Source organism: Siphonobacter sp. SORGH_AS_1065 (assembly GCF_030818595.1).
Classification (GTDB): domain Bacteria; phylum Bacteroidota; class Bacteroidia; order Cytophagales; family Spirosomataceae; genus Siphonobacter.
In genome coordinates, this window is the sequence record NZ_JAUTAM010000004.1 from 3,297,474 (window position 1) to 3,355,144 (window position 57,671).

Below are 57,671 nucleotides of genomic sequence, written 5' to 3' on the forward strand. Positions count from 1 at the left end.
GAAAGGGTTCACACTCAAAGAAATACTCTTACTATCGGCATCCGTAGGTTTTCTGATGATCTGGGTGGGAGAAATTATCTCAGGTCGGGTCAACTGGCGGGATTCCTATTTCTGGCTTATGTTCTCGGTGGTAAGCTTGCTGGGGTTTCAGTACTACAAAAACCAGCGGGTGATGCGGGAGAAAAACCAGACGCCTCCGGCACCAGAGGTTAAGCCTCGTAAGAAAAAGTAATCCAAAGCCCTGTTCTTAGAACAGGGCTTTTTTATGACCCTACCTCCGTAGAGACGCGATTCATCGCGGCTGGGTAAAAGGCGATTTTATTAATAACAATTGGTGAGAGAATCACTGGTGCGAGATTTCAATCTCGTACCCAAAATAGGATCGATTTCTATCTGTTAACCCTGTGAAAGGCAGTTAAAAACTGCTGAATTATGAGTACGAGGTAGGAATCTCGCACCAGTGGGCTAGCAATCTTACATCAGTGGTAGGTTAAATCAATCTTACGGAAAACGGCAAACCGAAAACTGTAAACTAAAAAATGACTATTTTGCAGCAAACTTCTGCAGGCGACTGCCTGTGCTAACGGATGACTTCCCAGGAATTTCTCATCATTTTACTTTCCATGCTGGCCTCTGCCTTTTTTTCGGGCATCGAAATGGCTTATGTGTCAGCAAATAAATTATACTTTGAGCTTCAGGCCAAACAAGGCATTGTCACCGGGCAGATCATCTCTGCTTTCCTGAAGCAGCCTTCCAAATTTATCGGCACCATGCTGATTGGAAACACGTTGGCTCTGGTGATTTACGGGATTTACATGGAGGGCTTCCTCCACCATGAGTTCGAAATCTGGCTTTCTCAGTTACCGGAATCTCTGAGTTTTCTGCATAACGATTTCGTTCAAATTATTCTGCCGTCTTTACTGGCAACAATCCTGATTCTGGCCGTTGCTGAGTTTACGCCCAAATCATTATTCCTGCTTAATCCTGATGTTTTTCTGGAAGTATTAGCCATTCCAATATGGCTGGTTTATTACCTGATGTATCCACTAGTATATGCCATTGTTTCGGCTTCCAAATGGTTCATTATTAATGTATTACGGTTAAAATATTCGGAAGTAAAACCCATTTTTGGCGTCACGGATTTATCGAATTACCTCGAGAATATTAACGTTCCCGAAGGCAAAAAAGAAGAAGTAGCCGACGTGGATACCAAGATTTTCAATAACGCTCTGGAGTTTCGGCAGGTCAAAGTGCGGGATTGTATGATTCCCCGGACGGAGATCGTTGCGATAGACATTGAAGAAGGCATGAAAGGCCTAAAAAAGATGCTTCAGGCCAGCGGACACTCAAAAATTCTGATTTACCGAGAATCCATTGAAGATGTCATTGGCTACTGTCACGGGCTGGCAATGTTCAAAAAACCGAAAGACATTGAAAGTATTCTGAATCCGATTCTGATTGTGCCGGAAGCCATGTCGGCTCAGGATTTGATGATCAAGTTTACGCAGGAGCGAAAAAGTGTTGCTCTCGTTGTCGATGAATTTGGGGGAACCTCGGGATTGGTTAGTCTGGAAGATATTATCGAACAGATCTTTGGCGATATTCAGGATGAATATGATGATTCGGAAGACTGGGTGGAAAAGAAAATCGATGACCGCACGTATCTGCTTTCGGCCCGTCATGAAATCGACTACCTGAACGATAAATACGCCTGGAATTTCCCCGAAGGTGATTACGATACGCTCGGCGGGTTGATCATTACCATCAATGAAGACTTACCCCAGCCCAACGAAGTCGTGGTGATGTATCCTTTTCAATTCCAGATTATGGAGATGAAAGACGCCCGAATCGATACCGTTAAACTTACCATCACGGGACCGATTCCCGAAGAACGAAAGCCTTCGAAAGAAATACGGCATTAAGGCTATCGCAGTCGCTCGGCTTTACCAAAAGACTGTGATAAACGAATATACTTCTATGTGCTTTGCCTCAGACGGCCAGGGGCCTACTTCCAGGTGATCACTCGGCAGAGCCGAGCGACTGCGGAACTCTACAGTAACCACAGAGAAAAGAGAAAAACACCATCACCTATCCACCGATACCGCTGGTTTTTTAGAAAAAAATCAGCGTCATAGCGGATGTGGAGTAAGGCCAGACACATCAGGATTTCTGTAAATGCAAACCGACGTTGATAAGGAAACAGATCGGTAAAATTGATGCTCAGGAATAGAATAAGAATGCTGGCTAGAATCAGGAAGTTGACAATGTTGGGTAAGCCATCCCGGAAGATGCTAGAAAAATTGGGTGAGGACAGCTTACCTTCTTTCGTTTCCATCCAGGAGAATAACAGGAGGTTCTGAAAGGCGATCAGGCCAAAAATAACAGATAAGCTTTTATCCTGCCAGGAAATATCGGGTTGATTGGCAAAGGCCACTCCCCATACGCCGCCCGTGTAAACCAGAGCAGTAAGGGGCTCTTTCAGAAAGTACCATTTGCTTTTAGGGCCAAGGCGATTGACCATAAATAAATACAAGGCTACTACTCCGGCTAAAATCAAACCCCAGCGAATGAGCGAAAGGGGTAAAAAAGGAGTGATCGCTGCCGCCAATACTCCAGCGGCAATAGTAGCCTTCCACAAAAGGGCGGCATTTTGTAAGTGAAACTGGTGGCGAGGGGTATTAGGGACGGGTTTTCTGCGAATATCCAGTAAACGGTCCAGCGTATAAATAAACCAGGTTGTCAGGCCCAGACTTGCTAAGGCCCAATAGTTAATTTCTCCTCTTCCGTCGGGTAATCTACTACCGGCAGCGGCACTTAAGACGGCACCGGCTACTATATCCAGGTTAAGCCAATGAATTCTTTGTAATACAGATCGTACTCCCACAACTAATACTTTTCAAAGCCCAAAAGTAGAAAGCTTTTTAGTCCAGAAAGTCGAAAAAGGGGAGATATGTTTTAATAAAATTCAAGAATAAGAACGGAGCTGTGTCGGAAGGGTTATTACTGACCACAAATTCAGACCACTCCGCTCTGGGTAATCGATAAAATTGGATGGGTAAGCGGATGTAAGATAGAGCTGCAAACGACTGGGAGATTTACGTCGAGGATGATAACATCGCATTCATTTTGGTCGGCCTATAAAAGAAGCTAAGCGGAGATTGGAGCGGCCGCCGCTGCGGTTTGGAGTTTGGAGTTTGGAAAGAGAAAACCTATAAAGGTAGGAGGGTTGCTTAAAAAGAGAATCATAACCCCGGAGGGGTTTAACATGGATAGCCCCGGGTAAGACCCGGGGTTGCATCGGGGTTACCTAATGGATGAACCCGGTCTGGATGGGCCCTCTGTGTTAATCCGGGGTGGAATGTGTTCAGTTATTCCTAATGTATTTATAAATCCCTAAAAATGCCTTTTACCCATACGCGATGAAGTCGCTTCTCCACGCAAGGTGTTGGTATGGGCTGTGCTGGAATTGCCAATACAAAAGAGCAGAGCAATTCATTAAATTTCCACCTGAAGAGGAGCTTCCTTAACTTTTGATACCTCAATCAAATCACCGACTTTAATGCTTTGAGTAATACTTCCGGGAAGTAAGTTTTGGCCGAAGAGAATTTTATTATTCCAGTTTCGGTATTTACTCAGCGTTTTCAGCGGTTCTTTTCCTTTTTCAGCCGTTGTTTGATCAATTGTAGTTAACACACAGCGGGCACAGGGCTTTACTCCAAAAAAATCCTGCGGACCTACCTTAAATGCTGCCCAGGTATCTTCCTCATACGGATTTCCCCCCGTGAAAACCAGATTAGGCCGGAAGCGATTCATGGGAACGGGCGATTCCAGACGAGCGTTCAAATCATTGAGCGATTCCTGACCAATCAACAGAAAAGGATACCCATCCGAGAAACTGGTAATCTCTCCGTGAGAAGCATAGCGGGAGTCTACTTTCCGTTGGGTGCTTTCGGGCTGGAAAACCAGTCGGCAAGGTTGATCCAATGCTTCACTAAACCAGCGATCCGCTTCCGCAGAAACAGAAAGGGCTTCCATCGTATCGTCCCAAACCTGAACCGTTAATGGTTCGGAGCTGTCATTCTTGAAAGGGATTAACAAAGGCAGGAGATTTTTCTGACGATGCGATACGAGTAAGGATTCCCCTTCGATTTTTACATCAATCAGGGCAAGAGCAGGCAAACTCCGTTGAGTCATGAATTTACCATTTGCGTCAATTAACATCCAGCGGCGATCATATTTCAGTCCCCGGGAAGTCAGTTCCGTTTCCGTCAGGGAAATGCCAGCGAGCGACTTAATAGGATAAATCCAGATTTCTGATAAAGTCAGGGGAGTGATTCTTGCTTCCATACACAAAACTAGAATTTTATTAGGGGAAGATTTTAATGAAAGCAAAAGGATTGTAATAAATGTAGAAACGTTTAAATAACCTAGTCGAGCATAATAAACTGGATAACAGTCTAATAGGATATATTTTTTTCGAAAAAAGACTATATCTTCGAAGGTTCGCTACAAGACTTTTAAGTGTTAATGAACGTTAAAGTCGAAATAAAAGTTAACAAGTATGTATATACATTAAATGTAGTTGAATATATTTGCAACGTATTTCAGTAACACCATGTCAATTGAAACGGAAATAAAACAACGAGCGGCATTTACCAGTCCTTTTCATAAGGTTATGGTAAACCTGATTTATACTAATAACTGGATAACTTCGAGAAACTCAGAAGATTTAAAACCGTTTGGATTAACCATTCAGCAGTTCAACGTATTACGCATTCTCCGTGGGCAACATCCAAATGCCATTACAGTGAACGCCATCATTGACCGGATGCTCGACAAAATGTCAAATGCCAGTCGATTAGTAGATAAGCTTTTAGCTAAAGGCCTGGTTAGTCGCTTGGTTTGTCCGAATGATCGCCGTGCAGTGGATGTTCGGATTACCGACAAAGGCTTGGCTCTCCTGAGTGAGATTGACAAGGGGATGTCGGGTTGGGAAAGCGAAATTACGGGTCGACTGACGGTCGAAGAAGCCGAATTATTAAGCCATCTGCTGGATAAAATGCGTGGAAACTCCACCAGCACCGATTGCGATGGAAATGAAGTTGTTCCTGAACACGAGTCCGTTAACTAAAATTATTCTCCCAAATCAATTAATCAAAAATGAAAACAGTTAAATTCTTCGTTGCTGCTCTTGCAGCTGGTATGTTGTTCGTAAACGCTGCTAAAAAGCCTACGCCTGTTAAAGTAGATGTAGCAAAATCTTCAGTAATCTGGTTGGGTAAAAAAGTAACTGGAGAACACTCAGGAACGATTGCTCTGAAAGATGGCCAATTGATACTCGACGGAGGTAAACTGGTAGGTGGTAACTTCACAATGGACATGAAGACCCTGAAAGTTACGGACGTAAAAGACGAAAAAATGAACGCTAAACTGAAAGGTCACCTGGAAAATGATGATTTCTTCAGCGTAGCTACTCACCCTACTTCTACATTAAAAATTACAAAAGTTACTCCTAAAGGCGGTAACAACTACGAAGTAACGGGCGACCTGACCATCAAAGGAAAAACAAACCCAGTAACGTTCCCCGCAACAGTTGATCCTAAAACGGGTGTAGGTACCGCGAAAATCAAAATTGACCGTGCGAAATATGACATCCGTTACGGTTCAAAAAGCTTCTTCGATAACCTCGGAGACAAAGCCATCAATGATGATTTCGAACTGGACGTAAATCTGGCTACAACGAAATAATTAATTTGTGCTCATAGTACAAAATCCCCGGCGATTCGTTTCGCCAGGGATTTTTTGTAATGATAGAATGATAGAATGATAGAATGATAGAATGATAGAATGATAGAATGATAGAATGATAGAATGATAGAATGATAGAATGATAGAATGATAGAATGATAGAATGATAGAATGATAGAATGATAGAATGATAGAATGATAGAATGATAGAATGATAGAATGATAGAATGATAGAATGATAGAATGATAGAATGATAGAATGATAGAATGATAGAATGATAGAATGATAGAATGATAGAATGATAGAATGATAGAATGATAGAATGATAGAATGATAGAATGATAGAATGATAGAATGATAGAATGATAGAATGATAGAATGATAGAATGATAGAATGATAGAATGATAGAATGATAGAATGATAGAATGATAGAATGATATTGCTTTCAGGGATTGATTTTGGGGTAGAGACGCGATTTTATCGCGTCTAGCCGGGGAATGAAAATCATTTTAATCGTCACCAAAACCGCCTCTACCCAGACGCGATGAAGTCGCGTCTCTACCTAAAAAACATCGTGTCCCGTTTTAAAAGTTTCGGGAAGTTGAATAAACAACTAACAACCGCAGCCGCTAACAACTAACAATAATAACTAAACCTCATACAGTTCAATGGGCAGATCGTCTGGATCAGCCAGGAAGGTAAAGCGGCGTTGGGTCCATTCGTCGATTCGGATGGGTTCGGTTGCTACACCCTGGTGCGTTAGCTTGGTAATAGCTGCTTTCAGATCCGTCACGGCAAAGGCTAAATGTCGTAAACCCTGAGCTTCGGGCCGACTGGGTCGGGCTGGAGGATTAGGGAAGGAGAATAATTCAATCTGATACAGACCATTAACGGCCAGATCAAGCTTATAGGAATTACGTTCTGCTCGATAGACTTCCTGCACAATTTCCAGTCCTAATATCTCCGTATAAAAATGTTTGGAACGTTCGTAATTGGAGCAGATAATGGCAACGTGATGAATGGACTGTAACATACAGGTAGGTAGAATAAAGGTTTGGTAGGGGGTTATTTCTTGGATTGTTTCATCCGACGAATGAGCTGACTCGAATACAGGAACTCTTCCAGTTCGGGCACTGTCGTATCCAGAATATTCTCGTTGGTTCCTTCCCAAAGTTTCACGCCCTTGTGGAGAAACTTAATATCCTCTCCAATGCCTAACACCGAGTTCATATCATGGGTAATCACAATCGTCGTGATCTGATATTCATCCGTAATTTCCTGAATCAATTCATCGATTTTAACGCTGGTTAAAGGGTCTAGTCCGGAATTGGGTTCATCGCAGAATAAGTACTTGGGATTCATTACGATGGCTCGGGCAATACCTACGCGTTTCTTCATCCCACCCGAAATCTCGGAAGGCATCCGTTTGGCGGCGTTGTCTAGGCCCACCCGTTTCAAACAGAATTCAGCCCGTTCAGTTTTTTCTTCTTCTGACTGATCCGTCAACATATCCAGCGGGAACTTCACGTTTTCAAGCACAGTCTTCGAATCAAATAGAGCTCCACCCTGAAAAAGTACGCCCATCTCCCGGCGAATGTCCCGCTTGGTATCCGCATCTCCCGACCAGAAATCGCGGCCATTGTAAAGTACCTGACCACTTTCGGGTTTGATCAATCCCACAATACATTTCAGTAATACGGATTTCCCCGTACCCGAACCACCGATAATCAGGCTGGTATTACCAGGTTCAAACTTGCCTGAAATGCCATCCAGAACGACCCGACCATTAAATTCTTTGCGTATATCTTTTATCTCGATCATGACTATTATTTCTCCCTTCCCCGAACGATTCCATCATAATTGGAATCATCCAACGGAATGCATTCAAAAACTTAAAGCAGTAACTGAGCCAGTAAATAATCGGCCACCAGTACGGCAATACAACTATTAGTAACGGCGGTAGTGCTGGCTCTTCCTACTTCCAGTGCTCCTCCTTCGGTGTAATAGCCTCTGAAAGCCGAAATGGAGGTAATCAGGAAGGCGAAAACGACGGTTTTAATCAGAGCAAAAGGTACGTTGAAAGGAATAAAGTCGGCCCGGATACCGTAGATGTAATCTTCTGGCGTGATGGCTCCCGTAAGCGTGCCAGCTACGTAACCTCCCCAAATGGAAAGAAAACCTGCCATGGTAATAAGCATGGGAAAGACCAGTACAGCGGCAATGATTTTGGGTAATACCAGGTATGAAGCAGAGTTAAGGCCCATCACTTCGAGTGCATCAATCTGTTCTGAAATTCGCATGGTGCCCAAACCGCTGGCAATGTTAGAGCCTACTTTCCCGGCCAGAACAATACAAGTAATGGTAGGAGCAAGCTCCAGTAAGGTCATATCCCGAACGATCAATGAAATGACGTAATCCGGAATGAAGGGGCTGACGAGGTTATAGGCTGTTTGAACGCAGGTTACGGCTCCAATGAAGGTTGACACAATGGAGACAATAAAAATGGAATCGATGCCGATGGCAACGGCTTCTTCTAGTATTTGCTTTACGTATACGCTCACTTTCTCGCGGCGGGTGAAAAGCAAACTAATAAAGATGAAGTAACGCCCGAGTCGGGTAAGTAAATTCATGGCTGAAACGTAGCTAAAGTAAAGGGTAGAAATCAGGAATGGCGGCGAAGCACGGTTCCCAAATTTCAGGTTACTGATTTAATTAAAAAAACAAACCAACGCCCAATCGGGCACTGAGTGTTCCGGCAGTTTGCGTAAAGGCGGGCCGAGCTGTGTTTAAACTAACCGGGCCAAGCGTCGCTTGAATGGGAATATCATCGAAAACCGGACGCGAACGCAAACCATCCACATCGACGAACAGCTTAACTGTTGGTGTTAGTTCATAATGAAGACTTCCTCCGACTCCATACATTAAAGCCTGTGAACTGACTTGAGGGGTCGAAACCCGTAAATCGTACGTATTATTATCCAGCGGAAAAACGGCTCTGCCTTCGCCCACAATGCCGGGAAATTTCACGAAAAGGAGGCCCCCATTTAATCGCAGGTCAACGCGAAACCGGCATCCCAGTTCAAAAGTATAGTAAGGCGAAAGATAAGCCGAAGCAAATCTGAAATTTTCTGCCGTTGCCCGAAGTTCGCTAACCAGCGGAGCATAACCTGCTGGTAGATACCGATTCCTCAGGTATTCTGTCATTTGGGCTTGTTTAACCGAATGCGTCCAGTAGGTTCCGGTCAGGGCTATTCCGAAATGTGGCGAAAAGTCATGTCCAAGCGTCAATCCGTAGTTAGGGCCGATATTGACTAACTCGGCTAATTCCTGCGTATCAGAATCTTCGAACTTCCCATAAGGAATGCTTGGCCCCACGCCAACCTTCACGTAAAACGGAGTTTGAGCGTGTAGAAAGGTACCGATTAGGAGGAAACCCAAAAGCAGGGCGTATTTTCGCATGGGAATATAAATTTTTTACGAATTAAGCACCAGAACACCTGACTGTATGCGGTAAAGAAAAGGTTCTTTTTCTTTTTTTCGTATACGGAATTAATAATTTGCTGATAATGAGTGATTTGAAATCTGATAATGCCATGCACACTTCGGTAGGAAGTCATTTTGGAAGACCCTGGATTGTGGTAACGGGTGGAACCAAAGGAATTGGAAAAGCAATCATTCGACGATTTGTGAAGGATGGTTTTGATGCCATTACCGTAGCACGCAACGCCGAAGACCTGGAACAGTTCAAAAAAGAAACGGAGCAGGAGTTTCCCGGCAGTACCTTATTAACCTATACCGCAGACCTAGGGGAACGCTCCCAATTGGAAGCCTTCGCGGCCTATGTAAAAAGCCAGAATCGACCGCTGGAATTACTGGTGAATAACACCGGGCTTTTTCTGCCGGGCGAAATCCATCAGGAAGAAGAAGGAACCTTTGAATTTCTGATGAATGTAAACGTCGCCTCTGCTTACCACCTGACGCGGGCTTTGTTACCAAACATGCTGGAACGCCAGAGGGGGTATCTCGTGAATGTTTGTTCAACGGCAAGTATTACGGCGTATACCAACGGGGGTTCTTACTGCATTTCCAAGTTTGCGTTATTAGGGATGACCAAAGTGCTCCGGGAAGAACTCAAAACGAAAGGCATTAAAGTAACTGCCGTATTACCCGGAGCCGTATACACCAACAGCTGGGCCGGGACAGACCTACCCGAAAGTCGCTTTATGCAACCTGAAGACGTAGCCGAATTACTCTGGACAAGCTACCACCTGTCACCTTCGGCAGTAGTAGAAGAAATCCTGATCCGCCCACAATTAGGGGATATTTGATGAGTTTTGAGTTTAGAGTTAATGATGTTTTGAGTTTAAGTTTGTTGGAATCCGCACCCTACCTTACTAAATCATCGTGTTATTAACTCGAAACGTAAAACCCTAAACTCAAAACAGATAATCTAAGAATTCTCTTTCGAAAAGATTTGTTTTTAAAAAATTTTATTTTTTAATGAATGTAATGGGGATAAAAAGAATAAATTAAGAAAGAGAAACCTTATTTTCGCCCCAGTTTTCTGCAATTGTTTACCAAAACCTGTTTCCAATTTTCATGGCTGATAACCAGTACTTAGGCATAGACGTGGGCGGAACGAACGTCAAAATGGGCATCGTAGACGCAAACACGGGTAAAATTTCCAACTTTTACAGCCACGATACACTGAGTTGGCGGCAATCTGGCCACTTTGAAGAAAGGCTGGGGGATGCCATTTCGCTGCAATTACTTGATAATCCTTCTCTGACGAAAGTAGGTATTGGCCTGCCGGGAATGATTAATAATAAGCGTACGGTACCCCTCGAGATTACAGCTATCCCTGAATTAAATAACGTTAAGTTGGTTGAGTACCTGAGCGGTCGTTTTGCCGGGGTATCTTTCTATCTGGAAAATGATGCTAATGCGGCTGCGTTAGGCGAATTTTACTTTGGCGAAGAGAAAATCGACGAGAACTATATCTTCATTACCCTCGGAACGGGAGTAGGTGGAGCGGCTATTCTGAACCGTCGTGTATTCACGGGCGGGAACGGAAACGCTATGGAACCCGGTCATATTCCTTCCGTAAATGGGAAAGTGCTGGAGCGTAACATCGGTAAAAACGAGTTACTTAACCTGGCCAATGGCATGCGGAAAGACTACGCCGGAGCGACGCAATTACCCGGTGATGGCACGATCTCAACGACAGGTCTGGTAGCTGCGGCTGCGGCTGATGATGAACTGGCTCTGAAAATCTTCGAACGCGTAGGCGAAATTTTAGGAGATGGGCTGGCTTCATTGGTACGGATTCTGGACATTAACCTGATCCTGATCGGTGGTGGTTTATCGGCCTCTTTCGATTTCATTATGCCTGCTGTTTGGAAACAACTCAAATACTGGCTGACTCCTTATAACCTGGAAACCATGGAAATCAAACGGGCTACGCTCGGAAATGATGCCGGACTTCTGGGTGCTGCTTCACTGTGCTTCGACGTGCAGGACGGTGCCGGAGCTGAAGGATAAGCTGTTAAATTTCATCGTTGAAAAGCCCCTTTCTGGAAAGAACAGGGGCTTTTTTTGTAAGCAATCGTACGAGGCACTAACGTTCAAATCGTCTTTATCCAAAAGAAAACCAGAAAACCCAAGGGCAATTGCTCTATTTTGTGTTTTTTAGAGGATTAATTTGAATATAATGAAGTTTATTCGTTACGCCTGCTTGCTGCTGCTGCCGCTTTCTTCCCTGGCACAAACCAAAATCAATACGGCAAAACCCTGGGCGTACTGGTGGTGGATGGGGAGTGCGGTCACCGAAGAGGGAATCCGTAAAAACCTGAAAGACTACGCTGACGCGGGGCTGGGAGGTTTACACATCATTCCCATCTACGGAGTAAAGGGGTACGAGCAGCAATTCCTGCCCTTTCTGAGTCCATCATGGAATAAGGCTCTGGACATTACCTTGAAGGAAGCCGAAAAATTAGGGTTGGGCATTGACTTAAGCTTGGGGACGGGCTGGCCTTATGGGGGCCCCTGGGTAAGGGAAAGCGATGGGGCCCGGAAGTTTGACTTTCAAGGGGATAGCTTACTAAACTTACCCACAAAACAACAGGTAAAACGGGCGGCTCCCGGTGGCGAAGGACTCGTCGTTAACCCTTTCGACGAAACGGCCATTCGCAATTACCTGACTCATTTTGAGCAGAACCTTCTCAAAAACAACAAAGTACGTTCCTATTATAACGACTCGTACGAAGTATACGGGGCTACCTGGACCAATGATTTCTTACCTGAATTCAAACGTCGTAGAGGGTATGACTTTAATCCGGCGATTTTAAAACGAAAAGAGAATTTAACAGCGGAAGAACGCCAGCAGTGGGCCGATTATCATACGACTTTATCCGAACTGCTAAGGGATCGTTTTACTAGTTTATGGACGAAATGGTCGACGAAAAATGGAAAAATTACCCGCGATCAGGCCCACGGTTCTCCCGGAAATATCATTGATTTATACGCTCTTGCGGACGTACCTGAAACGGAATACTTCGGTAGCAAGCAGTATAAAATTCCTAACTACCGTTTAGACCCCGACTATGATTCTACCCGCTTTGGCGTTCCCGGAACCTTAACCATGCAGTTTGCTTCATCAGCGGCTCACCTGACGGGAAAAACGCTGGTATCTTCCGAAACCTCAACCTGGTTGGCTGAACATTTCCGGGTATCACTTTCGCAGATTAAACCCATTGTGGATGAGTTATTTACGGGCGGGGTTAATCACATCTTCTATCACGGAATTCCGTATTCTCCGCCCGAAGAAAAATGGCCCGGCTGGCTGTTTTACGCTTCGACTAATTATAACCAGCAAAGCCATTTCTGGAAAGATTTACCGGAACTGAACCGATACATTACCGCAGGTCAGGAGCGATTACAGGCCGCCAAACCCGATGCCAGTGTATTGCTATACTTCCCGATTCAGGATGTTTGGCATGGTGTAGCAGCGGGCGAAGCTCCCTTTTTATTTGATGTCCATGCAAATGCCCGTCGCTGGCTGAATGATACGCCTTTTGGTGCTACGGCTTCCGAACTTCGGATGCACGGGTATCAGTCCGATTTTGTGTCGGATAGTCTGTTACATCGCTTTTCGGTGAAAAACGGAAAACTTGTTTCCGAGGCCGGAACGGTGTATCCCGCTCTGGTTATTCCAGAAACGAAATACATGCCGATTGAAACGCTGGCGAAGCTTCAGGAACTAAGTAAACAGGGAGCGAAAATTGTTTTTGTGAAGGCATTACCTGCTCAGGCCAGCGGTTACCACAACGGGCAAACGCGGAAACAGCAATGGACCGAGCTTTCCAAACCGTTACAACCACTCGTAGCGGCGGATTACCTGCAAAAGCTGAAAGCATGGAAGATTCGTCAGGAAAATATGGCTGAGCTGGGGCTTTCCTACATTCGGAAAAAAAATGCAGAAGGGACCTTATACTTCGTTACTAATTTAGGGAATGAATTTCATCGGGGAACGTTGCGGTTAGCCAGTGCGGCTCGTTCCGTAGAGGTAACGGATCCCTTGAGAAATCGTCAGGGGTATATTCCGGTAAGGGCTCAGGCGGATAGTACATTGGAAATTGAACTGGCTCTGGAACCCGGAGAGTCAGTATTTCTGCAAACTTTTGCTTCCATGCGAAAAGGAAAAGCTTGGCCAGAATATCCGCTGGCGAAAGATACGTTAAGCATTAAGGGCATCTGGAAAATTGATTTTCTGGAAGGTCAGCCGCAAATGCCGCCGCCATTGGCTACGTCCCGACTGGTTTCCTGGACGGAGCTGGACCATTCTGAAAGTGAGAGCTTTAGTGGAACGGGCCGCTATTCTATTCAATTCAAATTACCTGCTAACTGGGAACCGGGAGAAAATAGAGTATTGGATTTAGGCTCCGTCCGGGAAACGGCCACGGTTCGTCTGAATGGTCAGTTACTCGGCAAACTCTGGAGCTTGCCTTACCGAATTCAGATTCCTTCCCAGTTACTGAAAGCCCAGAATACGCTGGAAGTAGACGTAACCAATAGCTCGGCTAACCGAATTCGAAAATTGGATACGGATAAATTTCCCTGGCGGAAGTTCTACGATATCAACTTTGTAAGCATTCAGTATAAGCCATTCGACGCTTCCAGATGGGAACTGGAACCTTCGGGCTTATTAGGGCCAGTGGTTATTTATAAATAGTTTAGAGCGGCCGCCGCTGCGGTTTAGAGTTTAGAGTTTAGAGTTTAGAGTTTAGAGTTTAGAGTTTAGAGTTTAGAGTTTAGAGTTTAGAGTTTAGAGTTTAGAGTTTAGAGTTTAGAGTTTAGAAAGGGAAAACCAGTAAAGGTAGGCAAGCCGTTTGGAAATCGAGATCCTAACCCCGGAGGGGTTCAATATGAATAGCCCCAGGCTGGATAGCCTCGGATGACAATCCAAGGGGACGGGTGGTTAACGCATTTACGAATTCCTCTCGCCCTGGCTGGTGTCCTCACCAGCCATTCATAAAGGCCTAGTGATTGGTGAGAACACCAGTAAGGGCGATGGAATTCTAACCCCGAAGGGGTTCAACATGAATAGCCTCGGATGACAATCCGGGGGACGGGCGGGTAGGTTAACGCACTTACGAATTCCTCCCGCCTTGGCTGGTGTCCTCACCAAACAGGGTGATGGAATCATAACCCCGGAGGGGTTCAACACGGGTAGCCCCGGATGAAAATCCGGGGTAACAATTCGGTTTTTTCGTATGAGGTACATGTTCCCACCTTGGCTGGTGTCCCCACCAGCCATTACTAAAAGCCTAGTGGTTGGTGGGAACACCAACCAAGGCGGGGGGTACCTAGCCCAGGTTCATCCAGACCAGGACCATCCAGCCTGGAGCTCTTCCTATGCAACCCCGATGGGGTTATTTTTGGGATGGATAATCCCCGCATACAGACCATCGATCTGCGACAAATCGACTCCAGATGGCAAGTCTGGAATTGCAATGAAGCAAAGAATAGCGAAACTTAGTAACCTCTGTGCAAAAACGCTGAGTAGCTTTTGGGTGAATGCTACTTCCCAAAGAGATCATCCGCGTCAAATTTCACGGGTAATAAATCGGCAATGGATTCTGTAGCAATAATACCACCGCCGGGCTGGAGCATGAGCAATCGGATGGGTTCTTTCTGCCGATGTTCGTATTCCAGCATTGACTGCCGACAATTACCACAAGGGGACACGGGCTGAAAAACAGATCCTTCGCCGGGGCGAGCCAATACCGCAATCGACTTGATTTTTATATCTGGATAATTCGCTCCAGCCCAGAAAATAGCCGAACGCTCTGCACAAGAACCCGATGGGAAAGCCGCATTTTCCTGGTTATTAGCGGTGATAATGTTACCATCTTCCAGTAATAGAGCGGCTCCTACATGAAAGTTTGAATAAGGAGCGTAAGATTTATAAGTCGCTTCTTTTGCTTGCTGAACTAACTTTTGCTCCGCTTCGGGAAGCTCATTTTCAGAAGAATAGGAAGTCAGATTTACCTGTAATTGCAATTTTTTCATAGACCATTTGTAAGGAGGGAAGAATATAACCTGATCTATCGAAAAAATGTTTCCTAAGAGAAGCTGTCTTTAAATAAAATACTTCTCTGGTGCGAGATTCCATCTCGTTCCTAAAACAAAGGCAGGTTCTCACCTGCCGTTATACCCCTAACCTTGTCATCCAGAGTGAAGGTAAGAACCTAATTGCCATCTCGAATTTACTTGAACCTGAGGGACCTTTAGCAAACGTAAAAGTCGCCCCATCCGGCCTAAGTTCTCTTTCTGTGTTCGAGCTGACAGCTTGGATGTTTGTTATCTTGAGCAAAAGATAAAGGTCGACGATGAGAGAATTGAACAGCCTTTTGGGTTGATACAAGAAGAACCTGCATGGCATTTATTCCCATGCAGGTTCTTCTTGTATCAAAAATATCAATTCTAAGCATTCGCCAGAATCTCGCCAAACTGAATGGCAAAGTGCGATTCATTATAAACACATTTGCCATCGCGAATCAGTAATACCTGTGGCGATTCATGTTGTACTTCAAATTTTTCAGCAATAGCCTGCGAAATGGGACGGTAGCGTAATAAGTCCAGGTAATAACTTTCAATGCCTTGACTGTCATCCCATTGACGTTCCAGTCGGGACTTGGCTGTGGCACTGATGGAGCAGGTTGTGCTGTGTTTATAAATGAGAACCGGATGATCAAAAGACGCTTGTGCAATCGTTTCTAATTGTTCCAGTTCAGTAATGGCTTGCCAGTTCATAGGAAATTAAGAATATAAAAAGATGTCTTTGAATAAGTCTGTATTCAACCTCGAACGTTCGAATACGCCGACAAAGTTCTATTTTTGGTGCGTAAAAAGTTTATTCCAGACCTTGTATTCTTTCTTTTATACTATTTCTGTCTTTTTTATGCAGTTGGGGTTTCGCCTGGCCGCTTTTTTTCATCCCAAAGCCCGGCTGTGGATTGAGGGACGAAAACAGCTTTGGCGTCAACTGGAGCATTACCAGCCGTCACCTCAAACCGCGTGGTTTCACTGTGCGTCAGTGGGAGAGTTTGAACAGGCCCGGCCCGTACTCGAGACGTTTCGGAAAGAAAACCCGGATTGGAAAATTGTTCTGACGTTTTTTTCACCCTCGGGTTATGAACTTCGGAAAAATTATAACCAGGCAGATTTAGTTTGTTACCTGCCACTGGATACCGCCAAAAATGCCCGACAATTTGTATACATTATTCAACCCAAAATGGCCTTTTGGGTGAAATATGAGTTCTGGTATCATCACTTACATGAACTCAAAAAACGGAATGTTCCAATCCTTCTATTTTCCGCCATTTTCCGTCCCGATCAAATTTTCTTCAAGTCGTACGGCGGTTTTTACCGAACGATTCTGAAATGCTTTTCGCATCTTTTCGTACAGAATGAAGAGTCGCTGAAATTACTCAAAAGCATTTCTATTACCAATGTTAGTTTATCGGGAGATACCCGTTTTGATCGCGTGGTGGAGATTGCCCGGGAGGCCAAAAGCTTTCCTGTTGTTGAGCAATTTTGTGGAGAGGCAAAGGTATTAGTCGGGGGGTCGGTCTGGCCGGAAGACTGGAAAACGATAGCTTATTTCATAAATGAATACGTTGGAAAACATAAACTAAAGTGTATTATAGCTCCGCACGAGATTGATATTCAACAAATAGAGCAATGGAGTAATGAAGTGTCCGTAAAATCCGTTCGGTATTCTCAGGCAACTACCGAAGCCATTCAGCAGGCCGATTTGTTGTGGATTGATAACATTGGGATGTTGGCGAGCTTATACCGGTATGGGCATTTTGCCTTTGTGGGTGGGGCTTATAAAAATGGGTTACACAACATCGTAGAAGCCGCCGTTTGGGGCATGCCGCTGTTCTTTGGTGACAAGAAATACCGAAAGTTTCAGGAAGCTCACGATTTACTAGCTTTAGGTTCGGCTCATGCGGTAGCGGATGGTACGGAATTTACGAGGATATTTACAAACTTATTACAACAGCCTGATCTATACCAGCACGAAGCCGAAACCAGCCGAGCGTATGTATACAGCAAAATCGGAGCTAGGGAGCAGATTATGCGTAGTTTAAAAGTTTAACTAGGTTTGAAATTGGTTCGAGGAGGTTTGAATGGGGTTTGAAGTATGAATGGATTGTTTGAAAGTAGTTTAATAGTAGGTTTGAAGAAGTTTGAAGTTAGTTCGAGAAAGTTTGAATAGGGTTTGAAGTAGGAGTTAGGTAATTGTTTGATGAGGTTTGAACGGTTCGATAGTAGTCTCAATCGTTTTCCATCAAACCTCCTCAACCAGATCAAACTTACTTTATAGTCATGAAATAGATGTCAGAAAAAGGAATAGTCATACGATCAACAGGCTCCTGGTACGATGTACGGGATGAAGAAGGCCATGTTTGGCAGGCTCGATTGAAAGGAAAATTTAAGCTCAAAGGTCTGAAAACCTCCAATCCGTTGGCGGTGGGAGATCGGGTTAGGATGGACATTGAAAATGAGAATGAAAATACGGCCATCATTAACGAGATAGAAGATCGGGATAATTACATCGCCCGGGCATCGGTTCATAAAACTAGTCAGGCTCATTTGTTGGCTGCCAATGTCGATCAGGCCGTCTTGATTGTTACCCTTGATTTCCCACGCACGTCGCTTGGTTTTATTGATCGGTTTCTGGTCTCAGCAGAATCGTTCCGAATTCCGGTATTAATCGTCTTTAATAAGCAGGATATTTTCGATGAAGAAGGCCGCGATCAGCATCAGCCCATCATGGACATGTACGCTAATCTGGGGTATGGTACCTTGCGTACCTCGGCCTTGACGGGTGAAGGAATCGAGGAGTTAAAAGCTTTGTTGAAAGACAAAGTATCATTGATTTCCGGCCATTCGGGGGTGGGTAAATCAACGCTGGTAAATACCATCGCTCCCGATCTGGATTTACGCACCAGCGAAGTATCTACTTTCGCCAATAAAGGCGTGCACACCACGACTTTCGCCGAAATGTTTGAACTCGAATCGGGTACATATCTGATTGATACACCGGGGATTAAAGAACTGGGGTTAATTGATATGGCTCCGTCTGAAATCAGTCATTACTTTCCAGAAATGCGGGAGTTACTCAATGAATGTAAGTATCATAACTGCCTTCATGTGAATGAACCCGCCTGTGCGGTGCGGGATGCTGTAGAGGCTGAAACGATTGCCCTGAGCCGTTATCACAGTTATCTGGGAATGTTACAGGGCGATGATAACCGTCGATAAATCAATACGTTGTCCAAAAGAATTCGTAAGTAAACCATTAACTCATCACATCCATGCAGCCTTCCACGCCCAATCCCATGACTCGGTTTTTTGGGGCTTTTTTTACGATTTTAGGAACCATGATTATTCTTTTCGCCTGTGTTGCTTTTCTTAATGATGGGAAGACTACGCTGGGCTGGAAAATCTCCCAATGGGAATCGCTAGTGCCTTTTTTAGTGGGAACCGTGTTTCTCATTACGGGGGTTAACATGATGCGGAATTAAGTATAGATTGAATTGAATCAACGGGCAGAATTGAAAAGTTAGAGTTGACGTTTTCTAAAGAACAGCGTCTTTTAAAAATAATTACTTTGAAAAGGGAACAATCTTTTCAAAAAACGTATTGGAATTATGCAATGAAAATGCGTTACTTTTGCCATTTCTATCCGATAAATTCAATTTAGTAATACCAATATGAAGCTGCAGCCTGTCGACATTGTTACGGACATCTCTGGTGAAGAGTTTCGCGAAAAATATTTAAAAACCCATCGCCCGGTTATTCTGCGGGGTATCACCGAAAAGTGGCCTGCTTTTGAAAAGTGGCGTCTGGATTACTTCAAGACCCTGGCGGGAAATATCGAAGTACCTTTGTACGATAACTCCAAACCTACGCCGAGTTCGAAGCTGAATCAGCCTGACAAGGTGATGAAGTTTGGAGAATATCTGGACTTAATTGCTTCAGGACCAGTAGATTTACGGATGTTCCTGTTCAATATCTTTGATCACATCCCTGATCTGTGTAATGATTTCACCTTCCCTGAGCATCTCATGAAGGGCTTCCTCAAGAAGTATCCGATGATGTTCTTCGGCGGTGCCGGTTCAATCGTGTATTTGCACTACGATATGGACTTGTCGAATGTATTCCTGACGCAGTTTCACGGTAAAAAACGGGTAATCCTGTTTGATCAGAAATATTCGAAACACCTCTACCGGATGCCCTACGGTATCTTGAGTTACGTGGATCCCGAAAACCCTGATTACGAGAAACACCCGGCCATGCGTTATCTGGAAGGATACGATTGCATCATGGAACATGGGGATATGTTATACATTCCTTCCGGCGTGTGGCATTACATGAATTACCTGGAAGGGGGATATGCGTTGGCCGTTCGTGCCTTTGATCCCTCCATTTCAACGCGTGCAGAAGGGATCTTCAACATCACGGCCATGCGGACGTTTGATGATTTAATGAAGAAAAACTTCGGTAAACGTTGGTGGAATTATAAATCCCGTAAAGCAGAAGAATTTGCTAATCAGGTAGTTTTAGAAAATGGCGGCAAAGGTCGCATTCTCGAAACGGTATAAGTTTTAGTGATTGGATGTTAAAAAACGGCTCTACTTGGATTTTCCAGTTAGAGCCGTTTTTTTATGCAGAGCCGCGACTTCATCGCATCTGGCCGGGGAATGGGAATGAGTTAGAAGGTAACAAAACTGCCCTTTAGTCAGTGAAACGTAATAAAACCGCCTCCACCCAGACGCAATCAATCTCGTCTCTACAGGATTAGAAAATGGATTATCCTTTTAAGACACCTATTCCCACGCTGCAATTCAAACATTTGCGTTGGTTACAGTACGATTGCACCCATTCCAGAGCGGCCTGTGAATCGGCAGCATTCTGGCATTTCAAACCGTATTTTTTCCAGGTATCTATCCACGTATTCGTTTCTGAAGGTAGTTTTTCCAGTAATTCAATGGCTCGATCCAGAAAGGTAGGGTCGTCTTTGTAGTGGCTGAACGCGGTTAGTAAGGGAACAACGGCGTTAATAACCATCCGCTGAATAGTGTCTTTCCCGAGCTGAGTAATGCCCTGTTTCGTAGGTTTTTCGAAGGTGTAATGCGACTGCCAGTAGGCCGAAGGGCGGACTTGCCATTGCTTTTCGATGCTAAGAGTTTCATTGCAGCTAAGAATAAAGGAAAATAGAGGTAGGGGCTCAATGGCTAACTGAACGAGCTGAGCCATACGAACGGTAGGAAAACTGGCGGGTCGTAATCTTAAAAATTTCCACACTGATTTAGGAAGCGGTTCAATCTGATATTTCTTCATCAAAAAATGAGCTTCTTTTTGCAATTGAATCACGTAGGTATCGGTGGGATTTTCAGGAATCAATCCAGAGGCTCCAAACACCAAAGCTTCCATTTGAAAGGGCTGATTGCGGTGTTTGCGGAGAATTTTCAGGGGCACCAATCGAGTTAACCATTCCATCGGATCGGCGTTGAGCGAAGCTCCCATCGACCTTCCCAGCATTTGCCAACTCGTTTCTTCCCAATCATTTTGAGTTGATTCCAAAATTTGTTGCACCTTCTGTGATTTAACGGATAACCGCTCAATCAGCGTGCGATCCAGCATCATTCGTCGGGAGAGCTCGCTGGAGGAAGCAAACTGAGCTCCACAAGCCAGGGTTTCCTTTCCATCCATGAGCGAGCGATAACGCTGTAGCCAGGTTTCATCTGTACGATTTTGAAGAGCAAGCGTTGGAATTTCCGAGCCATCCTTCCTGAAAATAGCCTGATCATGAATCCAGACGACATGAAGAATGACGTTTTCGTACGCTTCGTCGGTTTGGTGGGTATGTCTGATCCAGTCGGAAGATCGCCTGTGAATTTCCACGGTACCAGCCCATTTGATGCTATTGATAATCAACTGAGCATTCTGAAAATCGGGTCCAGCGTGGGTATGAGCTTGCCCCACTGATAGAATTTGCAGCTTTTCACCCGCACAGGTCTGTAAATCAGTACGATCAAATTTCTGAAATTGCCAGAGGTAATGAATGAAATCTTCGGTCATCTTACGTGCGTTTGAACCGAAAATTACGTGATACCCTAAGAACTAATCGTACCGAAAAATAAGTATTAACTACCAATTGATAAACCTGGATCGGTGGTTAATGTATGGTTATGGTGTACTCTCTACTCTCTACTAATACGTCTCATTTAGATTACTTCCCCGCCGTCACTCGGCTAGAGCCGAGCGACGGCGGGAATCTCTTTCAATTACTTATTGCTTCGGCTGAATGACTGACAAAACCAACCTCTCGTATCCAGTTATCCAGTCCTTATTATTATAAATCTTTCTTAGACCAATTATAAATAGATCAGAATTGATAAATTTGTCCTGATTTGTAAAATCAGACCGAACGCAATGAGCTTTAAAAAATGGATAGGCTGGATACACCTTTATCTGGGGTTAGCCTCCGGTTTAGTGGTTTTTGTAGTGGCTATTACGGGTTGCATACTAGCCTTTGAACAGGAAATTAAGAATGTAACACAACCCTATCGATTCGTTGAGAAGCCTGCTCAGGCCGTACCCTTAGCTCCTTCTGCTTTACGAACCATCGCCGAGAAAGCTCTACCTGGAAAAGCCGCCGATGGCTTATTGTATGGATTGCCCAATCGCAGTGCTGAAGTCGGTTTTTATAACTTCGATCCTGAATATTATTACGTCGTTTACATCAATCCGTATACGGGTAAAGTTCTGCACGTATGGAATGAAGACGACGATTTCTTCCACTTCATTTTACACGGCCATTATTACCTATGGTTGCCCGAGAAAATTGGCCAGCCCATTGTAGCTTCCGCAACCCTGATCTTTCTGGTATTAACCATTACCGGATTGATATTATGGTGGCCTAAAAACAAAAGTGCAGCCAAACAACGCTTCACCATTAAATGGAATGCTGCCTGGCGACGTAAAAACTATGATCTGCATAATGTGCTGGGTTTCTACGTTATGGCTCTGGGGATGGTCTTTGCCATTACGGGATTAGTCTGGGGTTTTCAGTGGTTTTCGCAGGGACTGTACACCGCCACGGGTGGGAAAGGGTCCGACGCGTATCTGATTCCTCCTTCTGATACCACGGCACTAGCCACTACGCCATTAATGGGTCGCGTCGACCAGATTTGGCGGGATTATAGCCTGAAGCATCCCAATCATCAGGGACTTAATATTTCCTTTCCAGAAGATAAGGTAAGCTCGATTTTCTCTTACGTAAATTACCGGGCTGGAACTTACTATAAAGTGGATTATCACTATTTTGATCAGCATTCAGGCAAAGAAATCGCGGCTACTGGTCCGTACAGCGGTAAGTACGCCGATGCCAATGTCGCTCAGTTACTCCGCCGGATGAATTACGATATTCACGTAGGAGCCATCTGGGGGTTACCCGGTAAGATTCTGGCCTTTTTTGCCAGTTTGATCTGTGCCAGCTTACCCATTACCGGAACGCTTCTCTGGTGGGGCAGACGTAACAAAAAGAAACCTCAGAGTAAAGCCACACGAGTCATGGCAAAGAAAACACCTGTGACGACGTAACGAATAGGAATTAATTGGATAGGGTAGCAGTCAAAACGGTTACCCTTTTTTCATACTATTTAATAAGCATTGAGCGGGTAAGCCTTAAGAGGAGGAATAGACATCACCAATACAATCTTCACTCAGGATGTTACTAAAGTCTGAATCTCAATGCTGTTGAATCAGTGAAAGGATTGCAAGACCTCTTTTCAACTGAAAGGTCTGATACAATGAATGGGTTTAGACAAGGATGAAGCAGGACAGTTTTAGAGAAAAGGCGTTAGCGGATACGGGCCGCACCTGTTATCTTTCGTCTCTTCTGTAGCTATTCTTTACTTCGAAATGATTAACCGTCTGTACCTCTCCCTTTTTCTTCTCCTCACCGCATTAAGTTTCAAACCCGATTCCGGGCCTTCCGACGAACAGTTTAAAAATCCTTCTCAATCATACGGCATTCGTTGCTGGTGGTGGTGGCTGAATGGCAACGTAACCAAAGAAGCCATCACCCGCGATCTGGAAGAAATGAAAGCCAAGGGCTTCAGTGGAGCCTGTTTGTTTGATGCCGGTGGGCAAAATCAGCGGGATAATGCCGATGTACCTGAAGGCCCGATGTTCGGAACACCCGCCTGGCGAGAGTTATACCGTCATGCCGTAAAAGAGGCTAGTCGGCTGGGACTAACCCTAAGTTTGAGTATTCAAAGCGGCTGGAATCTGGGTGGACCCGATATTACCCCCGAAGAAGCTACCAAACACCTAACCTGGTCCGAAACGAAAGTAAAAGGGCCCGGCAAGATTCGTCAGGAGTTACCCATGCCGAAAATCAAGGATGGCTATTACCGCGAAATTTCGGTAATGGCTTACCCCGCTAAAGCGAATCATAACCGCAAACCCATTAAAGATTTTAAGTTTAAAAATGCTTCCGAAGAGGTGGGTTGGTCGAATATTCCGGATACCCGGCCCTTATTAACCGACGAACCTGCGGTGCCCGGTGAAGAGGACGCTACGTTGAAAAATGTCATTACCCTGACGGATAAGGTAAAAAACGGCGTGCTGGAATGGGATGCTCCAGCGGGCGAGTGGACCATAATTCGGTTGGGGTACACGCCTTCAGAAGCCGAGGTTTCTACGTCGAGCGGCCAGTGGAAGGGCCGCGTGCTGGATCACATGAGTGAAAAACATTTCAATCGTTACTGGGATACGCACGTAGAACCCTTACTGAGAGAAATTGGCCCGGCGGCAGGCAAGACGGTTAAGTATCTACAGACCGATAGCTGGGAATTGGGTGGTATTAACTGGACGGAAGATTTCGCCGCAGAATTCAAAAAGTTTCGGGGGTATGAGATCACGCCTTACTTACCGATTCTGGCGGGAAAAATTATAGAGAATCGAGAGGTAACGACCCGATTCCTGGCGGATTTTCGTAAAACGGTCAGTGACTGTATCTCCGAACATCATTACGGGTTATTTGCCAAACGGGCGAGGGCCTTTGGAATGGGCATTCAGCCCGAGTCAGCCGGACCACACGCGGGTCCGTTTGATGGGTTGAAAAACTACGGACATAGCTCGCTGATGATGAGTGAATTCTGGGCTCCATCGCCGCACCGACCCACGCCTGAACGTCGCTTTTTTGTGAAACAGGCCGCCAGTGCCGCTCACATTTATAATGTACCGTTCGTTGGAGCGGAGTCGTTCACAACCATCGGTCCGCATTGGAATGATGTGATCTGGGCCTCGATGAAACCCAGTGCTGACCATGAGTTCTGCTCGGGACTGAACCTGATTTTCCTGCATACTTTTACCTGCTCGCCCCGCGAAATGGGATTGCCGGGTCAGGAATATTTTGCTGGAACGCACTTTAATCCGAACGTAACGTGGTGGAATGAATCCGGAGCTTTTGTAAAGTACCTGAGTCGGATTCAGTATATGGCTCAAAATAGCCGTTTTGTGGGCGATGTGTTGTATTACTATGGCGATCACGTGCCTAATATTGGCCGCCTGAAAGAAGACGATCCGGCGAAAGTATTACCCGGTTATGATTACGATCTGACCAATGAAGATCGGTTATTGGCATTATCCGTGAAAGACGGCCAGGTTACCTTTGAGCACGGTCAGCATTACCGCTTACTGGTCATTCCCGATCATGGAGTACTATCATTGAAAGCCCTTCGTAAGATTCACGAGTTAGTGAAAAATGGAGCGACCGTTCTGGGGCCCAAAACGACCCATACCGTGAGTCTGGAAAATTACCCCGCCAGTGAAACCGAAGTGAAAAAACTGGCGGACGAGTTATGGGGGGCGGCATCGACTTCTTCGGGTCAGCATACCTTCGGGAAAGGTCGGACAATCTGGGGAAAAACGGCTCGGGAAGTCTTGCAGGAGGATGGCATTCAGCCCGATTTTTCTGCTGATAAAAAGCTGGATTACATTCATTACCAATGGGGTAAGGCGGATTGGTATTTCGTTTCAAGTCAACAGAAAGAAGCTCAGAAATCCGAAGTAGAATTTCGTATGACGGGCAAACAACCTGAACTCTGGAATGCCGTAACGGGCGAAATTCGTCCGATTATGAATTTTCGTCAGGAGAAAGGAAGAACCATCATTCCGCTGGAATTTACGCCGAATGGCTCCTGGATTGTGTTATTCCGTACGCCCATTCCTGAAACCAAACAGGGTAATGCTGTTTCAAATTTCATTAGTTACCAGCCCGTAAAAACAATTGAAGGAACCTGGAACGTAAGCTTTAATCAGAAGTGGGGTGGTCCGGAAAAAGCAGTATTCAAAACCCTGACGAGCTGGACGAAACGGCCCGAAGAGGGTATTAAGTATTACTCAGGAAAGGCGACGTATCAGATTACGTTTGATAGCCCAACGCCCGCTAACCCTTACCTGGATTTGGGTGATGTACAGGACGTAGGGGTAGCTCACGTACGATTGAATGGCAAGGATCTCGGCGTACTGTGGTGCCCTCCGTATCGAATTTCGGTGAAGGGGTATCTGCGAGCCAAAAATAACATGCTGGAAATTGATGTCACAAACTCCTGGCGTAACCGACTGGTAGGGGACCGTGGCAAACCACAAAGCCAGCGATTCACTCAAACCAATATCCTGATTCGCCCCGAGTGGGAGTTGCTGGAGAGCGGGTTACTCGGTCCAGTGCAAATTCTGAAGGGAGAGTAAAGGAGGGTGTTTTGCAAATCCATTATCCCGGATTGACATCCGGGGCTATTCATATTCAAGCCCGTTAGGCTTAACGAGAGACGATCACGGTTCCGGCAGTTAACCCGAAAAATAGTTTAGGGTTAATAAAGAAACCCGTGGTCTTATCAATAATACTTCCGGCCAAGCCCGGAACTCTAAACTAGTAACCTATGCTTCGTCGATTTTTTCTTCGCCAGTTGGGCGGGGTGGGATTAGTCAGCACCTTGAATCCGTTGGAAACCTTAGCCAGTCCTGCCACAGCAGCTCCCACTTCTGATCGGGCGTACTGGGTTAGTATTTTGCAAAAACTGGCGGAACCCGTCTTAACGGCCCTGGCGGAAGATCAGCTGAAAGTTCGAATGCCAGTGGAATCGAAACCAGGTCAGGAAGCAGACCGCAAAAATTACTCCTATCTGGAAGCCGTTGGGCGTTTGTTAGCGGGCATAGGTCCCTGGTTAGAGCTGGATTCAGCCGAAGAAAAAGCCTTACGGCAAAAGTATTTTTCTTTGGCCCAGAAAGGGCTGGCAAATGCCGTCAATCCAAAGGCGAAAGATTACCTGAATTATACCAAGGGCGGTCAGCCGCTGGTGGATGCTGCCTTTCTGGCTCAGGGTTTAATCCGTTGTCCGAAGCTCTATCAAAGCTTGCCTACGGAAGTAAAAACACAGGTACTGACCGCCTTCAGGCAAACCCGAACGATTCAGCCTTATTTTAGTAACTGGTTGTTATTCAGTGCAATGATTGAAGCATTCTTTGCTTTTATTGGAGAAGAGTACGACAAAATGCGACTGGATTATGCTCTGCGTCAGCACGAGCAATGGTACAAAGGCGACGGTATTTTTGGAGACGGGCCGGACTTTCACTGGGATTATTACAACAGCTACGTAATCCAGCCTTTCATAGTGGATATCCTGCGAACCTTACCCGGTAACAGTTACGATTTTCTGAAAAAACGGATGGATAAAATCGCCCCCCGTTACGCCGCTGTTCAAGAGCGATTGATTGCCACGGATGGTACTTTTCCCGTCATTGGACGTTCCATTTGTTACCGGGCCGGGGCTTTCCATCACCTGGCTAATACGGCTTTTCTAAAGCAGTTACCTCCTGAAATAATACCCGCTCAGGTTCGCAGTGCGTTAACCGCTGTTCTGCATAAAACCCTCGACAACCCTAAAAATTACGACAGCAAAGGCTGGTTGTATATTGGCCTGAACGGCCATCAGCCCGATTTGGGTGAAGGATATATTTCTACCGGAAGTTTATACCTGACGGCAACGGCCTTATTGCCTTTAGGATTACCCGCCACCGATCCTTTCTGGGCTAATCCAGCGACTGACTGGACGAGTCGCCGCATTTGGGAAAAAGGCGAAAACCTGCCCACGGATCACGCCATTCATGCCTGATATAGGTAGAGACGCGATGCAGTCGCGTCTAGCTGGGAAATGCGAATCATTTGAATCGTAACAAAAGCCGCCTCTCCAAATCAGGACTGGCAAAGGTTTTTCTATGGAGATCTGAAACGAGCAACCCTATGAAACGTGCCTTTGATCTAAATGAAATGCTACCCCGCATTGAAAAAGCCATTGCCCCTTATCCCAAAGCCGCTATGTTTGAACTGGCCGAGCGGGGCTATAATACCCTGTTTGAGCAGCTCATTTCCTGTTTGATTTCCATCCGTACACTCGATGAAACGACGATTCCGCTTTCGTTAAAACTCTTTAATCGAGCCCGAACGCCGGAGCAGTTAGTAGCCATACCCTTTGAAGAACTGGCCGAAATGCTGGTGGGTAGTCAGTACCCCGGACAAAAGGCGGAGACGATGCGGGCCATTGCCCAAATTGCTATTACACAATACGGCGGTAAGTTACCTGCGAATTATGACCAGTTAACTGCCTTGAAAGGCGTCGGTCCCAAATGTGCCAATCTGGCTCTGGGCGTAGCCACGGGAGTCCCCGCTATTAGTGTGGATGTCCACGTACATCGCGTGGTGAATCGCTGGGGATTTGTGAAAACCACCACGCCCGAAAAAACGCTGAACGTACTTGAAAATAAAGTTCCTCAGAGTCAATGGATTGATATTAACCGCTTGCTGATGCCGTTCGGAAAACATATTTGTACAGGAACCTTACCCCGATGTTCCAAATGCCCGGTGCTGGAATTCTGTGAGCAGGTAGGGGTAACAAAACACAGGTAATAATGCTCGTTTCGGGCCGTAGAAACCCTTTCTTTGCATTCTTTAAAGGATGATGGAGTATGATCCCGATCTTTGGGTCTTCCTCCATCATAAGCCCCTTCCAGGGTTTTGTTTTACCATTAAACGAATGTAATGAAAAAACTGCTGGTGCTTGCCTGCCTGCTTTTTAGCGGGTTGACGCATGCTCAAACGAATTCTTATCCGCTTATTCCATACCCAGCGTCGCTCAAGCCCGGAGCCGGTTTTTTTGAAGTGAAGGCTTCAACCAGCCTGATTTTTCCGGCAGATGCTCCCTTAACCTCACAGGTTAGTCAACTGAAGTCGCTGTTAGGCATTAGCGGGAACGCGGCTGGTTCGGCTAACCGGATTATTTTAGGTTTTGATGCTTCATTAGGGAACGACGAAGCTTACTCGCTGGAAGTAAGTGCTTTAACCATTAAATTATTAGGTAAAACCCCAGTAGGTATAACCCGGGGTATTCAGACCCTACGTCAGTTACTGCCTGTTTCGGCTGGAGCGGCGAAACGAATTCCCTCGTTAGTCATTAAGGATCAGCCTGCGTATTCCTGGCGGGGTATGCACCTGGATGTGTCGCGGCACTTCTTTACCGTAGATTTCATCAAAAAATACATTGACCAACTGGCTTTCTATAAATTCAACAAGTTTCACTGGCACCTCACCGACGACCAGGGCTGGCGGATAGAGATCAAAAAATATCCTTTATTAACTCAGGAAGGAGCCTGGCGGACACTCAATAATCAGGATTCTTCGTGCATTGCCAAGTCAAAAGACAATCCAGATTTTATCATTGATCCCCGCTTCCTCAAAATGAAAGACGGGAAGCAGGTATACGGAGGGTATTATACGCAGGAACAAATTAAGGAGGTTGTAGCGTATGCAGCGGAACGCTCCATCGAGGTCATTCCTGAGATCGATATGCCCGGTCACATGATGGCGGCCATCAAGCAATATCCCTATCTGAGCTGTACGACGGATGCCAGCTGGGGAAAAACGTTTTCAACGCCCATCTGCCCCTGTAATGAACAGACGTATGAATTCGCTGAAAATGTGTTTAGTGAAATATTTGACTTATTCCCAAGTAAATACGTGCACCTCGGAGCGGATGAAGTGGAAAAAACAACCTGGGCGAACTCGGAGGCTTGTAAAGAGTTGATGAAGAAAGAAGGCATCAAAAACGTGGAGGAATTGCAAAGTTACTTCATTCACCGCATGCAGAAATTCTTTACGTCCAAGGGTAAAAAACTCATTGGCTGGGATGAAATACTGGAAGGCGGCATTGATGCTTCGGCGACTTTAATGTACTGGCGTTCCTGGGTGAAAAAAGCTCCTTACGAAGCGGCTAAAAATGGGAATGAAATCATCATGACGCCCGTAAGTACGCTCTACTTTGATAGCCCTCCAGGCATTCAGTCTGTATCGAATGTGTATCATCTGGAGGTTATTCCCGAAGGCATTACGCCCGAGCAGAAGAAACTTTTCCTGGGTGCTCAGGCCAACCTCTGGACGGAATACGTTCCCACCGAAAGCCGGGCTGAATACCTCTACATGCCCCGCATGACAGCCCTCTCGGAAGTAGTCTGGACGAATAAGAAGAACTACGATTCATTTCAGAAACGCCTGTTGCAGCATTACCCGATGATGGAGAAAAGCAACATTCATTACCGCCTGCCTGACCTGACGGGTTTCACGGAAGAGAACGTTTTCGTAGACAAGGCGACGTTAACCATCAAAAAGCCGCTGGAAAGTTATACCATTCGCTATACCACGGATGGTTCGTTCCCGGAGAAAAATTCACCTGAACTGGGTAAAGGGTTGACGATTACGAAACCCCAAACCATTAAGCTGGCGGCTTTTACTTCGACGGGTTTACGCGGAGATATGTATACGTTGAAGTATCAGCAACAAGCCTATGCCAAGCCCGTGCCGGTAACGGGCAAAACGGCTGGTTTAAAAGGAAGTTTATATAAAAAAGCGTTCAGATCAACGAAGCTGATGCAGCGTGAGAAAGCGGACAGCACGTTTACGGTTCCGAATGTGGAGGTGCCCCAAACGGTAACCGCTCCAAGTTTCGGAATTCAGTTCCGGGGTTTGATTAACGTTCCTGAAACGGGCGTGTATAGCTTCTTTTATACCTGCGACGACGGCGGAATTCTCCGCATCGCTGATCGAATGGTAGTTGATAACGACGGTAACCATTTCCCTATCGAAAAAAGTGGGCAGGTAGCCTTAAGTAAAGGGGCTCATCCTTTCGAAGCTGACTTTATCGAAGGTGGGGGTGGTTTTACTCTCAAGTTGAAATACAGCCTCAATGGTTCAGAACCGAAGGACATTCCTGCTAGTTGGTTCATTCAGCAGTAAGAGTAGTAGAATATAAGACTTATTACAATAAAACCCGTAACAAACATTACGGGTTTTATTGTAATAAGTCTTTCTGCTGTTTCGGATTTGCAATCCGAAAGTAATCTGTTTGGGATTTATAATCCCACATACGGATTACAGATAGATACAGAATAGCGTAGCATCTCTACATATATATCAACCATCTCTCTGTTTTCTTTACTAGTCACTTTTAGTGTAGAAAATATATTTCTAAATCTACCGTAGAGACGCCGATTTATCGCGTCTCGCTCTCTTAGGCAAAACTGCTTCACTTTGGACAGATGAATAGAATTCGCCTAAATAAAAACAGTTTGATAGAGAAATAAGACGCGATGAATCGGCGTCTCTACGTTTGTTCGTTCTTTCGGATTTGCAATCCGAAAGCGATTTGTTGGGGATCTATAATTCCATATACGGATTACAGATCCGTAACAGACTGGTTCTGGATTGCAAATCCAGAACAGCGTAGGAGCTGGATTATAACATTTATTTTAGAAGGTAATCATAACAAAGGAGTTCTATTAGGTAATAAGTATGATTGGGTTAATATTAAATTTTTTAATTAATAAAAATACTGAAATAGTTGCAAATTAAAGTTATTGATATGCTTGTTTTACGCTTTAAGTTTAAATAAAAATTGATTAGTAAAGTATTGATTTATAGTTATATAGAAGCGTTTTATGAATTTTAATTAGATAATGTATTGTTTTGATAAAATTCAGAATACCTTCGCTTAAATCCATCTACTTATCTACTTAATAATTGTGCTTATGAAAAATTTAATTACCATTCTTTTCCTCTTTTGCTTTTTCACAGGGATAGCTCAATCCCCTAAACCCATTGCTTTTGAAGATCCCGCTTTTAACCAACAGTTTGCGAAACGGTCTATTCCTAAAGTGACGGGCCAGCTTATTCACGTTAGCAAAGAAGAGCTACAAAAGCTTACCATTCAATATGCAATTAGTAGCCTTACGGGTCAGAAAATGAAAACGGCTCGTATCAATGCCGATGGTCGCTTTACTTTAGAATTAGAAAATCCGCTTCCTTATCAGCAGGTTTTTATAGGTATTGGTGATCTTTTTACTACTGGCATCTATGCTAATAGTGATCTTCATGTCACGTTTGATAAGAGTAAGAAAAAACCATCAACGCCCTGGTTAAGCTCTTTCGCTGAAGGAATTACCTATACAGGAACGGATGCCTCTCTGAATAGCTATCAACTTGAAAATTTCTTTTTCAAGGTAGAACAAAAAATGGCTCTTGGGAAACGTTTAAGTCAACTCTCTCAATTAAAGTACCCTGATACTAAGAAGGTACTTACCGTTTACAAACCTGTATTTGATTCATTAAAAACCATCCAACAGGAATTTATAAGCACACACCCATCTCCTCATAGCTGGATACTGGAGCATGAACACCAGTTAGATTTCTACGCAACAATCTGCTTGGCTTCTTGGGATCAAGTCATGGAAGACAGTCTTTTTAATACGATTAGAGATTATAAGACGTATATATTGTCCGGTAATAGTAGAATCTTTTATGAACATTTATGTGGTTATATTCGTCATTACCCAGGTTCACAGATTATGGCTGGCTGGAAAGAAGTCGCTCATTTCCCTGATCTTACCGAGGTGGAACAGGCGGCCATTGATTCCTTACGAGCTACCCAGAATTATGCTAGGTCTCATCCCAGGACGCTTGAGTGGTATAAAGAAGTAAAACCCAGAATTTTGAAAGTGCTTAGCGAGCGGGAACTGCAGAGAAACATTCGCTTAGCCGACAGTCTTCTTACCCCCATCAAGGCAGATATAATAAAATTATTATTTAATCAGGATAAGGACATCGAGGAGCAGAAAATAGCTTTACAGCAAATCGTTTCAAGTATGTCTACACCCTGGTGCCGAGCGATAGCTAAGAAAGAATACGCTCAAACGATAGCGAGGGTAGACCATGTAAACCAGGCGTTGGCTGCCTCAGATCGCTCCTCTGCGACCTCAGATGCATTGGGCAAGGTCTTAGAGAAAACCAGCTTTGGAGCGACCCTCTACAAAGTATCGGGGGTGAGGGCTACGGACTTTCTGGCCAAACTCAAAAGCAGTTTTGCGGGGAAAGCCATCATATTGGATCGTTGGGCCACCTGGTGTGGATCCTGCCTGGAAGAGATGCCTCATAGCAAAAAACTTCAGCAGGAAGCTCAGGACTTACCCGTGGTATTTATCTATGCCTGTACAGCTAGTAGTTCAGATGAAGGAAAATGGAAGCGAAAAATTTTCGAATTAGAATTGCCGGGCATTCACTTCTTTATTGATGAGACCTTGGATGCCGAGCTTTCTGAATACTTTTCGTTTACCGGGTATCCCGGTTATGCCTTTATTAACCAAAAAGGGACTTACAAACCCGGAGCTATTCAACGGATATTGTTAGTAAAAGATAGAAGTGCCTTGGAAGAGATTCTCCGCTAATGTTTAAGGAGTAAAGGTATTCTTATTTCCGTGGCTGGTGAATACACCAGCCACGTTTTGTTTGGGCAGAAAACATATTTCTAAATCTACCGTAGAGACGCCGATTGATCGCGTTTCGCTCTCTTAGGCAAAACTGCTTCACTTTGGACAGATGAATAGGATTCGCCTGAATAAAAGTAGTTTGATAGAGAAATAACACACGATGGATCGGCATCTCTACGTTTGTTCGCTCTTTCGGATTTGCAATCCAGAACAGCGTAGGTGTTTAGAAAAGTGTCATTGTAGAAGGAGTAATAAGGGGGTACTGAAGCTGTTCGGATTATAATAAAGTAAAAACTAATGCCGTCAGCTCGAAAGCGGAGTCATAACCTCCCTGTTTAGTCACATGAACGTTTTCCTAAACCTAAGTACGTTCCTAACACCCATGAGATCCTTCGCTTCACTCGGGATAGCAGAGCAGGGGTTACGTCTTACATCGCGATGGGTACCATTATAAGCCAAACCCTTTATTTACTCATTTTCTCTTCCTGTCATCTCGAACGCAGAGAGAGACCTTCTTTGGAAATGGGACGGTTTTATTTTCACGGGTATTGCCCTAACTCTAAGCGGTACCTGACATTGGTAAATTCTGGATGGAAGGTCGAATTTTCCCAACGTTTGAAGAGACATTAGTAACAAATTCATCACCCACGAAAATCAAACCGAGTCATCGGTTCCCAGTTCTTTCCTTCGTGCTTCAATAACCAGAAATGATCCAAAAGCATGGTTTCTGAAAAGGGACGATCTTTGAAATAAGGCCAGGCCAGTTGGAATTTTTCTTCATTCAAATCACGGTAAGCAATCGTCAGATGAGGGGTGAAAGACGGACGATGCTGGGATTCTGGCAAGAGTGAATTTTCGACTGCATAAGCCATTAGCTCTGTATACTGCTGCTGCATGAGTTCCGTCTTTTCAACAGCTACGTAAATGACATGACTTTTCTTTCCTGAAAAATACCCAAATCCCTCCAGTCTGACAGACTCGGCTTGAAACGATTGAATGAGTCCTGCAAGGCCTTGCTCCACCATTGTCACATCTTGTTCAGGCAGTGTAAAAGGCGGAATATAAGTGATGTGAGGCAACACCCGCATACCGCGAACGCTGCCGCAAGTTTCGGCTACGTGACGTTTATAAAACCAGACCTGTTGAGCTAGGTCTTCAGGAGGTAAGGCGGCTAGTAAATAGCGGACTAGTTCTGAATTCATGAGTAATGAATGGGATGATCGTCTGGCAATATAAATGAGCTTGCGATGAATCTGGCGATTTCATCTATTATAGATAGGCAAGTTGTTCCTTAAAGCGTATTTTGCATCGTTAGCTTCTTCATTAACCAAACATTCTTTTCCCCGCTGTATGAAACAATGGAGTACTTTTTTGGTGCCAGCACTGCTTTTCGGTAGTGTATATGCCCAGCAGAGGCCCGTAATGACCACGCAGGATTACGCTCGTGCCGAGCGTTTTCTGACGGCTACGCAACAGTACGTCGATCATGTGCCGGGACGTCCCACCTGGCTTTCGGGAGATCGTTTCTGGTACCGAAACCTGATCGCTCAGGGTAGCGAATTTATACTGGTCAATGCCGCGAAAGGAACGCGAACGCCCGCCTTCGATCAACAGAAACTGGCGGAAAGTCTTTCTGGTGTTACGAATACAAAGTACACGGCATGGATGTTACCCTTTCAGGAGTTTACGTATGCACCGGATGAAAAGTTTATCACGTTTTCTGCCCATGGAAAGTCCTGGAAATGTGATCTGAAATCGTATCAGATTACGGCTGATACGACCCCGAAAAACCGGGCTGACCGTCGCAATGAAACGCTGTCTCCTGATGGAAAAAAGTCCGCTTTTATCAAAGATTATAACCTCTGGCTTCGGGACCTCAGCACTGGGCAACTAACCCAGCTTACTAAAGATGGCGTAAAGGATTTTGGCTACGCAACGGACAATGCGGGCTGGAAACATTCGGATCGGGCCATTGTAACGTGGTCACCTGACTCCAGAAAAATTGCAACCTTCCAGCAGGACGAGCGGGCCGTGGGGGATATGTATCTGGCTACAACAAACGTAGGCCATCCCACGCTCGAAGCCTGGAAATATCCTTTGCCCGGCGATAGTGCCATTGCGATGATTCACCGGGTAATCATTGAGGTAGAAAATCCGAAAGTTATTCGATTGCAGGTGAGTCCAGACCCACATCGTTCGACCCTGGGTGATGACATTAGTCGGGGAGGAGAGCTGAACGATGTGCAATGGAGTGAAGACGGTTCTCAACTGGCGTTTGTGTCCACGTCACGTGACCATAAGCAGGAAAAAGTACGAATTGCCGACGCGGTAACGGGTGCCGTTCGGGAGGTTTTCGGTGAAACGTCAGCCACGCAATTCGAATCGGGTCAAACGGCCATTAGCTGGAAGTACCTGCCGAAAACGAAAGAACTCATCTGGTATTCCGAACGCGATAACTGGGGCCATCTGTACCTCTACGATGCCACAACCGGGCAGCTTAAAAATCAGATTACCAAAGGGGACTGGGTCGTATTAAGCCTGACCGATGTGGATGAGAAAAACCGGACGATTTACTTTATGGCGGGTGGCAAGGAAACGGGTAATCCGTATTTTGCTCATTTCTATAAGGTAGGTTTTGATGGAAAAAATCTGGTTTCCTTAACTCCTGAGCCGGGTAATCACCAGATCTCACTTTCCCCGTCGGGTAATTACTTCAGCGACCTCTACGCTCAACCCGATGTCCCTTCCGTCCTGACGGTTCGAAACACCAGTGGCAAGTTGGTAGCCCAACTGGAAAAAACCGATTTAACCCGACTGAAAGCAGCGGGCTGGAAAGCTCCGATTCCGTTTTCAGCGAAAGCTCATGATGGCAAAACGGATGTCTACGGCTTGCTCTATACACCGACTCATCTGGACCCGAATAAGAAATATCCGGTGATTGACTACATCTACCCCGGTCCGCAGGGCGGTAGCGTGGGTAACTGGGGATTTGCGGCTTCCCGTCGGGATAACCAGGCCCTGGCTGAGTTAGGCTTTATTGTGGTGGAACTCGAAGGCACCAGTAACCCCAAACGTTCGAAATCTTTCCATGACATGAGTTATGGAAACATGGCAGAAAATACCTTACCCGATCAGATTTCGGCTATCAAGCAACTCGCGTCAACTTATGCTTATATGGATACCAGCAAAGTCGGGATTTGGGGGCATTCGGGCGGTGGCTTTGCAACAGCCTGTGCCATGTTCAGGTATCCTGATTTCTTTAAGGTAGGCATTTCAGAATCGGGGAACCATGATAACCGCAACTACGAAGACGACTGGGGCGAGCGATACATTGGTCTGGAAACGAAGGGTAAGGATGGCAAGTCAAACTACGAAAATCAGGCCAATCAGGTGCACGCGAAGAACCTCAAGGGCAAGCTTATGCTGGCTCATGGTATGATGGACGATAACGTACCACCATATAACACCCTGCTGGTGGTTGAAGCTCTGGAAAAAGCGAATAAAGATTATGATCTGGTGATTTTCCCGAATAGTCGTCATGGTTTTGGAGCATATTCCAACTACATGATGCGTCGCCGCTGGGATTACTTTGTGCGGCATTTGCTGGGAGCCGAGCCACCGAAAGAATATTTGATTAAAAGCGTGGCTGATCCGAGGAATGAGGTGAAGTAATGATTTACTTTCGTGGCTGGTGGAGACACCAGCCACTTTTTGTTTTTACAAGATTAACCCAATCCATCGGTTTATAAATTACTTAGGTTAACTATTGCCCTTCACGTTTGCCTGTAAATCAATCTCAAACAGACAACAGTTAGGTTCGTTATGGTAATGACTGGGGAGGGTTGAGGTTTCTGTTAGTTTAAATATTCCTAGAAAATTAAATCCTGCGGAAGTATAATGCTCAATCAATTTTGTATTGTTTCCTAAGGTATCAAGGCGTACGAATCGTTTACCTAATTGTAACGCATATTCTTTAGCCCATTCAACAATTTTGTCAATATATCTGTTTCCTCGAAGGGTAGGATTATTACATATTCGGTGAATGTATATGGAATTATTCTGGTCTTTATTACCCCAAATTTCCTTATCTTCAAAAGTAATAGCCCAACTGCAAGCCATTACATTTTAAACTACAATTTTCCACTGCCGATCTTCCTTTATGCCATTTTCAATAAATGATTTATCAAATAAGGGCCACACTACCATTTTTCTTTGCATCTGAAGAATTCTTGCTGCTTCATGTAGTGATAAGAGTTCATTGATATCGGTCAGTAAACATTTCTTTATTTCCATATTTTTATTTTTTTGATTGACGAATATGGAAGTTGGCTGGGAATTAGAAAATCCAGTTCTTGCTAATTTTATTTTCTTGCATAAATTTCTATGAGTTGTATTTTTTGTAGTTACTGGTAGGCAGTTACTCCGTATAGACGTCGATTCATAGGCGTTTCTACGGGGTAACTAGCAATGGCTTGAGTTGGGAGGATGGACGCATTTACTTGCCAGAAATGGTTAGTAGAGAATCAAAACCTCGCACTTTCGGATTTGCAATCCGAAAGTGCGAGGCTATAGATTTATAATTCCCACATACGGATCACAGATCCGTAACAGACTGGTTCTGGATTGCAAATCCAGAACAGCGTAGGTATTGAAATGGCAGGTTCAGTTAGCTATGATAACTTTCCTGCTAAATCATATCTTTACTTAAACGAGATTTACGATTTGGCAAGTGATTATCTTCATGGCAGAGAGAAGTCGAATCCAGAAGAAGAAATTTTTAAGTATTTGTACAAAATTGGATTTGCTCTTTTGAATTGTAAGGCGTCAAAAAGTTTGATGACCTCATAGGTAAAACAATAGAAACGGCGTATTCTAAATTTCCAAAAATTCACACAGGAACCAATTTTGGATTGTTCCATATGCAACACCAGAGGCTGCTTTGATAGCGACAAGACCACCTGAGAAGAAGAAAAACCGCTAACATTGTATTGGCAATATGGCAGGGCGACGAATATATTCTCAGCTTTTTGTTTGCAAATTAGCTTCGGTTTTGGCAGACGAATAACTCCGAACAATAGAATAAACAATGAGCTTTTGTATCTTTAATCAGCAGCGGCACCGGGCAGACGAAACACAGAATACTGCCACATCGCCAATGCTTCAACGTTAGGAATCATTATATGGAGACAGAACTAAATAAAATATTAGAATCATATCCAACGATTGTTAATTATACAGACATAATTGATTTCGACAATTTTGACGAAAGACTTTCAGCTGTTGACACTTTAGTTGTAAATACGATAGGAGTTTCAGAAGACATTATCGAGTTTATTCCATACAATGAACCGCCACTTAAAGAGGAAATTCATTGCTGGATATGGGCAATAAGACCCGATCTATCAAAAGACTTACTCACTCTTGACATCAACGAAGATTTTCGAATTCTTTTGAAATCCTATATGGACAATGACCTGAGCATGTTTTGGAATCATATGAGTTAACGCAATGATAGAAAACTATATACAATATGCTAGCGGTTATCAAAAAGATAATATTGATGAAACAGATATAGCAAAAGCTATTGCTGACATTCAACTAATGGATGACGAACACGGAGCATTTTGGGTTTCTGTTATAACCGATGACGAAAATGTGATTGAAGTGAATAAAGATTTAACACTTTCATTAATTTTCGGAGGACAGAAAATTAAACATCGGGTAAAAGATTGGAAGGAAGTTTCAGAACTTTATGGATTTTTATTGAATGAAAAATTCGATGAAATTGCTGCGAAAGTAAAATAACGAATGCCTAACATGGGTTTTGCGTCAGGCGGGCTGATGTGCAAACTTGAGACTGAGTTCTTCTAATTAACTTTAATAATAAATTGAAACTTTGTGCTTCGAAACCCGCCCGAACGCAAAGCGACCATCTAAGTAAGAATTTGACAACTGAAACAAACAAAGAATCAATTTAACAAATGACCATATGGACAAGGTAATAACTTACGACTTTACAGACCTAAGAAAAGAAATTAATGACAGTATTGTAGAGCATAATAAATATGGTGTTTGGGAGGGTTTATCTATAACAGTACAACTATTTTAGCTATAGTTATGACATCTTTAGCAGCATTGCTGCCAATAGACATATTCTACCTAAAAATAATATCAGGCATTGCAGCAATGTTAATTGCAATTGACCGAGCATTAAATTGGGGAGCACGGTGGATTTATCACAGACAAATGCGACACGAATACCTAATTATTATAGCGGAAATTTCCTTCTATGAAAATATGCCAGAAAATTTTAATAAAGAAGAAAAAAAGCTCATTATATGGAAATCTACACGGAATTATATAACACTAGAATAAAAGAAGTTTCAATGCCAGGAGTAAAGGCGGGATAAAAAAGAATCTCGATGCAAGGAAAATCATCAGCGGCTAACAAGGTATTGCCAAAAAGCGGGGCTGAAATGCTTCTATGAAACATTTGTTCAAGGTTCAACGGTAGTAATTCTATTAAACTTTTTTGCTAAAAACCTCCGCCTTCGGCAATACCCAATCCATTAATGGCAAGTTTAGAGTAATATCAGTGCTAATAAAAAAATAATAACGGACGATAATTTTAACAATGAGAGACACCAACGAAAATATGATTGAACTCATAGACGTTTCAAAGTTTGACAATGTTTATGCATCAATAATCCGACATAAAATTGCTAACAAAGAATTGAAATTACGTTTTGGTATTGACTCAATAGACTATGGATATTTGAAGCGAATTCTGGAATTTAGACCATTCGACAATACTGGTGTTGCTCCTATATCGATATTTCTTTGCTTTGTCATACAGAAAAGACAGCGACAATGAGAACTCAGGATATATAGCAGTACGGGTTGAGCAACTTGACAGACATAAACAATATGAATTCATGACTTCAAGAAAGTATATTGCAAACATTCTTTGGTTTAACTCACTGACAGACACAAAACAAATTGAGCAAATGATTGAAAAATAAAATCAGCAACCAACACGGGTTTTGCGTCAGGCGGGCTGAAGTGCAAAACTCAACAGTAGTTTTTCAAATAAACATCAGTAATAAGGTTCAATATTAGTAATTCTATTGAACTTTTGTGCTAAAAATCACCGCCTTCGGCAATCCCCGAACCGTTGCCTGCAAGTTTTAACGACCATCAAAATGAAACAAATTTTTACTGTAATAACATTACTACTTTTTCTCGGACGAATTTCATTTGGACAATCTAAGTTTAAAAAGGAGAAAGTTATTTGGGTAGCTTTTGACTGGGCTGACCCTGATTACAAAGATGTAATGCTCATTACCTCAAGGCTCGACACACTCGACTATTTTTTTCGTTGGCAGCTTGACACGGGCAGTCCTTACACTTATCTTGAAGGTGGAACTTTTAAAAAATTCACTAATAAGTTTCCATATTTAGCTGACAAAATAAAACGAGTGGACACAGTTTGCAATGGTAACTGGTATAAGATATTTACACCACCTTTCAAATTTGAAAAACAAATTTTGCCATCTATAATTTTAAAAAATGATAAAATTGGTGGAGGTTTTTCACAAGACTTACTTGATAAATACAAAGGGTTTAGTATTGGGACAATTGGTGTTGACATTTTTAAAGAAAAAGTGTTAATTCTTGACTTTAAAAATAAAAAAATTGGTTACTGCGATAATTTAACAAAGGGATTTTACAAACAAAAAATAAGCTCTTCCCCATTTCAATTTTATAAAAACAGAATTATTTTGCCAGTGCAAATCGGAAATAAAAAAATAAATTTCATGTATGACTGCGGTGCAAGTATGTTTACTCTGAACGCAACCCCTAAATATTCAAAGTCGTTTGCACCCAAGCAACTGACAGATACACTCTATAATATCAACAACGGAGAATCTGGCACGGTTTATAACGCAGTAGGTGGCAAGACAGACAAGCAAGTAAAAATTTTAGGGAACACATATAAGAACATGACTGTTTATTTGGAGAAAGGAGAATCAGACATATTTGAAGAGGCAAAAGTAGCAGGTGCTATTGGGAATAAACTTTTCCTTGACCACATAGTAATAATTGACTTTAGGACAAAAAGGTTTAGCCTTGTGGACTAAACCTGCAGGCAACATTGGGTTTTATGCAAGTTGGGCATGACCAGCAAACATCAACGAATTGCAAATCCAGGCTGTGGTTCGGGCTGGACGAATAAATCTCAACTTTATATTTTCAATCAGCAGCACCAGGCAGACGGAACACAGAGTGCCGCCACATCGCCAATGCTTCAACGTTAGCAGCTACTTTATTATATGCACACAACCTCAAAATTTTGGGAATGGTTTAAAGACAACAATAAGGCATATACCTTCCTAAATTTTGTTGACGAAGAAGCGAAAGAAAAACTTCTTAACGACTTTTTAGAACAGCTTCATAAGTATTGCGACAAGATATATTTTGAAATTGGCGGTTATCCTGATGAAGACCAAGAGCTAATCATAACCGCAGAGGGCGATAAAGACTATTTTCACCAAGTAGAAGAATTAGTAAATGCTGCACCAAAAATTGACGGCTGGACTTTCATTGCGTTTAAACCGCCAATGCCTGACAATTTTAAGAGTAAGTGGGATGACTTGGAACTTAACACGGAGGACATGTGGTTTCTTCCGCTTTCAAACGACAAAACTCAAGACTTAGGTATAAGAGTTTGTTTCAACAATCAGGACTTAATAAAAGGCAACAAAACACTGACACCGCTCCTTTATAAAATGCTCGACACTATTGCGGGAGAAAAATCATTTGCTTTGGATATTCATTATATTGACACCGACTTGCTGCCTGACTACCCCAACGAAGAAGGCATGTATCCAATTTTAGAATTGCCCAACTACATTGAATGGCATAAATCACAAGCGACAAAAAGCAGCACCTAACAGCATTTTGCAAAAGTTGGGCTGACGAGGTAAATTTAAACAGTAAATCTCGATTCAGCTATTGTGCAAATGTTAGGCTGACGAATTTCAAATTCCCACCCTTCGCAAAGCTGATAAACGTTATAGGGCATTTTAAATGACGAGACTACCACAAGACATAAAAGAAAGATTTTATAAGACAATCAAAGGCGACATTTCGCTTGACGACTTTGAAAAGTGGACGTATGTCGACAAAAAACTTGAAAAGTATTTGAACTCTAACGACTATCTTGACTTAATTTCTCTCGCTCTTTCGAATTTGCAATCAGCTTCAGATTCGGCAGACGAATAACACCGAGCAACAGAATAAACAATGAGCTTTGTATCTTTAATCAACATTGGTTCCCGGCTGGACGTTCAATGAATGCCGCCACATCGCCAATGCTTCAACGTTGGCGTCAATTTTGACAGACCCTAATCACGAAACAAAGTATAATGACAGAAACTCAACTGATGATCGAAATCTTGAAATTATGTGTTTCACTATTGACACCAATTTTAGTATTAATTGTCGGACTTATAATTTCCAAAAAAATAGAAAAAGCAAAGCTTGATGTTTTAAAAGAGAAAGAGTGGCAAGTAAAATGGGCAGAAATGTTTTTAAAGCAAGCAACAGATTTTAATGACAATATCACAACAGTTATATGTTCTTTATTCAACTTGCAAAGTGAGGCTGACAAAGTAAAAGTTGACGAATTAAGAAAACTAATTTTGTCAAGCTGTGAGCGGCTATCAGAAATAGATTGGAACATTCGTAACTATACCCAATTCTCAAAGAATTATCAAAACGAAGTGATTTCAACACAACAGAAATTAATGGACAGCACAAGACAACTAATGTCGTCGGGACAAGGAAGTTTAGAGGAAGTAAGAAAGCAACAATTTGAGTATAACAATGCCGTAAGAAATGCCCATAGTGAAATTTTGAAAATGAAATAAAACTGCCACCAACATGTGGTTTGCTGCTATGCTGGCTGACGAATAAATCCTCATCTTTTGTTCGCAATCAGCAGCGGTTCGTTCAGACGGAGTTCTATTCAGCTTTAGTTCTTATCTTCAACATCAGTAATTTTATTGGGCTTCAGTTCCGGGCTGGACGTTATAAATTCCAGCACAGCAGCAAGCCCTGTTTGTTAGCGGTAACCAATTGACGACTCATAACAACATTAATAAATTCTTCATTATGGACAATACTTAAAAGAAACTCATGACCGAACAGCTTGAAGACTATCTTAAGCTTTCAGAACATGAGCAATTACTACAATTGGGAAAAGTATCCTCTGCTCTTTCGAATTTACAATCCGAAAGCCATCTGTTAAGGATTTGTAATCCGCCACTTCTAACAACTTTTAACACTCTCCTTAACAACTATTAACATTCTGATTTTTAATGCCTTAAAGTAGAGTTATACTTTCGGTGCTTTTAGGAAGCCTTTCTAAAACCGATCAGATTAACTCCTCTTTATGAAAAACTTTTTACGAACAAACACCCTGCTTGGGTGGCTGGTATTTAGCGTTGCCCTTCTTACGTATGCCCTTACCGTAGAACCTACGGCCAGTTTCTGGGATTGTGGCGAATTCATTTCCTGTGCCTTTCGACTACAGGTGCCACACCCGCCCGGAGCCCCCATTTTCCTGATGCTTGGCCGATTGTTTTCCTTACTGGCGGGGAATGACGTCACGCAGGTAGCCTACTGGATTAATATGGTTTCGGTAGTAGCCAGTGCCTTTACCATTCTCTTCATGTTCTGGACGATTACCCTGCTGGGACGGAAGATCGTTGGAAAAACGGCTGAAAATCTGACCACCAGTGAAGCCCTGGGCATTTTTGGAGCAGGCGTGGTTGGGGCTTTAGTATATACCTTCAGTGATACGTTCTGGTTCTCCGCTGTTGAAACGGAAGTGTATGCCTTATCCTCTTTCCTGACCGCTCTGGTCTTTTGGGCCATGCTTCGCTGGGAGTTAATTCAGGACGAAGCCACCGCCAACCGCTGGCTCATTCTGGTGGCTTACCTTACCGGTATCTCCATTGGCATTCACTTGGTTAATCTGGTCATTATCCCGGCTTTAGCTCTAATGTATTCTTACCGCAAAAAGCCCAATCAATCCTTTTTTCAAAGCATTTTGGCGATGATTGCCGGAGTACTCGTGCTGGGACTGATTAATGGAGGCTTATTATCTGGCCTCAGTGCGGTGATGTTTGCGATGGATCGCTTCCTGGTGAACTCCGTGGGACTGCCTTTTAATTCCGGCGTTTGGTTAACGGTCATCCTGTTTTTTGGAATCTTGGGCTATGGCATTTACTTCACGCAAAAGCGACAGAAATCTCTGCTCAGTACGGCCCTGTTATCCGTACTTTTTATTATGATTGGCTATGGTTCGTACACGTCGATTGTGATTCGCTCCAATTACCACCCACCGATCAACGAAAACGATCCTTCAAATCTCATTAACTACCTACATTACCTCAATCGGGATCAGTACGGAAGTCGCTCATTGTTGTACGGGCCACAGTTTACGGCTCGGGTAACGGATTTTAAACGCGGAACGCCGCAGTACAAACAGGACGGAAATCGCTATAAAATCTACGATTACGAACCCGCTTACGTTTGGGAAAAAGATCAACTGACGTTTCTGCCCCGCTTAGGTTCAAACCAACCCGGCCATGATGATGCCTACGCGGCTTCGCTGGGCTTACCCAAAGACCCGACTGACCCGTCTCGTTACGTCAAACCCACCTTCGCTCAAAACCTTCAGTACATGTTCAGTCACCAGATGGGCTTTATGTACATGCGATATTTTCTATGGAATTTCGTGGGCCGTGAAAGTGATGTCATCTGGGCTGACTGGTATCCGCGACTGGGAAAAATCGCAGACTTACCCGAAAGCATCCGAGCCAATAAAGGGCATGATAACTTTTATTACCTGCCGCTGATTTTGGGTATACTGGGTTTTGGTATCCAGTTTATGAAACGGGAAAAAGATGGGTTAGTTCTTGCCGTGGCCTTCCTGATGACAGGTTTGGCCCTGGTCTTTTTCCTGAACGCTCCACCCATTGAACCACGTGAAAGGGATTATATCTACGCGGGTTCGTTTTACTTTTTTGCTCTGTGGGCGGGATTGGGCGTATTGGCTCTGCAAAATCTGTTACAGAAAATAGCTCGAAAACCAATGCTGGCCGCTTCGCTGGCGGGAGGTTTGGCGTTAACTGTGCCTATGTTAATGGGGGCGAAAAGCTGGGACAATCACGACCGTTCCCATCGTTATGCGGCGGCTGATTTTGCTCGTAATTTGCTGAACTCCTGTGCTCCCAATGCCATTTTATTTACAGGGGGAGATACCGATACTTTTCCCCTTTGGTACGTGCAGGAAGTTGAAGGTTTTCGGAAGGATGTTCGGGTGTGTTGTCTGTCGCTGTTAGGTACGGAATGGTACATCCAGCAAATGAAGGAAAAAGCCGATGGTTCGGAGCCTTTGCCCATTTCACTGGAAATGGATAACTACCGCAAAGGCATTAACGACCAGATTATGTTTGCGGAAAATCCGAACGTAAAAGCGGGTATTGATCTGGTGGAATACCTGAAGCTGGTCAAAGAAAATAACCCGGCTATTCAGGTAGAGACGAGTATCGGCTCGCTGAATGTGTTACCCTCGCGAATTTTTTCATTGAAGCTGGATCGGGATACCATTCAAAAGTCAGGCGTGATTGCCAAGGGTATGGAACCTTTCTTCACCGAAGATCGCATGACCTGGGATTTCGGCACGAGCGACCTTATCAAGGATCGACTCATTCAGCTTGATATTATCGCTCAAAATCAGTTTAAACGGCCCGTTTACTTTGCCTCAACGCTGGCTTCGGCTAATTACCTGGGCCTGAAAGAATACATGCAGATTGAAGGATACGCATACCGGCTCATGCCATTTAAAGTGTCGGGTGCTACCGACGGCTTTGTGAATACGGACCTCATGTACGACAAAATGATGAATAAAATGTCGTGGCGGGAAATGAATAACCCTGACGTTTATTACGATGATACCATTCGCGGGGCTCCGGTGGTTTCGGCCCGACTGGCTTTTTACCGCCTGTCAACCCAACTCATTCAGGAAGGCAAGCTGGACACGGCCAAAGCGGCTCTTAATCGTTGTCTGGAAGTAATGCCTGATCGTTCGCTTCCCTACGATCAGGTCTCCGTAAGCTTCATTGGGCCGCTGATGGCGGTGGGAGAGCAATCTAAAGCCCTGCAAATGGCTCAGACGATTATGCGGCGTTGCGACGAAAACCTAAATTATTACTACGCCACTCGCGGCGACCGGGAAGACATACGGATGAATCTTTTTCAAATGAATCGGGTCGTACAGCAATTGCAGGAAGCCAAACAGGAAAAGCTGGCGAAAACCTACGAAAGTCAGTTTGAAAAACAATATCAGCGATTTGAAAATCGCTTTGTGGAAGCAGAATAACGCCCCGTAGAGACGTCGATTTGCTCGTTTTCGTGGCTGGTGAAGACACAAGCCACTTTTGTTGATGTCTCATCTTAGGCAAAATGGATTGGCCTTATAAACGAATTAATGTACAATACAGAAACAGTCTGAATGAGAAACAAGACGCGATCAATCGACGTCTCTACGGATTTAACAACCATTTCCCGTTCCCGTGGCTGGTGTCATCACCAGCCGCTTTTGTTATTAACAGATATTGGCAGAAGAGTAAATTTCTGTAGTTAACGATGTTTCATCTTGAGAGTAAGTGAAGCAAATAATCCATTTAAAGTCATGGTCAAAAATGACTATTATAGTATCTCCTGATTGCGAAGCTTTATTTCCTTGGCTGGTGTCCTCACCAGCCACTTTTTACGATTTACCGTATCTAATCTCTCCGTTTCTGTAGCTGGTGAGGACACCGGCCACGGGCGTCGATTGATCGTGTCTCATCCTCTCTTTGGCATAAATGGATTGGTCTTGACAAACAAATTAATGGGCCATTTCCGTGGCTGGTGTCTTCACCAGCCACTTTTTTGCCTGTCTTTGGCATAAATGGCCTGGCCTTGACAAACAAATTAATGGGCGAGACAGAAACAGTTTGACTGAGAAACAAGACGAGATCAATAGGATTATTTCCCCGAAACTGGAATCCACTGAGCCGACAAATTCGGCGTTTTCATGTCTTTGTCAAGCGGATACATCGGGCGTTTAATGTGTTTATAGGGGAGGCGATACAAATCCTGATCGACGCCCCCGGGTGTTAAGGCCATGATCCAGTCTTTTTGCATGTTATATAACTCTGGCTCCAGGTAACCGATTTTCACCACCACTATGTCTGCTTCGCGGGGCTTTAGTCCGAGGCGTTCGAAGTCCTTTTCTTTGTGGTAAGGTTTTCGTTTCTGGGTGACAATCACATGAACGCTGCCCACCTTGACTACCACTTCCACCACGCCATCCCGGTCGCCTTCTACGATGGATTCAATCGTTCCTTTCAAAGGAACGGGTTTAGCAAAACGATGATCCACAATGGCTCCGGCGGTGCTTTCAATGGTTCCACCCACACCAATCGCCTGAGCCTTTTTTACAAATTCTGGATCAGGAATCGAAGCATAGATTAATGCGGGCCCATCGGCTTTCTGAAACTCAGGACGTTTGAGAATTTCGGTAATCGTCCAGGTTACATCACCCGCGGCTCCTGCCGTGGGGTTATCGCCCGTGTCGCTGATAAAAAAGGGTTTCTTCTTACTCACAACGGCTTTGTTCAGGACTTCGTCCAGCTTACCCACGGGAGCAACGAAATCAAATTTTGAGCGAACATCCCAAAAGTGTTTAGCCAGCTTTTCAGCTGATGTAGCCACTTTTTCTTTGTCGTCGCCGACTACCATCACCACCCCGTGATTTCGCGGAGCATCGGCCCAGGCATAACTAATCCAGATGCCCGCGTCCACAATGCCTGCGTTGTTATCGGCAATGGGCGTTACTTCGGCATACAGGCTTTTGCCCGGTTCAATACGCGTGCTGGTTTGCTCGCCGGGTAACAGAATCGGGACCGGAATCCAGGCTTTGTAAGCTGGTTTTCCTTTTCCACTTTTCAGGCGATCCAGTAAGTGCTGCACGGCCCGTTCCTTGGTTTGCATGGCATCTTCGTGCGGAGCCATGCGGTAACAGGTCATTAAATCCGTATTTTGAGCCAGCCGTTTGGTTACGCAACCGTGCAAGTCCATCGAAGTGGATAATAGGGTTTTGTAACCGACCACCTGCCGGATTCGGGTAATGAGATCGCCCTCGGGATCGTCGAGACCCTGTACGCTCATGGCTCCGTGAATGTCCAGGTAAAGACCGTCGTAAGGAGCATTTTTCTTCAATAAATCCAGCATTTTCGTGACCAGAGACTCGTAGGCTTCCCGCGTAGCGGCACCACCGGGAATGGATTTCCCAACCAGCGAAGGAAACCACTGAGCCTGTTTTCTCAAAGGGGACTCATCCTTCATGAAAGGGTAGGAGGTAAACACCTGATCGCCGGTTTTGGCATGGAAGGCCTCTTCATGGGTAACGGCGGGAGAAAAAGTGCTGGACTCAATGCCGAGGCCCGCAATAGCGACGCGAGGGAGATTGTTTTGAGCTGAACCGAAGTGCAACGCTGCGAACCAGCAGGTAAGGCTTAAGAGGAAGTGTTTTTTCATAGCTACAAGATAGAAAAAACAGGCGTTTTTCAGTCACGCAAAACCGAGGGGTTTGGCGACAAAAAAAAAGACTGATACAGATTCTTCAAAAAATCCATATCAGCCTGACTAATTAAACTTTATACTTACTGAAGATTGGCGTCTTCTTTACTAGTAAACGTATCTCCCTGGTTAATGTCGCCCGTTTTTAAGCCTTTCTTGAACCAGTACACCCGCTGGGCGGAAGTGCCGTGTGTGAAAGCGTCGGGAACGACTTGCCCCTGGGTTTCCTGTTGAATTTTATCGTCACCAATGGCATTTGCCGCCCGAATGGCCGATTCAATATCTTTCTCATCCAAAGCCACGCTTTGCCCCTGAGCCCGATTGGCCCAAACCCCTGCGAAGAAATCCGCCTGCAATTCAAGCCTAACCGAAAGTTTATTGTATTCCTTTTCACTGAGGCGTTGCCGCATGGCATCTACCTTGTCAGTAATGCCCATCTGATGCTGCACGTGGTGACCAATTTCATGGGCAATGACATAAGCCATGGCAAATTCACCGGGAGCCTTAAACTGCTGAGCGAGTTCGTCATAAAAGGAAAGGTCGATGTACACCTTCTCATCAGCCGGACAGTAAAAGGGGCCCATCGCATTTTGAGCCGTTCCGCAACCCGAGGAAGTAACCCCGCGATACATGACCAATACCGGTTTTTGATACTGAGAATTTTGTTCGGCGAAAATCTGGGTCCAGGCATCCTCAGTACTGGCTAATACCTTTCGTGTAAACTGAGCTGCGGCATCGTCGGCCTGCTGGTTTACAGGAGCTTGCTCCGTGGCGTTTTGAGTCGTTAAAATACTCGAAGGATCTCCACCTAATAGAGTAACAATCAGGGCAATAACAATGGTGCCGATACCGCCACCAACAATCAGACCGCCCCGGCCACTGCCCCGACGATCATCGACGTTATCGCTTTCGCGACCACCTAACCAACGCATAGATTGAAGTTTTAAAGTTGAACGCTGTGAAAATATAAATTTTGATGCCAGAAACAGGAATTTCCTCCCGAAACCTTTGTAATAAATACATGAAGAGGACGGTAGGGATAATTCTACTAAACCTAGGAGAAAGGTTGGAAGCATGGCCTAACTGCTAGTTCAGGCTTTGCTCGATTGAATAGAAACTTAAATTTCAACGGGATGGGTCTTCCTATCAAATTGCCTCTCATAACCCTAATTTCTCCGAGAAGCTACAGCAACGGATGTCGACTCGTCAGCAGGGTATTCAGCAAGAGTTGGGTTACATTCATCGCTTTCCCCGGAACCGGGCTTTAACGCTGGATGCTTATTACCAGCATCAAAATCGGCCCCAGCAACTGGTGGTAGAATCGGGGAGGTTTCGCTCACTTTTCCCAATTACTGAAGGAAACGTGACTCAACGGATTAGTAATGAGCTTCAAACCTACGGTATGCAAACCCGGTGGATGGGGGCTTTACCCAGCAAACAAAAGTATGCACTTCTAGGAAAAGGGTCTTATCTGAGCGAAGGTTTTACTTCAGGATTAAATACGGAAGCTGGTTCAGTGACTGATTCATTGTATAGGAATCAACTGAACTACCAGAAGTGGCAGGGGTCGCTGGAAGCCAATACCGCGATTCCGCTGGGACGGTTGGATTTTTACGCAGGAGTTTCTTTGAACTTTGTTCTGTTGAAAGAGCAATCCCTTGGTTTGTGTACAAAGTTTGTTTTCCTGAATCCGATGATTGGATTTACCTACCGCATTAATCAGGAAAATAAACTCAGGGCTTATTACAGTCGCAACCAGAGTCAGCCGAATGCAATGGATTTGATTAATGGCTATGTCCTGACCAATTACCGGGCCTTTCAGCGGGGGTATGCCGGGCTTAATCGCCCTCAGTCAGATGTATTTACATTCAGTTATTCCAACTCAGACTGGCTCCGGCAGTTTTCCATGCACACCAGTGTCACGTACCTTTCGGAAAAATCTCCTTCTATAAGTCAGGTTCTTGTCAATGATCAGTTTACGTTCATGGGGCAAGTGCCTTCACCCGCCCGTAATGAATCGTATGAGCTGGCTTCTGACCTGAGCAAATACCTGTCCGCCCTGGAAATTAATAGCACGCTTCAGCTAAATGCGGGTTGGAATTCCTACCAAAGTGCTCTGAACTCAGCCCTGATTTCCAAAGGTACGATTCGTTCGCTGGGAGGAAAACTAACCCTGCGAACGGCTTTTGATGGTATCGTTAATTTTGAAGTGGGGTATGAAGATCACTGGTCGGATGTTCAGGAATTAGGAATTTCACTGGGATATAATCGTTTGAGAAAACCGATAGCGGGAATCAAAATGACGCCTTCGAAAAGCTGGTATTTCATTACGACTTCCGAATGGACTGATCTGCGGAATAATACCTCTCAAAACCAGTTTTACTTCCTCGATGCTCTGGTTCGTTTTACCCCTTTGAGAAAACGGGTCGTATATGAACTCTCCGGAAAGAATTTATTAGGCAGCCCAACGGCTACGTATAGTCAGCTAAGTAACTTTTTAATCAGCCAGTCTACCTATCAGTTAGTTGCAAGATATATTCTGGCAAGGGTAGAATTTAATTTCTAATCCTAACTAAAAAACCACGGTAATGCTACCGTGGTTTGTAAACGAACAATAATCCTTATGGCTTATTTCGGTAACGTAATCCGAATGTTCCGAAACTCAATCGGTCCATGGTCGCCTTGCAGGTAAATGGGGCCAGGTTCACCTTCTTTGCTGTCGATAGCTCCGCCAGTAATGCCCGGAATCGTGGTGTCGCAAATAATTGTCTTGCCATTCAAAGCTACGGTTACCCGGCGTCCTACCAACGTAATATCGTAACTCTGCCATTCGTCGGCGTTATTGTCGGGAAGCTCGTTGGGGGTTAGAAAACCGTACACGGCACCCAGCATATCTATTTGCGGTTCCATGCCTTTACTGTCTACAATTTGTACTTCATACCGTCCCCGCAGGTAAACGCCGCTGTTGCTACCTTTTGGATACTTGAATTCAATGTGCAGTTTAAAGTCAGAAAAAGTCTGATCGGTCTGGATGTTGGAGCCTGACTTGGGACTTTTCAAAACGCCATTTTCCACGACCCACTGATTCGTTTCGCCCATGGCGTGCCATCCTTTGAGGTCTTTGCCATTGAATAACTCAGTGGTTTTTCCCCAGGTAACCGATTTGGTTTGAGCCAGCGAAGGAGCACGAACGCCCGTCCAGGTTAAGGTTTTTCCGTTGGGGCTTACCATGGTTCCGGTAAGTTTGTCGCCTTCCAGCATGCCATTCACCACTAAATCCTGGTCGGCTCTTTCCCACTGTGGAGGAATGGAGAAACTAATCTTGCCATCCGTAAAATTGACTTTCGAAATGGGGCGGGCACTGCCGCTACTCCCCACAAAGCGGCCCACAAGCGTGCTATGACCCGAGTGCGTTACTTCCAGCCAGGAAGGTAGGGTTTTGCCTTCGGCCTGCACCGAAAGGTCCCAGCGGCCTTCGAGCGAGCTGGCGGTAGGAGCAGGCTTTTGATCGTCAGCGAAAGTCATAAAACTTACCAGGCCGAAGGCGGCGGTAAGTAAGGTACATGTGCGTAGGGTAGAGGAAAGCATAGTGATCTGAAATGTATGAGGTATAAACGTCCAAATCTAGTCAATACACCACTGGCAAAAAAGCCTGGCAGAATAATCTTTAAAAGGTATATTGCTCACCCGGTAGTCTGGTATTAACCCCACTTTCAGCTATGAAAAAGTCAGTATTTCTATTTTTTCTATTGATTTCCTGTAATTGTTTTGCTCAGGTAGATACATTAAAAAATAATTACCTGAGAATTCAACCATCGCAGGTGTTACTCCGGGAATTGGCTCTGGAATATGAACAACCAGTCACAAAAAGATTAACTATTGGACTAGGAGCCGGCTATCGATTTCCGAAGAGAGGTCAACCATCAGAGATTGGAGAGTTAATTAGTATGATGGCCGCCGATTATCGTTTTCGAAACGTGGTTAATCCTCCTTATCATGGACTTAGATTGTCTATTGCCCCCCGTTATTACTTAAATCCTCGTAAAACACTTTTTATTTCAGCGGAGCTTTTTGTGAGATACTGGTGGTTCAATAACGTACCATCCGATTATCAAAAAACGACGAATAGTTATGGAAGTATAAAAAGCGAGCACATGGACGTAAGGGGAGGAAAACTACTGATCGGATATAATAGTCCCTTACTATCCTTGCCTAATGGACATAAATTATACTATACGCCTTTCGGAGGTTTCGGACTTCGATCAAAAGAATACCTATACATAACCCAGTATAACAATATAAGCACAAGCAGATTCGAAAAAGAATCCGGGAAAATCATAACTCCCAGTATTCATATGGGAATATTCCTTGCGTATACTTTGAGTAAGTAATGGAATTTTTTGCGTTAAAATTATGACTGTTAGATTATTAAGTAATATTTTTTGTTTCACCCGGAGTAAATCCAGAGAAGGAACGTACGAGCCGATCCTACCGCAGTCGCTCGGCTCTAGCCGAGTGACCACCTGGTTGCAGGCCTCTGGCCGTCTGACTCAAAAAAGCCAAGGTAATTAAATGCTGATTTTACCCCCATGTATTTCAATACTATCGGCCAGAGGCCTATTGCTATTACGTCACTCGGCAGAGCCGAGCGACTGCGGGGGTAGTGAGGAATGTGCAGTCACTTCTGGTGCGAGATTCCATCACGTTCCTATTCTAACGACAGGAGAGAACCTGCCGTTAGCTGCCAAAGCCTGTCATCCAGAGAAACGTACGAGCCTATCCTACCGCAGTCGCTTGGCTAGAGCCGAGTGACCACCTGGTTGTAGGCCTCTGGCCGGTAAGATGCGAGCCAGTAGCTAGTTACTAGAAACCTTTCCTAAACAAACTATACTTGTAGCCATCGGCCAGAGGCCTATAGCTATTGCGTCACTCGGCAGAGCCGAGCGATTGCGGGGGGAGTTATTGGTTTGCCGATAAAAGGTTTTTACGTATTAAATAAGTCATTCCAACTGAATCTTTTTTATCACTAAAAACAATAAGATTATCTTTCTCTTTAGTGAAAGGATGACGCCTTATTATTCCAAATTTATAAGTCCGTTCTTTCGAAAACATGGATTTTTTATACGATATATGAATAGTGTCATTAATAAAAGAATACTCACCAATATCTTCAGTTATTCCAAAACAGACACTTTTGGACTTAGTTAAACCGCTATCCTTTAGAGTAATTGTGTCGGTACAGTTTGCAACTCCTTCATAAGTGGCGACTAATACATCAACGCCTTCATATTTACTAAAATCGATAATTCCTTCAGGAAAAATAAAAGTCAGAAAAAGTAAGGGAAACATAATTTCAATGACTTGAATTCTGATTTTGTTATGAAATCGTTCGCTAATTGATTTATAAATCTGAATAAATAAGTTTACAACTAAAACAACATAAGATGTGACTAAAGATAAAAATACAGGTAGAAAAAATACGTTCAATCTTCCTGACCAGAAGTAAGAAGTATGGACAATAAAAAAATAAAGAATAGTAAACAGTAGTAGACGTTTAGGCATGGCTCTGTAATGAGATTAAAGGTAGTTAAAGCTTTCATCTACTAGATGGTTAAAATTGCGAGATTCTTATGAAATCTCGCAATTCCTCCCTTTAGGACTTAATGCTAACCTTCTCCGGCGTTGGGTATTCCAGCAATTTAGAAAAGTCTACTTTCCAGAAATCTAAATCTAGCAGACGGCCTTGTGTGTCTTTGGTAAGGGTAATGACGACGGGCGTTTCGTCAGAATCCGTATAGTCTACCTGAATCAGATCGCCATCGTACGCATTAGGGTCGCCGCCGAGTGAAATGCTACCCATTTTCCCCCCCTCGTATTCATCTACCAGTTCGTTGAAGGGATAATCTTCGCGTTTCAGATTCAATTGTTCCAGTAGGTAATGAATCAGGGTTCGTTCGTTTTCGCGGATGGGTCGTAATTGGCTCATGAGTACGTTGCAATAGAATAGATAAACTCAAACTTACGGGAAGTAGGGGAGGAGTGCGAATTTTTCTTTCTGAAAAAGCTAAGATCGTACAATCAATGGTCAAGTTCAGGGAAGATAGGCGTTGATAAGTGCCCTGTGAAATCCGGGAGGCTTCCCCGGTTTATCACCCAGGGTTTTGCGTTTGTCGAGATGCGGGCTGATAACCTGACTAAAGGTTTGGCCACAAGCTATGATCAGATCCGATGAAGGATTAGTTATTTTAGAAAATGAAACGATAGTGTTTATTACCAACAATTCACTACTTTACCTCACCATTACCCAAGTAAAACCAACAACGGTAAACTAGTTCATGAAGGCCCTTATTACCACCCTGTTTCTATTCTTCAGCGTTACGCTGAGTTTTGCTCAACTCAACGAATATCAACCCTTTATCGCTCAGTCTAACGAATACCTGATCCTGCGGAAATGGCAAGAAGGTTCGACTGAAAAATACTGGGCGGTGCATCCGAAAACCTTGCAAACGATGGTTTTGGAAAACGTTACTGTCAAGCCAATGGATAAAAACGAAGCCCGGAGCTGGATAGGTCGAACGCCTTATGGCCGAGCTTTGTATACAGAACAAACGAGGGCTGGAGCTTTGCAGGATGCAGGGTTAACCCGAACGCAACCCAACGAGAAAGGCTTTAGCCTGACAATGGACTTATGCCCCTCGCACAAACCTCTGACACGAACCGTTTTCGAAGATTTGATAGCGGCTTTCGAACCCGAAGAAAAGCCCGTACCGATCACAATTACCATCACGGGTTTATGGATGCAGAGCCATGCGGATGATTTGCAATGGCTGAAAAATCTGGAAAAACGTGGAGATTTACGAATAACCTGGGTTAATCATTCCTTTCATCACCAGTACGATCCGAAGTTGCCGCTGACTCGTAATTTCCTGTTATCCAAAGGTACCAATATGGCGAGTGAGGTATTACTCAACGAACAGGCCATGATTCAGAACGGATTGCTGCCTTCCATCTTTTTCCGTTTTCCCGGCCTGATTTCTGATCAATCAATTTTTGATGATGTCCTTAATCTGGGATTATTACCCCTCGGTAGTGACGCCTGGCTGGCGAAAGGGCAGAAGGTGCAACCGGGCAGCATTGTATTAATTCACCCCAACGGAAACGAACCCGTAGGCATCGCTGATTTCATTAAGTTAATCAAAACCAACGCTAGTTCTATCAGAAAAAAAGACTGGCTGTTGTACGATTTACCAGCCAGTCTTTCCCAAAATTAATCGACACTCAGAGCGTATACCGCGAAAGAGGCCAGCCAGTGCTCGCCGCCATAGTTACCTCCAGCTACCTGAGGTAAGGTTTTGCTGAGGTGTTCCTGAGCACTCGCCAGTAACTTCTTCCGGCGTTTGTCTTTCTCGGGTAAAGCCGAGGCAATGCCTTTCATACACCAAGCCCGACTTAACGCTAGCCCATCCAGATGGACGATGGAATAATCCGTTCGGTCGCTTACGAAGGGTAACTTCATGACATTATCCAGTCCTTCGGCGGGCATGTATTGATTGAACCAGGTCAGAAATTCTTTCGGAGAAAGGACCCGACGCATCAAGTCGCACACTTCCAGCGAAGGCGAAAGGAAATCCGTTCCGTCGGGCTCCTGGATGGCCGGAGCGTTTTTATTGGCAAGGTAATAATCCTTACTGCGTTGAATAATTAAGGCCTCAAACTCGGTGTCTTTCACCGAACGGGCGTAATCCAAAGCAAAAACCAAACCAAACGCCGTGTTAGGGTGAACACCCGTACGGTTGGGATAGGTTTGTTTGGGGAGGAAGTTTTTCCATAAGGTAAGAATCTTGGCCGTTAAGGGCTTCAGATTTTGGTGCCATTGTTTTGCCTGTGGATCATTCCAAGCCTGTAACTCTTCGTCCAGTTTCAGTAACCAGGCCCAACCGTACGTCCGCTCAAAACCTTTGGCAATTTTATATTTATCAAAATAAGCGGCTTCGGCCTGTAATTTTTCGGTTTGAAAGCTGGTATTCAATACCTCACGAATGGCCTTTTGCTCGCTTAGGTTTGGGTACATTTTCAATAATCGCACCAGCATCCAGTGACCGTGAACAGACGAATGCCAATCCAGACAGCCATAAAACGAAGGGTGTAACTGCTGAGGTGTCAGGCTCATGTCCGCCTCAAACTCATAGGTATGGTTCGGTTTGTTTGGTAATACCTGCGTAATGCAATGCAGAGGTAACTGAGCCAGGTGAGACGCTCCGGCTTCGGTTAACTTCATGGCAGTGCTATCAAACAAAACCGTCTGGGCCGAAAGCTGGTAACTAAGCAAACCCAAAGCAAGGAGGGTAAATTTTTTCATAGGAGTGTATACACGGTTAAGGATCAATGACACCATTAAAACAAACGTAGAGATGCGAGTAATTTGAAGGTAACAAAAACTGCCTCTTACCCAGACGCGATCAGTCGCGTCTCTACGGAAAAAGAAAAAAGCTCAACCCGGAAGAGTTGAGCTGGTAAGTATTAAGCCCAGTCAATACCCTTACGTAACCATTGCAGGGTTCTTTCTTCGGCACTACCTGGCTCAGGATGATGATCGTACTCCCAGCGAGCCAGTGGCGGTAAGCTCATTAATATAGACTCCGTTCGACCGTTGGTTTCCAGACCAAACTTAGTACCCCGATCGTGAACGAGGTTAAATTCAACGTAACGTCCCCGGCGTAACAACTGCCAGTCGCGTTGAGCTTCGGTATAGGCTTCGTCTTTATG

The 57,671-nt window shown here is 44.3% G+C and carries 46 protein-coding genes (2 of these 46 cut by a window edge); 28 read left to right on the forward strand and 18 right to left on the reverse strand.

Annotation, left to right across the window (positions count from 1 at the left end):
* Window positions 1–232 carry the 3' portion of a hypothetical protein gene (locus QE390_RS14245; protein WP_307142622.1) on the forward strand. 2 nt of this gene lie to the left of the window's left edge, so the window shows 232 of its 234 coding nt (coding positions 3–234); only part of the start codon is in view: it crosses the left edge, with 1 base visible at window position 1; its stop codon occupies window positions 230–232.
* 355 nt (window positions 233–587) lie between these two features.
* A complete protein-coding gene (locus tag QE390_RS14250) occupies window positions 588–1,922 on the forward strand; it encodes a hemolysin family protein (protein ID WP_307142623.1) in 1,335 nt (444 codons plus the stop codon).
* A 128-nt stretch (window positions 1,923–2,050) separates the two neighbouring features.
* On the opposite strand, the gene QE390_RS14255 is transcribed toward QE390_RS14250, so the two are convergent.
* Together QE390_RS14255 and QE390_RS14260 are read right to left on the reverse strand one after the other, a co-directional pair.
* On the reverse strand, window positions 2,051–2,884 hold the full coding sequence (locus QE390_RS14255) for a hypothetical protein (protein ID WP_307142624.1): 834 nt from the start codon (window positions 2,882–2,884) through the stop codon (window positions 2,051–2,053).
* 611 nt (window positions 2,885–3,495) lie between these two features.
* Window positions 3,496–4,347, reverse strand: a complete 852-nt coding sequence (locus QE390_RS14260) for an MOSC domain-containing protein (protein ID WP_307142625.1) — start codon at window positions 4,345–4,347, stop codon at window positions 3,496–3,498.
* Window positions 4,348–4,615: 268 nt separating this feature from the next.
* Here QE390_RS14260 and QE390_RS14265 point away from each other — a divergent pair, with 268 nt between their 5' ends.
* Together QE390_RS14265 and QE390_RS14270 are read left to right on the forward strand one after the other, a co-directional pair.
* The gene (locus QE390_RS14265; protein WP_106635588.1) at window positions 4,616–5,131 is read left to right on the forward strand and encodes a MarR family winged helix-turn-helix transcriptional regulator; all 516 of its coding nucleotides are present in this window, start codon (window positions 4,616–4,618) and stop codon (window positions 5,129–5,131) included.
* Between the two features lie 29 nt (window positions 5,132–5,160).
* Window positions 5,161–5,748, forward strand: a complete 588-nt coding sequence (locus tag QE390_RS14270) for a YceI family protein (protein WP_106635589.1) — start codon at window positions 5,161–5,163, stop codon at window positions 5,746–5,748.
* A 651-nt stretch (window positions 5,749–6,399) separates the two neighbouring features.
* Here the strand turns inward: QE390_RS14270 and QE390_RS14275 are convergent.
* The 4 genes from QE390_RS14275 to QE390_RS14290 form a co-directional block, all read right to left on the reverse strand.
* Entirely contained in the window at window positions 6,400–6,783 is a 384-nt protein-coding gene (locus QE390_RS14275) for a VOC family protein (protein WP_307142627.1), read from the reverse strand.
* Window positions 6,784–6,815: 32 nt separating this feature from the next.
* The gene (locus QE390_RS14280) at window positions 6,816–7,571 is read right to left on the reverse strand and encodes an ABC transporter ATP-binding protein (RefSeq protein WP_106635590.1); all 756 of its coding nucleotides are present in this window, start codon (window positions 7,569–7,571) and stop codon (window positions 6,816–6,818) included.
* A 71-nt stretch (window positions 7,572–7,642) separates the two neighbouring features.
* On the reverse strand, window positions 7,643–8,380 hold the full coding sequence (locus QE390_RS14285) for an ABC transporter permease (protein ID WP_106635591.1): 738 nt from the start codon (window positions 8,378–8,380) through the stop codon (window positions 7,643–7,645).
* 82 nt (window positions 8,381–8,462) lie between these two features.
* Complete coding sequence (locus QE390_RS14290) at window positions 8,463–9,209, reverse strand: hypothetical protein (protein WP_106635592.1); 747 nt, start codon at window positions 9,207–9,209, stop codon at window positions 8,463–8,465.
* 107 nt (window positions 9,210–9,316) lie between these two features.
* Here QE390_RS14290 and QE390_RS14295 point away from each other — a divergent pair, with 107 nt between their 5' ends.
* From QE390_RS14295 to QE390_RS14305, 3 genes are all read left to right on the forward strand, one after another.
* Window positions 9,317–10,078, forward strand: a complete 762-nt coding sequence (locus tag QE390_RS14295; protein ID WP_307142628.1) for an SDR family oxidoreductase — start codon at window positions 9,317–9,319, stop codon at window positions 10,076–10,078.
* Window positions 10,079–10,349: 271 nt separating this feature from the next.
* Entirely contained in the window at window positions 10,350–11,291 is a 942-nt protein-coding gene (locus tag QE390_RS14300) for an ROK family protein (protein WP_307142629.1), read from the forward strand.
* 169 nt (window positions 11,292–11,460) lie between these two features.
* The gene (locus tag QE390_RS14305) at window positions 11,461–13,980 is read left to right on the forward strand and encodes a glycosyl hydrolase (RefSeq protein ID WP_307142630.1); all 2,520 of its coding nucleotides are present in this window, start codon (window positions 11,461–11,463) and stop codon (window positions 13,978–13,980) included.
* Between the two features lie 848 nt (window positions 13,981–14,828).
* Here QE390_RS14305 and QE390_RS14310 read toward each other — a convergent pair.
* Entirely contained in the window at window positions 14,829–15,320 is a 492-nt protein-coding gene (locus tag QE390_RS14310) for a cytidine deaminase (RefSeq protein ID WP_106635596.1), read from the reverse strand.
* Between the two features lie 414 nt (window positions 15,321–15,734).
* Window positions 15,735–16,064 carry a bacillithiol system redox-active protein YtxJ gene (ytxJ, locus tag QE390_RS14315; RefSeq protein WP_106635598.1) on the reverse strand — a complete coding sequence of 110 codons (330 nt, stop codon included), beginning with the start codon at window positions 16,062–16,064 and terminating at the stop codon, window positions 15,735–15,737.
* A 148-nt stretch (window positions 16,065–16,212) separates the two neighbouring features.
* Between ytxJ and QE390_RS14320 the strand changes: the two genes are divergently transcribed.
* From QE390_RS14320 to QE390_RS14335, 4 genes are all read left to right on the forward strand, one after another.
* Complete coding sequence (locus tag QE390_RS14320) at window positions 16,213–17,415, forward strand: 3-deoxy-D-manno-octulosonic acid transferase (RefSeq protein WP_307142631.1); 1,203 nt, start codon at window positions 16,213–16,215, stop codon at window positions 17,413–17,415.
* 239 nt (window positions 17,416–17,654) lie between these two features.
* Window positions 17,655–18,584 carry a ribosome small subunit-dependent GTPase A gene (rsgA, locus tag QE390_RS14325; RefSeq protein WP_106635599.1) on the forward strand — a complete coding sequence of 310 codons (930 nt, stop codon included), beginning with the start codon at window positions 17,655–17,657 and terminating at the stop codon, window positions 18,582–18,584.
* Window positions 18,585–18,637: 53 nt separating this feature from the next.
* Window positions 18,638–18,847, forward strand: a complete 210-nt coding sequence (locus QE390_RS14330) for a hypothetical protein (RefSeq protein WP_198555145.1) — start codon at window positions 18,638–18,640, stop codon at window positions 18,845–18,847.
* 189 nt (window positions 18,848–19,036) lie between these two features.
* The gene (locus QE390_RS14335; RefSeq protein ID WP_307142632.1) at window positions 19,037–19,927 is read left to right on the forward strand and encodes a cupin-like domain-containing protein; all 891 of its coding nucleotides are present in this window, start codon (window positions 19,037–19,039) and stop codon (window positions 19,925–19,927) included.
* Window positions 19,928–20,135: 208 nt separating this feature from the next.
* Here the strand turns inward: QE390_RS14335 and QE390_RS14340 are convergent, their stop codons facing one another.
* Window positions 20,136–21,407 (reverse strand): DUF2851 family protein, encoded by a 1,272-nt coding sequence (locus tag QE390_RS14340; RefSeq protein ID WP_307142633.1) that lies wholly within the window; start codon window positions 21,405–21,407, stop codon window positions 20,136–20,138.
* A 354-nt stretch (window positions 21,408–21,761) separates the two neighbouring features.
* Here QE390_RS14340 and QE390_RS14345 point away from each other — a divergent pair, with 354 nt between their 5' ends.
* From QE390_RS14345 to QE390_RS14370, 6 genes are all read left to right on the forward strand, one after another.
* Complete coding sequence (locus QE390_RS14345) at window positions 21,762–22,931, forward strand: PepSY domain-containing protein (RefSeq protein WP_307142634.1); 1,170 nt, start codon at window positions 21,762–21,764, stop codon at window positions 22,929–22,931.
* Between the two features lie 321 nt (window positions 22,932–23,252).
* Window positions 23,253–26,087 (forward strand): glycosyl hydrolase, encoded by a 2,835-nt coding sequence (locus QE390_RS14350; RefSeq protein ID WP_307142635.1) that lies wholly within the window; start codon window positions 23,253–23,255, stop codon window positions 26,085–26,087.
* 191 nt (window positions 26,088–26,278) lie between these two features.
* Window positions 26,279–27,511: a DUF2264 domain-containing protein gene (locus tag QE390_RS14355; protein WP_307142636.1), complete on the forward strand. Its 1,233-nt coding sequence runs from the start codon at window positions 26,279–26,281 to the stop codon at window positions 27,509–27,511.
* A gap of 128 nt (window positions 27,512–27,639) precedes the next feature.
* Window positions 27,640–28,302 (forward strand): endonuclease III, encoded by a 663-nt coding sequence (gene nth, locus QE390_RS14360; RefSeq protein ID WP_106635605.1) that lies wholly within the window; start codon window positions 27,640–27,642, stop codon window positions 28,300–28,302.
* A gap of 132 nt (window positions 28,303–28,434) precedes the next feature.
* Complete coding sequence (locus tag QE390_RS14365; protein WP_307142637.1) at window positions 28,435–30,681, forward strand: family 20 glycosylhydrolase; 2,247 nt, start codon at window positions 28,435–28,437, stop codon at window positions 30,679–30,681.
* A gap of 1,004 nt (window positions 30,682–31,685) precedes the next feature.
* Window positions 31,686–33,164 carry a redoxin family protein gene (locus QE390_RS14370; protein WP_307142638.1) on the forward strand — a complete coding sequence of 493 codons (1,479 nt, stop codon included), beginning with the start codon at window positions 31,686–31,688 and terminating at the stop codon, window positions 33,162–33,164.
* A 683-nt stretch (window positions 33,165–33,847) separates the two neighbouring features.
* On the opposite strand, the gene QE390_RS14375 is transcribed toward QE390_RS14370, so the two are convergent.
* Window positions 33,848–34,408 (reverse strand): 2'-5' RNA ligase family protein, encoded by a 561-nt coding sequence (locus QE390_RS14375; protein ID WP_307142639.1) that lies wholly within the window; start codon window positions 34,406–34,408, stop codon window positions 33,848–33,850.
* Between the two features lie 148 nt (window positions 34,409–34,556).
* On the opposite strand from QE390_RS14375, the gene QE390_RS14380 reads away from it, so the two are divergent.
* On the forward strand, window positions 34,557–36,878 hold the full coding sequence (locus QE390_RS14380; protein WP_307142640.1) for a S9 family peptidase: 2,322 nt from the start codon (window positions 34,557–34,559) through the stop codon (window positions 36,876–36,878).
* Window positions 36,879–36,965: 87 nt separating this feature from the next.
* On the opposite strand, the gene QE390_RS24770 is transcribed toward QE390_RS14380, so the two are convergent.
* Window positions 36,966–37,325, reverse strand: coding sequence for a GNAT family N-acetyltransferase (locus QE390_RS24770; protein ID WP_373424544.1), 360 nt, complete (start codon window positions 37,323–37,325; stop codon window positions 36,966–36,968).
* A 1,061-nt stretch (window positions 37,326–38,386) separates the two neighbouring features.
* On the opposite strand from QE390_RS24770, the gene QE390_RS14385 reads away from it, so the two are divergent.
* From QE390_RS14385 to QE390_RS14415, 7 genes are all read left to right on the forward strand, one after another.
* Window positions 38,387–38,710 carry a hypothetical protein gene (locus QE390_RS14385; RefSeq protein WP_307142641.1) on the forward strand — a complete coding sequence of 108 codons (324 nt, stop codon included), beginning with the start codon at window positions 38,387–38,389 and terminating at the stop codon, window positions 38,708–38,710.
* A 4-nt stretch (window positions 38,711–38,714) separates the two neighbouring features.
* Entirely contained in the window at window positions 38,715–39,011 is a 297-nt protein-coding gene (locus QE390_RS14390; RefSeq protein ID WP_307142642.1) for a hypothetical protein, read from the forward strand.
* Window positions 39,012–39,323: 312 nt separating this feature from the next.
* On the forward strand, window positions 39,324–39,581 hold the full coding sequence (locus QE390_RS14395; RefSeq protein WP_307142643.1) for a hypothetical protein: 258 nt from the start codon (window positions 39,324–39,326) through the stop codon (window positions 39,579–39,581).
* 827 nt (window positions 39,582–40,408) lie between these two features.
* Complete coding sequence (locus tag QE390_RS14400; protein ID WP_307142644.1) at window positions 40,409–41,347, forward strand: hypothetical protein; 939 nt, start codon at window positions 40,409–40,411, stop codon at window positions 41,345–41,347.
* 192 nt (window positions 41,348–41,539) lie between these two features.
* Window positions 41,540–42,160: a hypothetical protein gene (locus QE390_RS14405; protein WP_307142645.1), complete on the forward strand. Its 621-nt coding sequence runs from the start codon at window positions 41,540–41,542 to the stop codon at window positions 42,158–42,160.
* Window positions 42,161–42,652: 492 nt separating this feature from the next.
* Window positions 42,653–43,138, forward strand: coding sequence for a hypothetical protein (locus QE390_RS14410; protein WP_307142646.1), 486 nt, complete (start codon window positions 42,653–42,655; stop codon window positions 43,136–43,138).
* Window positions 43,139–43,662: 524 nt separating this feature from the next.
* Window positions 43,663–46,659: a DUF2723 domain-containing protein gene (locus QE390_RS14415; RefSeq protein ID WP_307142647.1), complete on the forward strand. Its 2,997-nt coding sequence runs from the start codon at window positions 43,663–43,665 to the stop codon at window positions 46,657–46,659.
* 650 nt (window positions 46,660–47,309) lie between these two features.
* On the opposite strand, the gene QE390_RS14420 is transcribed toward QE390_RS14415, so the two are convergent.
* Together QE390_RS14420 and QE390_RS14425 are read right to left on the reverse strand one after the other, a co-directional pair.
* Window positions 47,310–48,863 (reverse strand): M81 family metallopeptidase, encoded by a 1,554-nt coding sequence (locus QE390_RS14420; RefSeq protein WP_307142648.1) that lies wholly within the window; start codon window positions 48,861–48,863, stop codon window positions 47,310–47,312.
* 125 nt (window positions 48,864–48,988) lie between these two features.
* Window positions 48,989–49,837: a neutral zinc metallopeptidase gene (locus QE390_RS14425; RefSeq protein ID WP_106635621.1), complete on the reverse strand. Its 849-nt coding sequence runs from the start codon at window positions 49,835–49,837 to the stop codon at window positions 48,989–48,991.
* A gap of 263 nt (window positions 49,838–50,100) precedes the next feature.
* On the opposite strand from QE390_RS14425, the gene QE390_RS14430 reads away from it, so the two are divergent.
* A complete protein-coding gene (locus tag QE390_RS14430; protein ID WP_307142649.1) occupies window positions 50,101–51,471 on the forward strand; it encodes a hypothetical protein in 1,371 nt (456 codons plus the stop codon).
* 62 nt (window positions 51,472–51,533) lie between these two features.
* On the opposite strand, the gene QE390_RS14435 is transcribed toward QE390_RS14430, so the two are convergent.
* Window positions 51,534–52,493 (reverse strand): DUF1080 domain-containing protein, encoded by a 960-nt coding sequence (locus tag QE390_RS14435; RefSeq protein ID WP_307142650.1) that lies wholly within the window; start codon window positions 52,491–52,493, stop codon window positions 51,534–51,536.
* 131 nt (window positions 52,494–52,624) lie between these two features.
* Here QE390_RS14435 and QE390_RS14440 point away from each other — a divergent pair, with 131 nt between their 5' ends.
* Entirely contained in the window at window positions 52,625–53,296 is a 672-nt protein-coding gene (locus QE390_RS14440) for a hypothetical protein (protein ID WP_307142651.1), read from the forward strand.
* A gap of 568 nt (window positions 53,297–53,864) precedes the next feature.
* On the opposite strand, the gene QE390_RS14445 is transcribed toward QE390_RS14440, so the two are convergent.
* On the reverse strand, window positions 53,865–54,467 hold the full coding sequence (locus QE390_RS14445) for a hypothetical protein (protein ID WP_307142652.1): 603 nt from the start codon (window positions 54,465–54,467) through the stop codon (window positions 53,865–53,867).
* 91 nt (window positions 54,468–54,558) lie between these two features.
* Window positions 54,559–54,891, reverse strand: coding sequence for a hypothetical protein (locus QE390_RS14450; RefSeq protein ID WP_307142653.1), 333 nt, complete (start codon window positions 54,889–54,891; stop codon window positions 54,559–54,561).
* Window positions 54,892–55,240: 349 nt separating this feature from the next.
* Between QE390_RS14450 and QE390_RS14455 the strand changes: the two genes are divergently transcribed.
* Window positions 55,241–56,176, forward strand: a complete 936-nt coding sequence (locus QE390_RS14455) for a polysaccharide deacetylase (RefSeq protein ID WP_307142654.1) — start codon at window positions 55,241–55,243, stop codon at window positions 56,174–56,176.
* Here QE390_RS14455 and QE390_RS14460 read toward each other — a convergent pair.
* On the reverse strand, window positions 56,173–57,264 hold the full coding sequence (locus QE390_RS14460) for a DUF2891 domain-containing protein (RefSeq protein WP_307142655.1): 1,092 nt from the start codon (window positions 57,262–57,264) through the stop codon (window positions 56,173–56,175). The genes QE390_RS14455 and QE390_RS14460 overlap by 4 nt on opposite strands.
* A gap of 161 nt (window positions 57,265–57,425) precedes the next feature.
* Window positions 57,426–57,671, reverse strand: partial view of an oxygen-dependent coproporphyrinogen oxidase gene (hemF, locus tag QE390_RS14465; RefSeq protein WP_106635630.1) — the 3' end only. Its footprint extends 657 nt past the window's final position; the window shows 246 of its 903 coding nt (coding positions 658–903); its start codon lies beyond the right edge, outside the window — the gene reads right to left on this strand; it ends in the stop codon at window positions 57,426–57,428.

What these genes read in the sequence shown, in the direction of transcription:
- QE390_RS14405 (WP_307142645.1), top strand. Translation starts at nt 41,540, where the DNA reads ATGCACACAACCTCAAAATTTTGGGAATGGTTTAAAGACAACAATAAG.
- QE390_RS14350 (WP_307142635.1), top strand. Translation starts at nt 23,253, where the DNA reads ATGATTAACCGTCTGTACCTCTCCCTTTTTCTTCTCCTCACCGCATTA.
- QE390_RS14395 (WP_307142643.1), top strand. Translation starts at nt 39,324, where the DNA reads ATGACATCTTTAGCAGCATTGCTGCCAATAGACATATTCTACCTAAAA.
- QE390_RS14260 (WP_307142625.1), bottom strand. Translation starts at nt 4,347, where the DNA reads ATGGAAGCAAGAATCACTCCCCTGACTTTATCAGAAATCTGGATTTAT.
- QE390_RS24770 (WP_373424544.1), bottom strand. Translation starts at nt 37,325, where the DNA reads ATGGCTTGCAGTTGGGCTATTACTTTTGAAGATAAGGAAATTTGGGGT.
- QE390_RS14335 (WP_307142632.1), top strand. Translation starts at nt 19,037, where the DNA reads ATGAAGCTGCAGCCTGTCGACATTGTTACGGACATCTCTGGTGAAGAG.
- QE390_RS14400 (WP_307142644.1), top strand. Translation starts at nt 40,409, where the DNA reads ATGAAACAAATTTTTACTGTAATAACATTACTACTTTTTCTCGGACGA.
- QE390_RS14435 (WP_307142650.1), bottom strand. Translation starts at nt 52,493, where the DNA reads ATGCTTTCCTCTACCCTACGCACATGTACCTTACTTACCGCCGCCTTC.
- QE390_RS14460 (WP_307142655.1), bottom strand. Translation starts at nt 57,264, where the DNA reads ATGAAAAAATTTACCCTCCTTGCTTTGGGTTTGCTTAGTTACCAGCTT.
- QE390_RS14415 (WP_307142647.1), top strand. Translation starts at nt 43,663, where the DNA reads ATGAAAAACTTTTTACGAACAAACACCCTGCTTGGGTGGCTGGTATTT.
- QE390_RS14370 (WP_307142638.1), top strand. Translation starts at nt 31,686, where the DNA reads ATGAAAACGGCTCGTATCAATGCCGATGGTCGCTTTACTTTAGAATTA.
- QE390_RS14375 (WP_307142639.1), bottom strand. Translation starts at nt 34,408, where the DNA reads ATGAATTCAGAACTAGTCCGCTATTTACTAGCCGCCTTACCTCCTGAA.
- QE390_RS14285 (WP_106635591.1), bottom strand. Translation starts at nt 8,380, where the DNA reads ATGAATTTACTTACCCGACTCGGGCGTTACTTCATCTTTATTAGTTTG.
- QE390_RS14440 (WP_307142651.1), top strand. Translation starts at nt 52,625, where the DNA reads ATGAAAAAGTCAGTATTTCTATTTTTTCTATTGATTTCCTGTAATTGT.
- QE390_RS14345 (WP_307142634.1), top strand. Translation starts at nt 21,762, where the DNA reads ATGAGCTTTAAAAAATGGATAGGCTGGATACACCTTTATCTGGGGTTA.
- QE390_RS14265 (WP_106635588.1), top strand. Translation starts at nt 4,616, where the DNA reads ATGTCAATTGAAACGGAAATAAAACAACGAGCGGCATTTACCAGTCCT.
- QE390_RS14305 (WP_307142630.1), top strand. Translation starts at nt 11,461, where the DNA reads ATGAAGTTTATTCGTTACGCCTGCTTGCTGCTGCTGCCGCTTTCTTCC.
- QE390_RS14340 (WP_307142633.1), bottom strand. Translation starts at nt 21,407, where the DNA reads ATGACCGAAGATTTCATTCATTACCTCTGGCAATTTCAGAAATTTGAT.
- QE390_RS14290 (WP_106635592.1), bottom strand. Translation starts at nt 9,209, where the DNA reads ATGCGAAAATACGCCCTGCTTTTGGGTTTCCTCCTAATCGGTACCTTT.
- nth (WP_106635605.1), top strand. Translation starts at nt 27,640, where the DNA reads ATGAAACGTGCCTTTGATCTAAATGAAATGCTACCCCGCATTGAAAAA.
- ytxJ (WP_106635598.1), bottom strand. Translation starts at nt 16,064, where the DNA reads ATGAACTGGCAAGCCATTACTGAACTGGAACAATTAGAAACGATTGCA.
- QE390_RS14455 (WP_307142654.1), top strand. Translation starts at nt 55,241, where the DNA reads ATGAAGGCCCTTATTACCACCCTGTTTCTATTCTTCAGCGTTACGCTG.
- QE390_RS14320 (WP_307142631.1), top strand. Translation starts at nt 16,213, where the DNA reads ATGCAGTTGGGGTTTCGCCTGGCCGCTTTTTTTCATCCCAAAGCCCGG.
- QE390_RS14380 (WP_307142640.1), top strand. Translation starts at nt 34,557, where the DNA reads ATGAAACAATGGAGTACTTTTTTGGTGCCAGCACTGCTTTTCGGTAGT.
- QE390_RS14280 (WP_106635590.1), bottom strand. Translation starts at nt 7,571, where the DNA reads ATGATCGAGATAAAAGATATACGCAAAGAATTTAATGGTCGGGTCGTT.
- rsgA (WP_106635599.1), top strand. Translation starts at nt 17,655, where the DNA reads ATGTCAGAAAAAGGAATAGTCATACGATCAACAGGCTCCTGGTACGAT.
- QE390_RS14300 (WP_307142629.1), top strand. Translation starts at nt 10,350, where the DNA reads ATGGCTGATAACCAGTACTTAGGCATAGACGTGGGCGGAACGAACGTC.
- QE390_RS14425 (WP_106635621.1), bottom strand. Translation starts at nt 49,837, where the DNA reads ATGCGTTGGTTAGGTGGTCGCGAAAGCGATAACGTCGATGATCGTCGG.
- QE390_RS14445 (WP_307142652.1), bottom strand. Translation starts at nt 54,467, where the DNA reads ATGCCTAAACGTCTACTACTGTTTACTATTCTTTATTTTTTTATTGTC.
- QE390_RS14365 (WP_307142637.1), top strand. Translation starts at nt 28,435, where the DNA reads ATGAAAAAACTGCTGGTGCTTGCCTGCCTGCTTTTTAGCGGGTTGACG.
- QE390_RS14385 (WP_307142641.1), top strand. Translation starts at nt 38,387, where the DNA reads ATGGAGACAGAACTAAATAAAATATTAGAATCATATCCAACGATTGTT.
- QE390_RS14450 (WP_307142653.1), bottom strand. Translation starts at nt 54,891, where the DNA reads ATGAGCCAATTACGACCCATCCGCGAAAACGAACGAACCCTGATTCAT.
- QE390_RS14420 (WP_307142648.1), bottom strand. Translation starts at nt 48,863, where the DNA reads ATGAAAAAACACTTCCTCTTAAGCCTTACCTGCTGGTTCGCAGCGTTG.
- QE390_RS14430 (WP_307142649.1), top strand. Translation starts at nt 50,101, where the DNA reads ATGTCGACTCGTCAGCAGGGTATTCAGCAAGAGTTGGGTTACATTCAT.
- QE390_RS14250 (WP_307142623.1), top strand. Translation starts at nt 588, where the DNA reads ATGACTTCCCAGGAATTTCTCATCATTTTACTTTCCATGCTGGCCTCT.
- QE390_RS14330 (WP_198555145.1), top strand. Translation starts at nt 18,638, where the DNA reads ATGCAGCCTTCCACGCCCAATCCCATGACTCGGTTTTTTGGGGCTTTT.
- QE390_RS14275 (WP_307142627.1), bottom strand. Translation starts at nt 6,783, where the DNA reads ATGTTACAGTCCATTCATCACGTTGCCATTATCTGCTCCAATTACGAA.
- QE390_RS14270 (WP_106635589.1), top strand. Translation starts at nt 5,161, where the DNA reads ATGAAAACAGTTAAATTCTTCGTTGCTGCTCTTGCAGCTGGTATGTTG.
- QE390_RS14410 (WP_307142646.1), top strand. Translation starts at nt 42,653, where the DNA reads ATGATCGAAATCTTGAAATTATGTGTTTCACTATTGACACCAATTTTA.
- QE390_RS14295 (WP_307142628.1), top strand. Translation starts at nt 9,317, where the DNA reads ATGAGTGATTTGAAATCTGATAATGCCATGCACACTTCGGTAGGAAGT.
- QE390_RS14355 (WP_307142636.1), top strand. Translation starts at nt 26,279, where the DNA reads ATGCTTCGTCGATTTTTTCTTCGCCAGTTGGGCGGGGTGGGATTAGTC.
- QE390_RS14310 (WP_106635596.1), bottom strand. Translation starts at nt 15,320, where the DNA reads ATGAAAAAATTGCAATTACAGGTAAATCTGACTTCCTATTCTTCTGAA.
- QE390_RS14390 (WP_307142642.1), top strand. Translation starts at nt 38,715, where the DNA reads ATGATAGAAAACTATATACAATATGCTAGCGGTTATCAAAAAGATAAT.